We start from the raw sequence: 55,981 nt of genomic DNA, 5'->3' as shown, positions 1-55,981 counted from the left end.
CGTACGACGTCACGGCCACGGTGCGGGTCCGCTCCGCGCCCGCGGGGGTGGACCTGCGGGGCACCGTCCGCGCCACGCTCACCCTGACCGCGCCGAAGCGGGCGGCCACGCACCGCGTGGAGGTCGACCGGCGCACGCTGCGGCGCGGCGCGACGACCACGCTCACCTACCGGGTCTTCCGCGACAGCGAAGCGGGCGACGGCAGCGCGCGGTTCGGGCTCATCGGCGAGGAGGAGTCGGGCGTCCGGATCGGCACGGCCGACGCCCGGTGCGTGAACCCGCTGGTGGGCCGGCATCCCTCGAAGGCCCGGCTCACGTACGCCGTGGACTGCGCGCTCACCGACCTCCAACCGGGCCGCCCGGCCACCGTGAAGGTACGGGTCACGCTCGGGTCGGCCTGTTCCACGGTGGTGTCGAAGCTGGGCTACTGGATGCCGCGCGGGCAGGCCCTCTACACCGGCGGGATGGTGCAGGGGCCCACGGTCGGCTGCCGTTAGCGCCGTCGGCCGGGGTGGCGGGCGCGGCCGTGCTCGTCCTGGTCGTGCCGACGAGCCGGGGCGCCCGGTCCGGGAAGCTGCGCAAGACCCCGCTGATGCGCGTCGAGCACGCGGGGCGGTACGCCGTGGTCGCCTCCCTCGGCGGATCGCCGAAGCACCCCGTCCGGTACGACAACCTCAGGGCCGGCCCGCGGGTGGAGCTCCAGGACGGGCCGGTGAAGCGCGACATGACCGCGCGTGAGATCTCCGGCGCGGACAAGGCCGAGTGGTGGCAGCGCGCCGTCGCGGCGTTCCCGCCGTACGCCGGACACCGCGAGAAGACGGACCGCGAGATTCCGCTGTTCGTCCCCGATCCCGTGGACGGGGACCGACCCCGGAAAAAATGTCCCGCCGGGCAGGCATGAACCACTGACGACCGGGGCACCCGTGCGTCAGGCCCCGCCGCGTTCCCCCGTCGCGGCGGGGCTTTCGTGTGCCTCGCGGGCGTACCGGTCGGTCACGTCGAGGAACACCTGGTCGGCCTCCGGGACGGTGCTGCAGATGGACCGCTTGATGCGGACGGCGACCTCCTCGACGCGTTCGCTGTCCAGGCCGGGCATCAGGTCCACGCGGGCCGCCACCAGGGCCGAGTCCAGGCCCGTCTTCATGGTGAGCAGCGCCTCCACGCTGTCGATCTCGGGCTGCGCCTCCAGCAGCGCGCGGATGCGTCCGCTCGCCCGCGGGTCGGCGGCCTCCCCGATGAGCTGGTCGCGGGCGTCCCGGCCGAGCCGGTAGGCGACGTAGACGAGCAGCGCGCCGATCGCGAGGGACGCCGACGCCTCCCACACGGCCTGCCCGGTGACCATGTGCAGGGCCATTCCGGTGATCGCGAGGGTGACGCCGAGCACCGCCGTGCCGTCCTCGGCGACGACCGTGCGCAGCGCCGGGTCGCGCATCCCGTCCGCGCCGCCGCCCTGCCGGCGCACCTGGTAGAGGGCGCGCAGCAGGGAGGCGCCCTCGGCGAGGAGGGCGACGACCAGCACGACCAGGCCGGCGACGTATCCGGTGAACTCCTCCTCGCCGCCGCCGGTCAGGGCCTGGAAGCCCTGGAAGAAGGAGAAGCAGCCGCCCATCACGAAGATCCCGACGGCGGCCAGCAGCGACCAGAAGTACCGCTCCTTGCCGTAGCCGAACGGGTGACGCCGGTCGGCGGGGCGGCGGCTGCGCCGCAGCGCGGCCAGCAGGAAGACCTCGTTCAGGCTGTCCGCCACGGAGTGCGCGGCCTCCGACAGCAGCGCGGGCGAGCCCGCGACGAGCCCGCCGACGGCCTTCGCCACCGCGATCACCAGATTGGCCGCGAGCGCCACCAGGACGGTGACGCGGGTCCTTCGTTCCGTTCTGCTTTCCGGGGGTGTCGCGCTCACATGTGCTCCGTCGCTGTCAGGTCCACGTTCGCCGATTGCCCCGGTCGGCCCTGCTCACACCGTGCCGTCGGCCGATTTCGGGGAACGCGTTCCCGTGGACATACGCGATACGGCAGTGAGGAGAGCGGCCATGAGCGGCGTCCGTGGAGCCGGCGAGGACGGCTCGGACGGCAACACCGAGTACGGCAGGAAGGCGTTCAAGAGGTCGAAGGCGCACTTCGCGGACCGGATCACGGCGGACGGCCGGGACGGCTGGCCCGTCGAGCCGGGCCGTTACCGCCTGGTGGTCAGCCGTGCCTGTCCCTGGGCGAGCCGCGCGCTGGTCTCCCGGCGGCTGCTCGGCCTGGAGGACGCGGTCTCCCTGGCCGTCGCCGATCCGGTCCAGGACGACCGCAGTTGGCGTTTCACCCTCGATCCGGACGGCCGTGACCCGGTCCTCGGCATCCGCTTCCTCAGCGAGGCGTACGACCGTCGGGAGAGCGGTTGTCCGGGCGGGGTGAGTGTGCCGGCGGTCGTGGACGTGCCCAGCGGGAAGCTGGTCACCAACGACTACCAGCGGATCACCCTGGACTTCGCCACCGAGTGGACGGCCCTGCACCGCGACGGCGCGCCCGACCTGTATCCCGAGGCGCTGCGCGACGAGATCGACGAGGTGATGGCGGGCGTCTACGAGGACGTCAACAACGGCGTGTACCGGGCGGGCTTCGCCACCGGGCAGGAGGAGTACGAGGCCGCGTGCGCGGGCGTCTTCCGCCGGCTGGAGGCGCTGGCAAAGCGGTTGGAGCGGCAGCGCTACCTCGTCGGTGACACGATCACCGAGGCGGACATCCGGCTGTTCACGACGCTGGTCCGGTTCGACGCGGTTTACCACGGCCACTTCAAGTGCAACCGGTGGAAGCTGGCGGAGCACCCGGTGCTGTGGGCGTACGTCCGCGACCTGTACCAGACGCCCGGGTTCGGCGACACGGTCGACTTCGACCACATCAAGCGCCACTACTACCGGGTGCACACCGGCATCAACCCGACCGGCATCGTGCCGATCGGCCCGGACCTGTCCGGCTGGCTCACCCCGCACCACCGTGCGGAGCTGGGCGGGCGGCCGTTCGGGGACGGGACACCGCCCGGGCCGGTGCCCGCGGGTGAGGAGGTGCCGACGGCAGGACGGCCCTGACACGACCCGCCGCACAGCACCCCGGAACGAATCCGGGGACCATCGGAAGAACGAAGAACTGGGAGAACCACGTGGCCAAGAGCAGCAAGACGAAGAGGACGCTTCCCGCCGCCTACAAGCCGGTCGGCTTCGCGCTGGGCTGGACCAGCGGCACGCTCGCGGGGCTCGTCTTCCGCAAAATCTGGAAGACCATCCGCGACGAGGACGACGCCCCGGACGCGCTCGACCCGGACCGCGGCTGGGGCGAGATCCTGCTGGCCTCCGCGATCCAGGGCGCCATCTTCGCCAGTGTCCGCAGCGTGGTGGACCGCGCCGGCGCGAAGGCCATCGAGCGCCGTACGGGCGTCTGGCCGGCCGCCGACAAGCACGGCCGGGCCTGACGGGCCGTCAGCCCCGTTTGGGTGCCAGGGGCGCGACGCGGCGCAGGGTGAAGGAGTGGCCCGCCGGATCGGCGAAGCCGCGCTCCTCGTACGGGCCGGGCGCGTCCTTGGCCTCCAGGGGACGTCCGCCGAGCTCCACCACCCTGCGCTCGGCGGCGTCCAGGTCCTCCACCATGAACTCCAGGTGGGCCTGGAGGGCGTTCTCCGGGCGCGGCCAGCTCGGCGGGGTGGCGTTCGCGTCGCGCCGGAACGCCAGCCGGGTGCCGTCGGGGCTGCGGATCTCCACCCGGTTGGCGGCCACGTCCGTGTCCTCGGCGTCCAGGAACTGCCGGTAGAACAGGGCGAGTTTCTCGGGCTCGGAGCAGTCGAGCACCACGACGCCCGCGTTGACCAGTGCCATGTTTCCTCCGCTGATTCGGGGCGCGGTGCCGCACCGCGCCCGGTCCTTTGCGGATATCCCGGCCCGGCGGATTCAGTCGGCCGCCGCCTCGAAGTGCGCCCGGCGGGCGGGCACTTGGGCGCGCGGGGTCAGCGTGCGGCCGTCTGGAAGGTGCGCCGGTAGGTCTGCGGCGACACCCCGATCGCCGCGTGCAGGTGCTGGCGGAGCGAGGTGCCGGTGGCGAAGCCGACCCGGCCGGCGATCTGGTCCACGGACAGGTCGCTGGACTCCAGCAGGTGCCGGGCCCGGGCGACGCGCTGCAGGGTGAGCCAGCGGCCGGGGCTGAGGCCGACCTCCTCGTTGAACCGGCGGACGAAGGTGCGCAGGCTCATCCGGGCGTGCGCGGCGAGGTCGGCCAGGGCCAGGGGTTCGTCGAGGTGTTCCAGGGCCCAGGCGCGGGTGGCGGCGGTGCTCGCGGCGCCCTGTTCGGGGACCGGCTGCTCGATGTACTGGGCCTGGCCGCCGTCGCGGAACGGCGGGACCACGCAGCGCCGGGCGACGGTGTTCGCGAGTTCGCTGCCGTGGTCCTCGCGGACGAGGTGGAGGCAGACGTCGACGCCGGAGGCGGCGCCCGCGGAGGTGAGGATCCGGCCGTCGTGGACGAAGAGCATGTCCGGGTCGAGGTCGACGTGCGGGAACAGCCGCCGGAAGTGGTCGGCGAGCCGCCAGTGCGTGGTGGCCCGGCGGCCGTCGAGGAGTCCGGCGGCGGCGAGCACGAAGGCTCCGGTGCAGATGGAGACGATCCGCGCGTCGGGCCGGATCAGCGCGAGGGCGGCTGCCACGTCGTCGGGGAGCTCGGGGGCGAGCAGGGACGGCGAGACGGCCGCGATGACCACCGTGCCGGCGGTGGCCAGCACCTCGGGGCCGTGCTCGACGGTGATGCCGAAGTCGGCGTCGGTGCGCACCGGCCGGCCGTCGACGGTGCAGGTCAGCACCTCGTACCGGCCGTCGGCCGCGCCGAGGATCCGGCTGGGCATGCCCAGTTCGAAGGGGTAGACGCCGTCCAGGGCGAGGACGACGACGCGTTCCGGGCGATTCGTGTGCCGCATGGCAACGACCCTACCGCGAGGTTGGCACGATCGTATCGAATGTTGGCCATCATGCCATTTCCCGGCCGGGCGGCGACCGGCAGGCTGGTTCACCATGAGCACTGTGAAGACGATGAGAGTCATCAGCCAGGACGTCCTCGGCGGGCCCGAGGTCCTCAGGACGGTGGAAGTGGAACGGCCGGCCCCGCGGCCGAACGAGGTACTCGTCCGGGTCAGGGCGGCAGGCGTCAACCCGACCGACTGGAAGCACCGGCAGCACGGCGGCTTCCTCGGCGAACCGCCCTTCACGCTGGGCTGGGACGTGTCCGGCGTGGTGGAGGCCGTGGGGATCGGCGTCGCGCGGTTCCGGCCGGGCGACGAGGTGTTCGGGATGCTGCCCTACCCGTTCGGGCACGGCTCGCACGCCGAGTACGTGACCGGACCGGCGCGTGCCTTCGCGCACAAGCCGGCCTCGATCGACCACACGCAGGCCGGCGCGCTCCCGCTGGTGTCCCTGACCGCCTGGCAGGCGCTGGTCGAGACGGCGGACCTACGGGAAGGGCAGCGGGTGCTGATCCACGCGGCGGCCGGCGGCGTGGGCCACGTGGCCGTGCAGATCGCCAAGGCGCGCGGCGCGCATGTGATCGGCACCGCGAGCGCGGGCAAGCACGACTTCCTGCGGAGCATCGGCGTGGATGAGCCGGTCGACTACCGGGAGACGGACTTCGCCGACGTCGTGAAGGACGCCGACGTGGTCCTGGACACCCTCGGCGAGGACACCTCGGTCCGTTCGCTGCGGGTGCTGCGCCCCGGCGGGATCGTGGTGTCGATCCTGCCGGTGGGCTCCGACGAGTTCCCGCGTGAGGCCGAGCGGCTCGGGGTGCGTGCGGTCCGGATGCTCGTCGACGCGTCCCACAGCGGGATGCGGGCCGTCGCGGAACTGGTCGAGGCGGGCAAGCTGCGTCCGACGATCGAGCGGACGTTCCCGCTGGCCGAGGCCGCCCGGGCGCACGCGCTGGGCGACACCGGCCGCACCACCGGGAAGCTGGTCCTGCTGGCCGACTGACCCTCCGACAGGCCCCGGCGACCCGCTCCCCACCCTCGAATGTGCCGCTGCACGTGCGCCGGAACGTGCAGCAAAAGAACTCGGCCGCAATTCGAAGACATATGTCAATCGAACATGCTCAAATTCAATCGATCGGGGGTAACTTGCAGGCAGGGAGGCGGTGTTGGCCGCTTCCCTGCCGGTGCGTGAAGAGTTGGAGGCGGTGTCGTCGTGCAGCAGGAGCCTGCGCCGTTCACCCGGCATCTGCGCGTCCATCAGGACCGGGGCCACACGGTGCTGGAGTTCCGCGGTGAGATCGACATCGCCGCGGCGGCGGAGATCGCGCCGCACCTGGACCAGGTGACGGACCGCGCCACGCCCCGCGTCGTGATCGACCTCAGCCGGGTGGAGTTCTTCGACTGCTCCGGGCTGCGGCTGCTGTACCGGGCCCGGCGGCGGGTCCTGGACCGGCACGGACACCTGCTGCTCGTCTGCGCCCACCCGCTGACCCTGCGCGTCCTGCGGATCACCGGTCTGTCCCGTCTGCTCCCCCCACAGCCCACGCTGGAGGCGGCCCTGACCCGTCCGGAGGCCACGTCCGGCACCGTGTGACGGCCCCCTCTCCGTTCCCGTGCGCGAGCCGCCCTCCCCGCTACGCGCCCCCGGTGCTCCCGGTGCTCCCGTCCGGTCGCGTTCCCGCCAACTTGCCGGTCTGGCAAGGAAAGTCAGGGGCACCCGAAGAGGAGGAGGGAGGGCCGCTTGCCATGACGACACTGATCGGACGCGTGCCCGGCTGGGCGAAGGCGCTGGGCGCGGTCGTCGTCGTGCTCGCCGTACTGTTCGCCGGGTTGCGGCTGACCGTACTGCCGGGACTGAAGGACCTGTTCGGCACCGAGACCCACGACCGCTCCGGCCCCGCGCTGCTCAAGTCCATCCGGGACATGAGCCGTTACGAGGCCGCGTCCGGCAACTTCCAGGTCGTCGTGGACCTGGAGAAGGACGCCAGGTACCTGCCCGACGCGGTCCGCGGCACCCGCACCCTGTACGTCGGGGCCGGCACCGTCGGCGCCCACGTCGACCTGGGGAAGCTCGGCAAGGGGGACGTGACGGTCGACGACGACCGCACCTCGGCGACGCTCCGGCTGCCGCACGCCGCGCTCGGCACCCCGGCCCTCGACCCGGAGCGGTCCTACGCCGTCTCCAAACAGCGCGGGCTGCTCGACCGGCTCGGCGACCTGTTCTCGGACAACCCGAACGGCGAACAGGCCGTGCAGAAGCTCGCCGTACGGCACATCGGCGAGGCGGCGAAGGACAGCGGGCTGACCGCACGCGCCGAGGCCAACACCACCGCGATGCTCCAGGGGCTGCTGCGCTCCCTCGGCTTCAAGGAGGTGCGCGTGACGTACGGAGCCTGATCCGCCGCGAGGCCGACCACCTGAGTGACCGAGCGACTGGAGGACCCCATGACCCGAGCAGGCTCGCGTCCGCGTGTCCTGTCCCTGCGGGGTGGCCTGGCACGGCGCCGCCCCGCCAAGCCCGAAACCGAGCGACGCCCGCTGCCCCTGCCGCTCCGGCTCCTGGCGGTGCTGTGCGCGTTCGCGTTCATGGTGGCGTTCGCCGCCGTGCTGGCCCGGCTGACCCTCCAGCCCTCCCCCGCCTCGGAGGCGCTGACCCACAGCAACCTGCACCCGGGCCGCTCCCTGTCCGCCTATCTGAACCAGCCCGAACTGCGCGACGCCGTACGGCAGATCGGAGGGAACATCCTGCTCGGCGCGCCCTTCGGGGTGCTCGTGCCGGTCGTCGCCCCGCGCACCCGGGGCATCCTGCGGGTGCTGCTGCTGACGGCCACGGTGATGATGCTGGTCGAGCTCGCGCAGGGCGCGGTGGTGACCGGGCGCGCCTTCGACATCGACGACGTCATCCTCAACACCACGGGCGCGCTGGTGGGTTACCTGCTCGCGGGGCGCCGGCTGAGCCGGGCCGTGCACGCGCGCGAGAAGAGCGCGTGACCGGGCGGGGAGGCGGGCCGGAACCCAACGGCTGGTCCGGACCAGGGTATTGACGCCCTATTACTTCACGCCTTGAATCAAGAGGCGACACATCCACCCCCCACACCTCGCACGGCGCGCCCACCCCCACGCGGGCCGCCCCGCGGGAAGGACCGGCCGTGACCTCTCCACGCCTGCTGCGCACCAGCCTCCTCACCGCCCTGTCCGCCGCGCTGGTCGCCACCGCCGCGACCGGCCCGGCGCGGGCGGAGCCGTCCGACGCCCCGGCCCCCGCCGCGGCGGTGTTCTCCGACACCTTCGACGGACCCGCCGGTGCGGCCGTCGACCCCGGCAAGTGGCAGATCGAGACCGGCGACAACGTCAACAACCACGAGCGGCAGTACTACACGGCCGGCGCGAACAACGCGGCCCTGGACGGCCAGGGCCATCTGGTGATCACCGCGCGCCGCGAGAACCCGGGCAACTACCAGTGCTGGTACGGCCGGTGCGAGTACACCTCGGCCCGGCTCAACACCGCGGGGAGGTTCACCGCGCAGTACGGGCACGTCGAGGCGCGCATCAAGGTCCCGCGCGGGCAGGGGATGTGGCCCGCGTTCTGGATGCTCGGCAACGACCTCGGCCAGGTCGGCTGGCCCGACTCGGGCGAGATCGACGTCATGGAGAACGTCGGGTTCGAACCCTCCACGGTGCACGGCACGATCCACGGCCCCGGCTACTCCGGCTCGGGCGGCATCGGCGCGGCCTACACGCTGCCGGGCGGACGGGCCTTCGCGGACGACTTCCACACCTTCGCCGTGGACTGGGCGCCGGACTCGATCACCTGGTCCGTCGACGGCCAGGTCTACCAGCGCCGCACACCCGCCGACCTGGGCGGGCGGGCATGGGTGTTCAACAAGCCGTTCTTCCTGATCCTGAACCTCGCGGTGGGCGGCTACTGGCCGGGCGACCCGGACGGCTCCACGGTGTTCCCGCAGCAGATGGTCGTCGACCACGTGTCGGTGACGACGTCCGGCGCGGCGGCCACCCACCGGTCGGCCGCGTGATCGCCCTGCGGGTCAATACACCCGGCGTCCCCGCCGGGTCCAGGTGAACTTGTCGCCTCCCACCCAGCGGACCACGTCCGGATCGTCCAGGTCATGGACCGTGATTCCGAACGTGGCGGCGGCCCGGAGCACGTCGATGACGGCCCTCGCCTCACCGACCACCTGGCCGTCGATCTCCACGATCCGGAACGGCGGGGTGCCGGGCTGCACGCCGAGCACCATGATCCGCGGGTGGGAGATGTAAGGGCTCTCGCTTTCGGTCATGCCATAGAGCGTAAAACGCATCTCTCGTCCATGAATGCCCGAAATGACCGCGAGGCGGTCCGGCACGTCAGGGCCGGCGCCACTCGTCGCCGGTCAGGTGCGAGCCGGCCTGCGGCCCCATCCGGAGCATCCCGCCGTCCACGCTCCACGAGGCGCCGGTGACGTACGACGCCTCCGGACCGGCGAGGAAGGCGATCACGGCGGCGACCTCGCGGGCATCGCCGGGACGCCCCAGCGGCACACCGGGGCGGCGCTCGGTGTGCACGTCCGTGTCCTCCTGGCCGGTCATCGGCGTGGCGATCTCGCCGGGCGCCACCGCGTTGACGGTGATGCCGTGCTCGGCGAGCTCAAGGGCCATCACCTGGGTGAGCAGCCCGAGCCCGCCCTTGGCCGCGCAGTACGGCGCCGCACCGACCCGGGGCTGGTGCTCGTGCACGGAGGTCACGTTCACGATGCGGCCGCCGTCGCCCTGCCGGATCATGTGCCGCGCCGCCCGCTGCCCGCACAGGAAGGGCCCGACGAGATCGACGTCCAGGACCTCGCGGACGGTGGACAGCTCCAGGTCGAGGAACGGCGTCATGGTGCCCGTACCGGCGTTGTTCACCAGCACGTCCAGACGTCCGAGCCGGTCGCACAGGTCGTCGACCACGTCGGCGGCCCCGGGCAGCCGGGTGAGGTCCATGGGGGCCACGGCGGCGCGCCGCCCGTGGGCGCGGACCTCCTCGGCGGTCTCCTCGGCGCCCTCCCGGTCCTCGTGCCAGGTGATGCCGACGTCCAGGCCCGCGCGGGCCAGGCGGACGGCGGTGGCGCGGCCGATGCCGGAGTCGGCACCGGTGATCACGGCCACTCGGCCGGCGGGAACGGTCATCGTGGGTCTCCTTGTCGGCTCGACGGCGGGCGACGCGGCATCGCAGTACCCGGGCGCACCCCGGGCAAACCGGCCGTGTCCGCCGTGCGGGGCCCCCGGCGGTGGGGAACCCTGGAGCCAGGAGGTGGCCGAGTGGCGATGGACCCCGTCGAGGCGCTGGACCGGATCGCCTTCCTGCTGGAGCGGTCCCTGGCGCCGGCCTACCGCGTCCGCGCGTTCCGCACCGCGGCCCGGACGCTGGCGGCGCTGGGCGAGGAGCAGGTCCGCGAGCGGGCCGCCGCCGGGTCCCTGGAGTCGCTGAAGGGCGTCGGCCCGAAGACCGCGCAGGTCGTCCACGAGGCGCTGGCCGGTCAGGTGCCCGGCTACTTGCGGAAGCTGGAGGGCGAGGCGGCCGACCCGGGGCCCCGGGCCGGAGACGGGCTGCGCGCGCTGCTGCGCGGGGACTGCCATCTGCACTCCGACTGGTCCGACGGCGGCAGCCCGATCGAGGAGATGGGCCGGGCGGCGGCGCGGCTGGGCCACGAGTGGGCGGTGCTCACCGACCACTCCCCCAGGCTGACGGTCGCCAGAGGGCTGTCGGCCGAGCGGCTGCGGGAGCAGCTCGACGTGGTCGCGGAGCTCAACGAGACCTGGGCGCCGTTCCGGCTGCTGACCGGCATCGAGTGCGACATCCTCGACGACGGCTCCCTCGACCAGGACCCCGCCCTGCTGGACCGGCTCGACGTGGTGGTCGTGTCGGTGCACTCCAAGCTGCGCATGGACGCCCGCGCGATGACGCGCCGCATGGTGGCCGCCGTGCGCGATCCGCACTCCGACGTGCTGGGGCACTGCACCGGGCGGCTGGTGACCGGGCGGGGGCGGCCCGAGTCGCGGTTCGACGCGGACGAGGTCTTCGCGGCCTGCGCGGAGACCGGCACCGCCCTGGAGATCAACAGCAGGCCCGAGCGGCTTGACCCGCCGCGCCGCCTGCTGCGGCGGGCGGTGGACGCGGGCGTGCTGTTCTCCGTCGACACCGACGCGCACGCTCCCGGCCAGCTGGACTGGCAGATCCTTGGGTGCGCCCGGGCGGAGGAGTGCGGGGTGCCCCCGGAACGCGTCGTGACCACGTGGTCCGCGGACGAGCTGCTGGCCTGGACGCGGGAGCGGCTGCTGCCCGACGGCGTGGCCGGCCCCTGAGGTGGTACCCGGTCCGCCACGAGAGGAGAACGAACGCATGGAAGCACGCGCCGCCGTGTTCGACGTCGACGGCACCCTCGTCGACACCAACCACCTGCACGTCACGGCCTGGTGGGAGGCCTTCCGGCAGGCCGGGCACCGGGTGCCGATGCACGCGGTCCACCGCGCGGTCGGGCTGCCCTCCACCGACCTGATCGCACGGGTGCTCGGCGAGGACCGGGACGAGGACCGCGACGACGAGATCAGCGCCGCGCACAAGGCGCTCTACGGGCAGTACTTCGACCGGCTGCCCGCGCTGGACGACGCCGGGCGGCTGCTGAAGCGGCTGGCCGGCGACGGGTGGCGGGTGGTGCTCGCCACGTCGGCGAGCGGCCCGGAGCTGTCGGCGCTGCGGCGCGCCATCGACGCCGACGACGCGATCACCGCGACCGCGAGCGCGGAGGACGTGACGCGGGGCAAACCCGCCCCGGAACCCGTCGAACAGGCCCTGGAACTCGCCGGGGTGCCCGCCGAGCGCGCGGTGTTCGTCGGCGACACCGTGTGGGACATGCGGGCCGGCAGCCGGGCCGGGGTGCGCTGTGTGGCCGTGCTGTGCGGCGGCATCCCGCGCGCCGACCTGACGGAGGCCGGCGCGGACGCCGTCTACGACGACCCCGCGGATCTGCTGGGGAACCTGGCCGGCAGCCCGCTGGCGTGAGGGGACGGTGATCCGGATACCCGCCCGCGCATGACGCGAGTGACGGAAGCGGTACGCAGGGAGGTCCACGCCCTGGTCGAGGCCGGGCGGGCCGTGCGACGCGGGCCCGGCCGGGAGCGGGACCTGCTGGTGCAGTCCCTCAAGGCGGCGGGGGCGGCGCTGCTCGCCTGGGTGATCGCGGACGAGTGGCTGCGCGACCCGATGGCCCTGATGGCGCCGTGGGTGGCGCTGGTGCTCGTCCAGGCCACCGTCTACAGCTCGCTCCGGCAGGCCGGTCAGCAGTTCTCGGCGATCTGCGTCGGGGCGCTCCTCGCCTCGGGAGCGCAGCTGCTCACCGGCGACACGCTGGTCGCGCTGGCGCTGTCCGTCCCGGCGCTGATGCTGCTGGCGAACTGGCCCCGCTTCGGCGACCAGGGCGTCTACGCCGCCACCACCGCCCTGTTCACCCTCGCCTCGGGCACCGTGAGCGGCGCCGCGGTGGGCCACCGGCTGGGGCAGGCGGCCCTCGGCGCGGTGATCGGCGTGGCGGTGAACGCGCTGGTGCTGCCGCCGGTGCATCTGCGGGACGTCCGGGAGAACCTCTCGGGACTGGCCCGGCAGGCCGGGGACGTGCTGCACCGGGTGGCCGGCGATCTGCGGCGCGGCGACTGGGACGCGTCGACGGCGGCCGACTGGTCGTACGCCGCGGCCGGGCTGGAGCGCCGCCTGGAGGGGCTGCGTTCGGCGCGGGGCTGGAGCCGGGAGAGTCTGCGGCTGACGTGGCGCTGGCTGCATCTGGTGTCGCGGGCGGCGCCGACCGCGCTGCCGGACGAGGCGGAGGACGAGCGGTGGAGCCGGATCACCGGGCACGTCAGGGCGCTGGTGCGGACCCTCGCGGTGGCGGCCGACGACAACCGGACGCCCGCCCCGCCCGAGGGGGAGACGCTGCGCCTGTACGCGCGGCTGCTGGAGCTGATCGGCGACGCCTGCCGCACGGCGAGCGAGCGGCTGCCCGATTCTCGGGTCGACCCGGCGGCCGACCGGGCGGCGGTGGCGGAGATGGACGAGCTGCACGAGCGGCTGCAGCGGAGTCTGCGCCACCACGCCGGGCAGGAGGCGGCCCGCACGGCCGTCCTCGGCACGCTGCTGCTCCAGGCGGAGAACATCTGGGCGGAGACCGTGCCGGACGATCACCGGGAGCAGCTGCCCGAATGACGTGCGGGCACGCGTGACACGGATCACCGCGCCCGTCGGCAGGCCAGGGAACACCCACCGGTAATTGCCCGTTGAACGACCTGTGGGTACGGATGGGACAGTGTCCCCGGGCCTCACCCCTTGCCCACAGGGACGATCGTTCGGCTGAAGCCCTGTGGAGCCTTTCGCCGAGAGGCGACCGCCGTCCGTATCCACCTTCGGGCCGCCCCGGCCGTGATTCCCCCGTCGCGGCCGGGGCTTCCTCCTTTTCCGTCCCGCGCCGGGCCCGCCCGCGGTTGACCTCGAGAGCGCTCCAGTCCGTAGCGTTCCGGGCATGAGCGACAACGACACCGCGCAACGCCCCGTCGGCTCCGGCTTCGGCGCCGAGAGCACCGCCGACGACGTCCTCGCCGGACTCGACCTGACCGGGAAGCTGGCCCTCGTGACCGGCGGCTACTCGGGCCTCGGACTGGAGACCACCCGCGCGCTCGCCAAGGCGGGCGCCCGCGTCGTCGTGCCGGCCCGCCGCACCGCCGCCGCCCGCGAGGCGCTGGTCGGCATCGACGGCGTGGAGGTGGACGAGCTCGACCTCGGCGACCTGGACAGCGTCCGCGCCTTCGCCGACCGGTTCCTCGCCACCGGACGCGCCCTGGACGTCGTGATCAACAGCGCCGGCATCATGGCCTGCCCCGAGACCCGGGTCGGGCCGGGCTGGGAGGCGCAGTTCGCCACCAACCACCTCGGTCACTTCGCCCTGGTGGGCCGCCTGTGGCCGGCGATCGAGCGCGGCGGCGCCCGCGTCGTCTCCGTCTCCTCGCGCGGCCACCACATCTGCGGCATCCGCTGGGACGACGTCCACTGGGAGCGGGGTTACGACAAGTGGGCGGCGTACGGCCAGGCCAAGACGGCGAACGTGCTGTTCGCCGTCCGGCTCGACCGGCTCGGCCGGGACGCCGGGGTCCGGGCCTTCGCCCTGCACCCGGGCGGCATCCTCACGCCCCTCCAGCGGCACCTGCCGAAGGCGGAGATGGTGGAGCGCGGCTGGATCGACGACGACGGCAACCCGCTGAACCCGGAGGGCTTCAAGACCCCGCGGCAGGGCGCGGCCACCCAGGTGTGGGCGGCGACGTCGCCGCGGCTCGACGGTCTGGGCGGCCTCTACCTGGAGGACTGCGAGGTGGCCGGGCCCGCGACGGAGGACGGCGACCGTAGCGGGGTCAGGGCCTGGGCGACCGACCCGGAGCAGGCGGCCCGCCTGTGGGACCTGTCGGTGGAGCTGACGGGAGTGAACGCCTTCGCCGGGTGACATCCCGGCCCGCCGGGTACCCGGGCACTCCCCGCAGTCGGCGGCCGAGAGGAGCGCAAGGTGAGCAGCGCAGCGGGCAGCAGGATCGTGGTCACGGGCGCCACCGGAAACGTGGGCACCAGTGTGGTGCGGCTGCTGTCGGAGGATCCGGCGGTGGGGTCCGTGCTGGGCCTGGCCCGGCGGATCCCCGACTGGTCGCCCCCGAAGACGGAGTGGGCCGCGGTCGACCTCTCGTCCCAGCAGGCCGATCTCGTCCCGGAGTTCACGGGCGCCGACGCCGTGGTGCATCTGGCGTGGGCCTTCCAGCCGACGCACGACCCGGCGGCGACCTGGCGCACCAACGTCCTCGGCTCCATCCGGGTGTTCGAGGCGGCCGCCGAGGCGGGCGTGCCGGCGCTGGTGCACGCGTCGTCGGTGGGCGCGTACTCGCCGGGCCCCAAGGACCACGCGGTGGACGAGTCGTGGCCGACGCACGGCTGGCCGGACGCCGCGTACTGCCGGGAGAAGGCCTATCTGGAGCGGGCCCTGGACGCGTTCGAACGGGAGCACCCCGCGACCCGGGTGGTGCGGATGCGGCCGGCGTTCCTTTTCAAGCGGGAGTCGGCGAGCGAGCAGCGCAGGATCTTCGGCGGCAGGTTCCTGCCGGGCCCGCTGGCCCGTCCCGACCTGCTGCCGTTCCTGCCGGACGTGCCGGGGCTGCGGGTGCAGGCGCTGCACACCGACGACGCCGCGAACGCGTACCGGCTGGCGGTCCACTCCGACGTGCGGGGCGCGTTCAATCTCGCGGCCGAGCCGCCGGTGGACGCGCAGCTGCTGGGCGAGATGCTGGGCACGCGCCGGGTGCGGCTGCCGCGTACGGCGGCCCGGTCGGCGATCGCCGCCGCGTGGGGGCTGCATCTGCTGCCGGCCTCCCCGCACCTGTTCGACGCGGTGCTGCGGCTGCCGCTGATGGACTGCACGCGTGCGCGTGCCGAGCTCGGCTGGCGCCCGGTGCGCGGCTCCACCGAGGTGCTGGAGGAGTTCCTGCGGGGCCTGCAGCAGGGCGCGGGCGCGCGGACGGAACCGTTGCGGGGCCGCAAGGTCGGCTGAAGGGCCTGAGCGACAGGAGTCCGCCGCACCGGGAATCCGGTGCGGCGGACGGGTGGTCGTGTCGGAGTCGGTCGGTTCCGGTCAGGCGGAGGACTCGTCCGGAACGGGCTGTTCCGGGTCGGTTCCCGACTGGTGCGGGGCGCCCTCGCGGCCCGTGCCCGCTTCATCGGTGTCGGGGACGTCCCCGGAGGACGTCTCCTGCTCGTCGGCAGCGGTGTCGTCGGGGCGCTCGTCAGGCACGTCCCAGGGGTCCTCGCCCGTGCCGGCCTGCTGGTCCGGCATGTCCCGCGGAACGGGTTCACCGGCCGGGGCCGGGTCGCGGCGGTCGGCCACAGCGTGCTCCCTTCCGTCGTGCGATCACCCGCGGGTACCTCCGTGGCCGGCCGCGAAACCTCAGTGCGGCGCCCGCTCCGCCAGCGCGGCGCGCCACGCGGGCAGCGGACTCTCGGGCTCCGGCTCGGCCCGGCGCCCGCCCCGGGCGAAGAAGTCGGCGAGCGGCAGGACGGCGGCGCCGACGGTGACCGCGTCGGGGCCCAGCCGCCCGAGGTCGATGGTGACCTTTCCGGCCGGGTGCCGCAGCGCGTACGACACGGCGTGGCGGCGCACGGCGGGCAGGAAGCGGGTGCCGAGCTGGAGTCCGGCCCAGCCGCCGATGAGGATGCGCTCGGGCTGGAAGAGGTTGATGAGGTCGGACAGTCCGGCACCGAGGTACTCGGCGGTCTCCTCCAGGACGGCCAGCGCGACGGGGTCGGCGCTCTCGCCCCCGGCCGGGTAGGCGGCGGCGAGCATGGCGGTGAGCGCGGTCTCCTCGTCGGTGTCCGCGGGCGGGCGTCCGCCCTCCTCGCGCCAGCGGGCGAGCAGCGACTCGGCGCCCGCGTAGGCCTCCAGGCAGCCGAGCGCGCCGCACCGGCAGCGGCGGCCCCTGACCCGCACCGTCAGGTGGCCCCATTCGACGGCCCGGCCGTGCTCCACCTCGGGGGTGACGAGGCAGGCGCCGACGCCGGAGCCGAAGAGGACCACGAGCGCGTTGCGGGCGCCGCGTCCGGCGCCGAACCACATCTCGGCCTGGCCGAGGGTCTTGGCGCCGTTGTCGATGAAGTAAGGGATGCTGCCGGGCAGGTGGGAGCCGGTGCGCAGCAGCGCCTCCAGCGGCACGGCGTCCCAGCCGATGGTCTGGCCGTGCACGACGGCGCCCCGCTCGGCGGTGCGCTCGACTATGCCGGGCACGCCGATGCCGACGCCGAGGAGCCGGTCGGGGGCGATGTCCGCCGCGGTGAGGACCTCGGCGATGCCGGCGCGGACGTGGTCGACGATGACCTCGACGTCGTAGCGCTGCGGGGTCAGGGGGCGTTCGGCGCGGGCGAGTTCGGTGAGGGCCAGGTCGAACAGTTCGATGCGGACCCGGGTCTCGCCGACGTCGACGCCGATCATGTGGCCGCTGCCGGGGGCCACGCGCAGCAGGGTGCGGGGCCGGCCGCCGTCCGAGTCGACGCTGCCGGCCTCCTCGACCAGACCGTCGGCGACCAGGTCGGCGACGACGTTGCTGACGGAGCCGGAGCTCAGTCCGGTGACCGGGCCCAGTTCGAAGCGGCTGAGAGGGCCGTCGAAGTAGAGCCGTTGCAGCACCGCCGTGCGGTTGGCCCGCCTGAGGTCGCGTACCGTGCGTCCGTTCCGCCCCGCCATGTGGCTCCTTCCAACCCCTGCCCGACCTGCAACATACCCTTGGGGGGCGCCTTGGCGCGACTTTCCTCAACCCCTTAATTCATGATGTGAACTTAGCGTCGCGACCCGAGTGCCCTCCGGGATGCCGAGGCGGGCGAGCAGGTGCCGCTTCGCGCCGGGCCGCCGCGGTCCGCGGGGCGCGGCGGTTCCGCCCGGCCCGCGCCGCCCCGGTGTCCGCGAAATCCATTGGCCTCCCCCTGTCCGGGCTCTTTACCCTTGACGAAACCTAGGACCCCTAGGTTCATGTGTCGCACGACCGGGAGCACCCCCATGAGACCACTCACCGAGCAGGACGTCCGCACCTCCTTCATCAACTGCTCGAAGGGAGAGGCCAAGCGGCTCGCCGTGCCGCGCGACCTCGGTGAGCGCCCCTGGGACGATCTCGACTTCCTCGGCTGGCGGGATCCCGGGGCACCCGACCGGAGCTATCTGGTCGTCGAACGCGAGGAACGGCTCGTGGGCGTCGCGATGCGGTTCCAGCCGGCGCAGCGCGGCTTCCTGCACCGCAGCATGTGCTCGTTGTGCCTGACCACCCATCCGCGCGGCGGCGTCTCCCTGATGACCGCGCGGAAGGCGGGCCCGGCGGGCCGCGAGGGCAACTCGGTCGGCGCGTACATGTGCACGGACCTGGCCTGTTCGCTATACCTGCGCGGCCGGAAGGTGCCGGAGACCGGCGCCCGCTTCGAGGAGAACCTCACCCTGGACGAGCAGATCGCCCGCACGACCGGCAACCTGTTCGCGTTCCTCGACAAGCTGGCCGCCTGACCGCGTCAGCGCGTCGGCCAGCAGGTTCGCGCCGGCGCGGACGGCTGCCGTCCTGGCCGGATACGTTCGATACGCCTGTTGACGGGGAACAGCCCACAGGATGCGAGAGGTACGTGAGTTGACGGCGCCCGTCGTGGGGTTCTTCAAGCGACGCCACGATCCGGTGCTGGAGCAGACCCTGCGTTCGGCGTTCGCGGCGACGGTGTCCTACGTCATCGCGCTGCGGCTGAGTCCCGAGGCCGCGCCCCTGACGGCGCCGCTGACCGCGCTGCTGGTCGTCCAGGTCACCCTGTACGCCACGCTCACCACCGGGTTCCGCCGCGTCAACTCGGTGGTGACCGGCGTCCTGGTGGCCATCGCCTTCAGTCTGCTGGTGGGTCTGACCTGGTGGAGTCTCGGGCTGCTGATCGTCGCCTCGCTGGTCGTCGGGCGGTTCGTCCGGGCCGAGGAGTTCGTGCCCGAGGTGGCGATCAGCGCGATGCTGGTCCTCGGCGTCACCACCCACGGCGACACGGCGTGGGCCCGGGTGGTGGAGACGCTGATCGGCGCGGTCGTCGGGCTGGCCTGCAATCTGCTGCTGGCGCCGCCCGTGTGGGTCGAGGAGGCCGGACAGTCCATCGAAGGGCTGGCCCGCCGGGTGCGGCAGTTGATGCTGCGCATGGGCGAGGAGGCGGCCGGCAGCACCCCGGTGCACCGGGCGGCGGAACGGCTGCACGAGGCACGCCGGCTGGACCACGACATCGTGGAGGTGGACGCGGCCCTCAGGCAGGCCGAGGACAGCCTGCGCCTCAACCCGCGCGTCCGTGAGGGCCTGCTGCACCGGGTGGTGCTGCGCACCGGCCTGGACACGCTGGAGATCTGCACGGTCGTCCTGAGGGTGCTGGCCCGCACCCTCACCGACCTCGCGAAGGAACGCGAACCGGACCCGCTGTTCCCGCCGGAGACGGGCGCGACGGTGGAGCAGCTGCTGTCGGAGGTCGCCGACGCGGTGGTGAGCTTCGCGGTGCTGGTCACCACCAGCGTCAGTTCGAACGCGGAGTCCGCCGAGGAACGCCTCGCCACCGAACTGCGGCAGGCCTCGGCGACCCGCGACAAGCTCGCCCAGCTGCTGCTGGAGGAGGTGCAGCGCGACACCCGGCACTGGCAGCTGCACGGCGCGGTGCTGACCGAGGTGAACCGCATCCTCGACGAGATGGACACCGAGCACCGGTCGCAGCGGCTGTTCGAGGAGCTGGACCGCAACGCGCGCGAGCAGTGCGAGAAACTGCCGCGGATCACCGCAATGCGCGAGCGGCTGGGGCGGAACCAGACGGGTGCCGCCGGTCGTCCCAGGTGACGAACTCGGCCGACCAGGACCGGAGGGCGGCACCCGCGCTCTCCGGCACAGCATTGAGGGGGCGTTCGGATGACCGACGGCACGGTGCGGATCGACGGCAGCACACTGCGGCTGCCGGGAGGTGTGGCGGTGCGGTTCATCCGCACGCTGCGCCTGCCGGAGACCGGTACGCACCCGCTGCCGCCGGGGCTGGGCGAGTTCCCGGTCCGCCGCGTCGCGGACCACCCCGGCACGGTGCCCCCGCAGTGGCTGGCGCGTGGCGGGGTGATGCTGCCGGTGTACCTGCGCGAGGCGATGTGGCTGAGCTTCGCCGGCACCACCGAGCCGGCCGCGCTCCAGGTCGGCGTCGGCAAGGTGTGCGCGATCTCGGGCCGGCCGTGGAGCGACCGGCTGTCCGCACGGGCGCAGAACTACGTCGTGCTGCCCCGCCAGCCCTGGCTGGACGGCATCAAGTCCGGGAAGGGCACGGTCCGCCAGTTCGTCGCGGTGCCGCTGGGCCTCGGGGCGACGGTCGAGGGTCAGGTCACCGGCGAGGAGACGTGGGGCGGCGTGCAGCTCCAGACGTTCCCGCTGAACGACCGGGAGCTCGCCAAGTGGCGCGAGGCGCGCGCGGAGGAGGAGCGGCGCCGGGCCGAGCGGGCGCGGTCGATGCCGCCGCCGCCCGTCGCCTTCGGCGGCGCGATGCCGGCCGCGCCGGGCGCGGCGGCCCCGGCGTACGCGGCGGCTCCGGCGGCCGCTCCGCGCCGTGCCGCGGCCATGGGACTCGGGGTCGGCGGTTCGATGCGGCAGGAGGTCTACCAGGACGACCGCCCGCTGAGCGACTGGGCCGAGCAGCCCGCCGGCCGGGTCTTCGTGCACCTCGTGACGCCGCCCGAGTGGCGCCGCATCACGGGCGAGGCGCCGCCGCCGTCGCCGGTGGACCGCGCCGCGTACACGCGCGCGGGGCTGCCCTGGTTCGACTACTACGACGAGGACGCGCAGGACCTCGACCCGACGGGCACCCTGAAGGGCGTGAAGCCGGTCGGGGACTGGCTCGGGGACGATCACGAGCCGTGGGAGCCGCCGGTGCCGCAGCAGGTGCAGCACCTCAAGGACGCACCGGGCGCCCCGGTCGAGGACGGGAACTGGTAGACGGGGGCAGGGATTCCGTACAGACGTTTGCACCCGGTGGGCGATCCGCGACAAGGTGGCTGTCACGGCCGGGACGGATGACGACCAGAGGTGCGGACATGGGCAGTGAGGGCTGGAGCAGGCGCCGGTTCGTCGGCGCGGTCACGGGATCGGCCGCCGCGGCGGTGGCGGGCTGCTCCGACACCTCACCGCCGGCCGGCTCACCACCCCCCGGGACGAGCACGGGCGCCCAGGCCAAGGCGCGGGTGCCCTCCGGGCCCCGCCCGCTCTGGATCGGCACGTACACGTCGGCCGAGGGCGGCGGCAAGGGCGTCGGGCTCGCCACGTACGACACCGCGTCGGGCCGGATCACCGGCACCGGGACGCTGTCCGGGATCGGTGACCCGTCCTACCTCGCGGCGCATCCCGACGGCCGGACGCTGTACACGGTGAACGAGCGCGAGGACGGTGCGGTGACCGCCGTGCGGATGTCCGACCGCGAGGTCCTGGGCAGCCGCGGCACCGGCGGGTCGGCCCCGTGCCATCTGTCGGTGCATCCGAGCGGCCGCTGGCTGTTCAGCGCCAACTACGGCTCCGGCAGCGTCGCCGTGCACCCGGTCGACGCGTCGGGGGCGCTCGGGGAGCGCAGCGATCTGGTGACGCACTCCAGTCCGGCGCCGGGCCCGGGACAACAGGGCCCGCACGCCCACCAGATCGTGACCAGCCCTGACGGCGGCCACGTCCTCGCCGTCGACCTGGGCACGGACACCGTGTACACCTACCGGCTCGACGCGCGGAACGGCACGCTCACGGAGGTCTCACGGGCGGGGACCCGGCCCGGCGCGGGGCCGCGTCATCTCACCTTCCATCCGGGCGGGCGGCACGCCTATCTGGCCAACGAACTCGACAACACGGTCGCGGTGTGCGGGTACGACGCGGACACCGGCCGGCTGACGGTCGGCGACGCGCAGCCGACGGGCACCGGGCCGGGCACCAGCTACCCGGCGCAGGTGGTCGTCACCGCCGACGGGGCGTACGCGTATCTCGCCAACCGCGGGCACAACAGCCTCACGCGCTACGCCGTCGAGCGCGGCGGCGCCCGGCTGCGGCTGCTGGACACGGTGCCCGTCGCCGGTGACTTCCCCCGGCAGATCGCCCTCTCCCCCGACGGCGCCCTGCTGTTCGCGGCGAACCAGAGGTCCGGCACGGTCAGCGTGTTCCGCGTGGACTCCGGCAGCGGCCGGCTGCGGCTCGCGGGCCGGCCGTTCGCGTCACCCGTCGCCGTCTGCGCGCTGCCGCTGTAGGGCGCGCGGGCAGGAGGTGACGCTCGCCTGGGAGAGCAGCACGTGCACGCGCTCCGTGAGCTGCGCGACGTCGTCGGCAGGCCGGTGGAACGGCAGTCGTACGTCGCCGTGGGCGCGGACCCGTTCGATGCGCAGCGTCAGCCCGTGCCGGTCCACGGCGAGGGGCCGTACGCGCACCGCACCGTGCAGGCTGTCGCGGTCGACCAGCCGGGTCAGCCGTTCCACGGCGTCGGCGTGGCAGTCGGCGAGGTGGGTGAGCAGCCGGGCCTCGGCCTCGGCCAGCGGATCGGGCGCGGCGGCGGCGAAGTCGTCCCGGTCGACCACCACGGCGCCGGACGGCTGGCGCAGCACCACGCGCGTGGGCCGGAAGGCGAGGTGGTCCTCCTCAAGGGTGCACCAGCCCGCGAGCCACACCCGGGCGCGGATCCGGTGGCGCACCGGGACGGGCGCGACGTCGGCGAACTCCAGCACGGCGGACGGCTCGCCGCGCGGCGCGCAGATCGCGGCCGCGAGCAGGGCGCTGTCGTCGGGCACGCGCAGCAGCACCCGGCCGTCGCCGGCGACGGTGTGCGCGCCGACGAGTTCCTCCCGGCCGCCCTCCGCCGTCACCGCGCAGGACCAGGCGGTGGCGAGCACCGAGCGGGCCCGTTCCGCGGCGGCAGGCGCGGCCGTCCAGGCGTGGCTGTCACCCATCCCAAACCTCCTTAGGTAAGCCTTGCCTAACCTATCGGAGATCCGAGCGCAGGCCAACCGGGCAGGGTGATCCGGTGCGACACGTCAGACGGAGACGACTCCCAGCAGGGCGCGGGCGCACAGATCCCGCACCTGACGCCGGGTCAGCTCGGAGCCGCGCAGCCACTCCAGGCAGACCGCCGTGGTGAACGCCAGCCAGCCGCGCACCGCGAGCCGCACCTCGGGCCGCTCCCCGTACACCGGGCCGAACTCCGGGTCGGCGGCCAGCGCGGCGAGGATCTGCCGTTCCTGGGCGGCCAGTGCCCGCCGGTAGACCCGGCGCACCGCCCGGTCGCCCGCCGCGTCGGCACGGTGGAAGGCGCGGTAGCCGTGCGCATGGGCCTCGACGTACTCCAGATACGTGTCGAGTCCGGCGGTGAGCTGTTCGCGCACGGGGACACCCGGCACGGCGGCGGTCAGCCGCAGCATGCGCTCGCTCTCCCGCTCCACGACCGCGGCGAAGAAGTCCCGCTTCGTCGGGAAGTAGTGGTACAGCAGCCCTCGCGAGACGCCGGCGATCTCGGCGACCTGCTCGATCCAGACCTCGTCGTAGGGGTTGTCCGAGAACAGCCGCGCCCCGACCGACAGCAGTTGCTCCCTGCGCTCCCCGGTGCTCAGCCGGCGGCGCGTGCGCTCCCCCTGGTTCGCGGCCATGCCCGCACTTTACTTGACGCCGGTTCAGCAGCAGGACGAGACTGAAACGCGTTATTGAACCCACGTACAACACATCTCAACGTGTCGCAGGATCAAGGGAGATCGCGTCATGGCGCAGACGACCGGGGCCGGACTGCCGAAGGGGTTCCGGGACGCCGCACAGGGCTGGCCCGAACTGCACCGCATACCGCACCCGCCGCGCCGGCTCCCGCTGCTCGGCGACGTGCTGGGCGCGAGCCGGCGCACTCCCCTGCAGGACTCCCTGCGGTTCGCGCGGCAGCTCGGGCCGATCTTCCGGCGCAGCGCCTTCGGCAAGGAGTTCGTGTTCGTGTGGGGCGCCGGGCTCGTCGCGGACCTCGCGGACGAGACCCGGTTCGCCAAGCACGTCGGGCTCGGCATCGCCAACCTGCGGCCGGTCGCCGGGGACGGCCTGTTCACGGCGTACAACCACGAGCCCAACTGGCAGCTCGCGCACGACATCCTGGCACCGGGGTTCAGCCGGGAGGCCATGGCCGGATACCACCCGATGATGCTGTCCGTCGCCGGACGGCTCATGGACCACTGGGACCGGGCAGCGGCGGCCGGCGGCTCCGTGGACGTGCCCGGCGACATGACGAAGCTGACCCTGGAGACCATCGCCCGCACCGGCTTCGGGCACGACTTCGGCTCCTTCGAGCGGGCCCGGCCGCACCCCTTCGTCACCGCCATGGTGGGCACCCTCGGCTACGCGCAGCGCCTCAACAGCGTGCCGTCGCCGCTGGCCCCGCTGCTGCTGCGCCGCGCGAGCCGCCGCAACGCGGCCGACATCGCCCACCTCAACAGCACCGTCGACGACCTGGTCCGCGAGCGCCGCGCCCGGGGCGGCGGGGAGGGCGACCTGCTCGACCGGATGCTGGCCACCGCCCACCCCGAAACCGGCGAGCGGCTCTCGGCGCGGAACGTGCGCCGGCAGGTCATCACCTTCCTCGTGGCGGGCCACGAGACCACCTCCGGCGCGCTCTCCTTCGCGCTGCACCACCTCTCCCGGCACCCCGAGGCCGCCGCCCGCGCCCGCGCCGAGGTGGACCGCGTCTGGGGCGACACCCCGGCACCGGGCTACGAGCAGGTCGCGAAACTGCGGTACGTGCGCCGGGTGCTGGACGAGTCGCTGCGGCTGTGGCCGACCGCGCCGGCCTTCGCCCGGGAGGCGCGCGAGGACACGGTGCTGGCGGGCGAGCACCCGATGCGGCGCGGCGCGTGGACACTGGTGCTGACGCCGATGCTGCACCGGGACCCCGAGGTGTGGGGCGCGGACGCCGAGGCGTTCGACCCGGACCGCTTCGACGCCAAGGCCGTGCGCGCCCGGCCGCCGCACGCCTTCAAGCCGTTCGGGACGGGCGCCCGGGCCTGCATCGGACGGCAGTTCGCACTGCACGAGGCCACCCTGGTGCTCGGCCTGCTGCTGCGCCGCTACGAGCTGCGGGCCGACCCGGACTACCGGCTGCGGGTCACCGAACGCCTGACGCTGATGCCCGAGGGACTGCGGCTGCACCCCGAACGGCGTTCCCCGGCACGGGCGTCGGACGAGGCCCAGGGCGCCGGTACGCACCGGTGAACGCCCGTGCTCAGCAGGACGGCGCGGGCCACGGCGCGCAGTTGGCCGCGGTGCACCTCGAACCGCCGCGCGGGCGGCGTGCTGTCGGTCACTGGCTCCTCGCCTCTTCCCCCTCCCCGCCGCCCCGCCGCCCCGCCGTCACTGCCGTGGGAACAGCTCGAAGGACACGGCGGGCCTGCCGCCGAACCGTTCCCCGGTCTGCTCCGCGAACGACGTCAAAAAACCCCTGACGTACGTCTCGGGGTCCTCGTCGGTCAACGCCTCGATGTACGTGCGGTGTTCGAGCAGTGAGCGCACCGCCCGCTCCATGCCGGGCGTGGCGTCCACCGCGTGGGTCGGCGAGGGGGAACCGGCGACGGCGACCCAGCGGACGCCGTCCCAGGGTTCGAGGCCCTGCTCGGTCAGCTCGGGGAAGATCCACCGGTTCCCGGCGTCCGCGGCGGCGTCCAGCGTGGCGCGGCCGACGGCCACGTGGTCCGGGGTGTTCCAGGCGACGCCGCCCCAGGTGTCCCGGTGGTTGAGGGTGATCACCAGCTCGGGCCGGTGCCTGCGGATCGCGGCGGCGATGTCGCGGCGCAGCCCGGTGCCGTACTCGACGACGCCGTCCCGGTGGTCCAGGAACTCCACCCGCGACACGCCCACGACGGCCGCGCTCGCCCGCTGCTCCCGCTCCCGCAGCGGGCCGCACCGCGCCGGCTCCAGGGTGTCGATGCCCGCCTCGCCGCGGGTCGCGAGCACGTAGGCGACCTCCCGGCCGCCGTCCGTCCAGGCGGCGACGGCCGCGGCGCAGCCGTACTCGAGGTCGTCCGGATGCGCCACGACGGCGAGGGCCCGCCGCCAGTCGTCGGGCATGGGCTGGAGCTGAGTGGTGATCGGCTCGGTCATGCCCGAAGACTATGGCGGGACGGGCCCGGTCACACCTCGTTTCGGGCCAGGGCGAGGAGCCGGCCCAGCACGCGCGGTCCCGCGGCGCGCACCCCGTCGTGCTCGAACTCGTCCGTGACCCAGGTGCGCAGTCCGCGGATCGCCCGGGCCGTGGCGAGGGAGTGGGCGGTGTCGACGTACATGTCGTCGTGGTAGACGGCCGCCGCGACCGGCACCTCGTTGGCGGCGAGGCGCGCGGGGTCGTACAGGGGCCGCCAGTCGGTGCGGGCGGCGAGGGCGTCGGCGGTCTCGCGCAGCGGGCGCAGCGCCGGGTCGCAGTCGAACATCCAGGGGTGCACGCTCTCGCCGGTGAACGGCAGCGGCTCGTCGCCCGCGAGCGCCTTGGCGGCGTCGAACCGCGGGAACTCGGCGCGGACCCGCTCGGCCGCCCAGGCGGTGGGCCGCGCGTCCTGGGCGTAGATCGCCTCGTGGACGAGCGCGTACAGGGGGTGGCTCGCGTACGACAGCTGGGCCCGGACCTGTTCGAGGAAGGCGTCGGAGAGGGCCGGGCCGGCCGGGGTGCGGACGAAGGCGTCCTCCAGGAGGTGGTGCAGGCGGTGCGTGCCGTCGCCGGTGCCGAGGAGGATGCCGAGGGACTGGAAGCCCTCGGCGGTGAGCCGGTGGCCGCCGGGCAGGACCACGTCGTGGGTGAGGAGGTGGTCGGCGATGCGCCGGGCCCGTTCGACGTCCTGCGGGTAGCGGGCGTAGTGCGCGGCGACCTTGCGCTCGACGCGCGGGTACGCCGCCCGGTAGACGTCGTCGGCGTGGGCGTCGAGGGAGGGCAGGCCGCCGGTGATCAGCACGGTGCTCAGGCCCTCGGGGGCGAGCGACAGGTAGGTCACGGCGCAGAAGCCGCCGAAGCTCTGGCCGAGGACGGTCCAGGGGGCGCCGCCGGTGACCTCGCGGCGGATCAGCTCGCAGTCCCGGACGATGGAGTCGGCGCGGAAGTGCGTGAGGTGGTCGGCCTGTTCGGCGGGGCCGCCGCGCAGCGGGAGCGTCTGGCGGTTGGCGGGCGTGGAGTGGCCGGTGCCGCGCTGGTCGAGGAGGAGGACGCGGTACTCGTCGAGGGCGCGGCCGAGCCAGGCCTGCTTGCCGATGAACCGGTTCGCCCCGAAGCCCGGGCCGCCCTGGAGGTACAGCAGCCACGGCAGGTCCCGGTCCGCCTTGTCGCTCGCGACGACCTCGCGGGCGTACAGCTCGATCGTCTCCCCGGCCGGGTCGTCGTGGTCGAGGGGCACGGTGAACCGGCGGTCGGTCAGGACGACTCCGGGCTGGCGGTAGCTGACGGTCAACGGGGCTCCCGGGACGGACGGTTTTCACGGACCGTGTCCCAGTTCAGCACACAGCCTCGCGGTCCTCGCCCCCAGGGATCGTGAAGTCCTGAAGTCCTGTGGAACGCGTCAGCGGGCGGACAGGCTGGAGCGGCGGACCACCAGCTCCGGCCGGAGCACCACCCGGCGGTGCTCGTGAGGGGTGGCCGCGCCCTCCGACTCGGTCTCCTCCAGCAGCAGCTCGGCGGCCATGGCGCCCATGGTGACGGCGGGCTGGCGGACGGAGGTGAGCGGGACGGCCGCGGCGGCGGCGAACTCGATGTCGTCGTAGCCGACGATGGCGAGGTCGTCGGGGACACCGACGCCGGCCGCGTACATGGCCTGCAGCACGCCGAGGGCGAGCAGGTCGTTGGCGCAGAACACGGCCGTCGGCCGGTCCGCGAGGCCCAGCAGGCGGGCGCCGGCGTCGCGGCCCGCGGCGACGTCGAGGCGCTCGGTGGGCAGCTCGCGCAGCGCGTCGGGCCCGAGACCGGCCTCGGCGAGCGCGTTCAGGGCGCCGATGCGGCGGTCGCGCACCTGGTTCAGTCCGGGCGGGCCGCTGACGTAGGCGATGGAGCGGTGTCCGGCGTCCACCAGGTGGCGGACGGCGAGCGCGCCGCCCGCCACGTCGTCGACGGAGACGGAGCACTCGGTGGCGCCCTCGGCGACCCGGTCCACGAGGACGAACGGGATGCCGTGCCGGCGGAACGCGGCGATGTTCCGGCCGGTGGCCTCGGCCGGGGTGAGCAGCACGCCCCGCACCCGCTGCTCCGCGAACAGCGACAGGTACTCGGCCTCCTCCCCGGCGTTCTGGGCGCTGTTGCAGACCATCACGCCGAGCCCGGCCTCCCGGGCGGCCCGTTCGGCGCCGCGGGCCACGTCCACGAAGAACGGGTTGCCCATGTCGAGGACGAGCAGGCCCATGATCCGGCTGCGGCCCGCGCGGAGCTGCCGCGCGGACTCGCTGCGGACGTAGCCCAGCCGGTCGATCGCGGACAGCACGCGCGCCCGGGTCTCGGTGGCGACGGTGTCCGGGCGGTTGATCACGTTGGAGACCGTGCCCACGGAGACTCCGGCGGCGCGGGCGACGTCCTTGATACCCACCGACTGGGCCATCGGGCAGGGACCTCCAGGTCGAGCTGGGAAGCGAGGGGCGGCCGGAAGGCCTTCACATTACCGTCATGCCGCCCGGGAAAGGCACGGTCAGGCGGGCAGCCGGAAGTCCACGACGTGCAGCGGCGAAGGGGTGGTGCCGCTGGACCGCTCCTGGTACATCACCGACAGCACGCCGTCCTGGGCGACGCGGGTCTCGTCGACCACGACCTCCCCGAAGGCGTTCAGACCGGCGCCGTCGTACAGCAGCCGCCAGTCGGTGTGCCCGGAGGCCGCGGACGCGCCGGCGATGCGGCCGTACGGGAAGACCGCGTAGGCGTTGTCGTGGCGGTCCAGGATCAGTTTGGTGCGCTGGCTGGAGTTGAGCGGGACCGGGATCTCCGTCTTCTGCCAGCCGCCGGAGGCGTTGCGGCGGAGGTGGAAGGCGCGGCCGTTCGCGGTGCGGTCGGCGACGTAGTTCGTCGTGCACTGCCCGAAGCGGCCCGGGACGTAGCTGATGATCGCGTGGGGCCGGCCCGCCGAGTCGGTGAACTGGCTCTCCTGGTTCATCAGGGAGTGGTCCGGGTTCAGCGGGTCGACGACGAGCCCGGCGTCGTCGACGGACACCTTGTCGGCGCCGCCCGTGACCGCGACGACGGTTCCGGCGGCGTTGCGCCAGGTGCGGCCCCGGTCGTCGGAGTACACGTAGCCGGTGTCGTGGTTGGTGATGCCGCCGCTGTGGCACATGACCGCGCTGTTCTGCTCGCGCCAGGTGAAGAAGGCGTGCAGCCGGCCGGCGCGGTCGTAGTCGATGCCGTGCAGGTACATGTTGCGGGCGGTCGAGGAGCCGTGCTCGCTCGTGTACGTGCCGGTGGAGCCGGTCCACTCCCCCAGCGCGGTCCAGCGGGTGCCGTCGTACTCGGCCAGCGCGTTGCGGCCGTTGCCGGACACGCCGGCGCGGTAGCTGAGCTGGAGCCTGCCCTCGGGGGTGGCGACGAACTGCGGGTAGGTGAACTGCGTGGTGAGCGCGAGACCGTCCAGGGTGGACTGCGGGGCGCCGAAGCGGCTCGCGGTCCAGCTCAGGCCCGTGGGGTTGTCCAGGAGCCCGGCGGCGGACTTGACGTAGGTGAAGCCGTCGCTGTGCGAGTCCATGCTGAGGTGCAGGCGGCCGTCGGTACGGGACACGCCCATGGAGATGACGTTGTGCGAGTCGTCGTAGCGCAGGGTGTGCCCGACCCTGACGGTCTGCCAGGTGCTCGCGCCCAGCGCGCGGCGGGCGACGACGGCGTTGCGGTCGGCGGTGTACCAGGCCGCGTACTGGTGGCCCTTGTGGGTCAGCAGGCCGTTCTTCTGGAAGGAGTTGTTGTTGACCAGTCCGTCGTAGGACACGAAGTAGATCGCCCGGCTGTCGAGCGTGGTGCGCGCGATGCGGGTGACCGAGGGGCCGGGTCCCGCGGCCCGGGCGGTGCCGGCGCCGGCGACGGTGGCGAGGGCCGTGCCGGCCAGCAGTGTGCGTCGTCTCATCGGAGCCCCTTGTCAGGCGAGGTGGAACACTTCGGTGAGCGGTTTCATGGCCTCGTCCGGGCGGGTGCCGTCGAGGGCCTCGAAGAACGGCGCCATCTCGGCCTGCCAGCGGGCGTTGACCTCGGTGGCCTCCATGCCGGCCTTCGCGGCCTCGAAGTCCTCGGTCTCCAGGTAGCCGACGAGGAGGCCGTCGTCGCGCAGGAAGAGCGAGTAGTTGTGCCAGCCGGTGGCGGAGAGCGCCGCGCGCATCTCCGGCCACACGGCGGCGTGCCGTGCGCGGTACTCGGCGATCCGGTCCTCGCGGACCTTGAGCAGGAAACAGACGCGCTGCATGAAGTACCGCTCCTTGGCGGGAAGTCGGGACGGGTCGACGGGGCCACGGGGCCCGGGGCGTGGGTCAGAAGTCGAAGCGGTCGATGTTCTTCGCGTCGAACACGGTCGGCTTGCCGAGGCTGATCACCCCGTCCTTGCCGATGGTGTACTCGCCCATGCCGCCGGCCGTGAAGGTCTCGCCCTCCTTGCCGGTGATCTGCCCGGAGACCAGGGCGACGGCGGTGCGCGCGGCGAGTTCGCCGAGCCTGGCCGGGTCCCACAGCTCGAACGCCTCGACCGTGCCGTTCTTCACGTACTTGCGCATGTCGTTGGGGGTGCCGAGGCCGGTCAGCTTGACCTTGCCCTTGTACTTGGAGCCCGACAGGTACTGGGCGGCGGCCTTGATGCCGACCGTGGTCGGGGAGACGATCCCCTTCAGTTGCGGGTGTTCCTGGAGCAGGCCCTGGGTCTGCTGGAAGGACTTCTGGGCGTCGTCGTCGCCGTAGGCGACCTTGACGAGCTTCATGTCCTTGTACTTGGGGTCCTTGAGCTCGTCCTTCATGAACTCGATCCAGGCGTTCTGGTTCGTCGCGGTCTGCGCGGCGGACAGGATCGCGATCTCGCCCCGGTAGCCGATCTGTTCGGCGAGCAGCTGGATCTGGGTGCGCCCCAGGTCCTCCGAAGAGGCCTGCGACACGAAGGCGTTGCGGCACTCCGGCTTGGTGTCGGAGTCGTAGGTGACGACCTTGATGTCGTTGCTCATCGCCTGCTTGAGCGCGGTGCACAGGGCGCCGGGGTCCTGCGCGGAGACGGCCATCGCGTCGACCTGCTGCTGCGTGAGCGTGTTGACGTAGGACACCTGGCCCGAGGTGTCGGTGCCGCTGGAGGGGCCGACCTCCTTGAACGTGGACCCGAGTTCCTTCAGGGCCTTCTCGCCGCCCTTGTCGGCGGTGGTGAAGTACGGGTTGTTGACCTGCTTGGGCAGGAAGCCGACGGTCAGGCCCTTCTTCAGTGCCGCGTTCGGGTCGGCCTTGCCGCCCGAGGCGTTCGCGGCGCTCTCCTTGCCGACGTCCTCCTTGGTGGTGCCGCCGCAGGCGGTCGCGGCGAGGGCGAGGGAGGTGACGGCGGCGAGGGCCGCACAAGTGCGGCGGAGGGACGACTTGCGCATGACGGGGGTTCCTTGTCGACGAGGCGGGTGGAAGCGCCCGTGAGGGCGCGGGGCTGGTGCGGTGTGCTGCCGTGCGGACGGGCTCAGCCGGGGGCCTGGGCTCTGCGGCCGGCCCGCGCCACGGCGATCTGGCGGGCCACCCGCGGACCGAGCACGGAGAGCACGAGCAGCACCCCCGTGACGACGATCTGCGACTGCGCGGAGACGTCCCGCAGGCTCATCACGTTCTGCAGGGCGCCCAGCAGGAACACCCCGGCGATCGCGCCGCCGAGCGTGCCCTTGCCCCCGTCGAAGTCGATGCCGCCCAGCAGCACCGCGGCGACGACGGACAGTTCGAGGCCGGTGGCGTTGTCGTAGCGGGCGCTGGCGTAGTGCAGGGCCCAGAAGACGCCGGTGAGGGAGGCCATCAGGCCGGTCAGTGTGAACAGGATCAGCTTCTGCCGCCTGACGCGGATGCCGGCGAACCGCGCCGCCTCCTCGCTGGCGCCGATCGCGAACAGCGACCGCCCGAACGGGGTGGCGTGCAGGGCGACGACGGCGACGGCGAGCAGCGCCAGGAAGGGCAGCAGCGCGTACGGGACGAAGGTGTCGCCGACGCGTCCGGACGCGAAGTCCAGGTAGGCGGCGGGGAAGTCGGTGACCGCGTCGGAGCCGAGCACGATCTGCGCGATGCCCCGGTAGGCGGCGAGGGTGCCGATGGTGACCGCGAGGGACGGCAGTCCGAGCCGGGTCACCAGCAGCCCGTTGACCAGACCGCAGACCACTCCGAGCAGCAGGCAGACCGGGATGATCGTCTCGATGGCCATGCCCTGGTTCCACAGGGCGCCCATGACGGCGCCCGACAGACCGGCCGTGGACGCCACCGACAGGTCGATCTCCCCGGACACCACGAGCATCGTCATGGGCAGGGCGACGAGCGCGATCGGCAGGGTGTTGCCGATCAGGAACGACAGGTTGAGCGCGTTGCCGAAGCCGTCGACGAAGCCGAAGGAGAACAGCAGGACCACGACGAGGAGGGCGCCGACGGCACCGTCCCACCTCGGCGAGGCGGACCGGCGGACGGCGCGCGCGAATGCGGAGTCAGCCATGGCGGGCGTTCCTCTTCTTCAGGGCGGCGGCCACGCGCACCGCGACGATCCGGTCGACCGCGATGGCGAGGATGAGCAGGATGCCGTTGATGGCGAGCACCCACACGGAGCTGACGCCGAGTGCGGGCAGCACGCTGTTGACGGACGTGAGCAGCAGCGCGCCGAGCGCGGCGCCGTAGACGCTGCCGGAGCCGCCGGTGAAGACGACGCCGCCGACCACGACCGCGCTGACGACCGTGAGTTCGTAGCCGGTGCCGGTGCCGGAGTCGACGTTGCCGAACCGGGCCAGGTACATCGCGCCGGCGAGGCCCGCGAGCGCGCCGCAGAAGGTGTACGCGGCGAGGATCCGCCTGCGGACCGGGATGCCCGCGAGCCGGGCGGCCTCGGGGTTGGAGCCCAGCGCGTACAGCTCGCGTCCGCTGCCGTAGTGCTTGAGGTAGTACGCGGTCGCCACCAGCACGGCGAGGGCGATCAGCGCCAGGTACGGCACCGCCGAGACGCCGCCGGAGCCGAAGTCCACGAATCCGCCGGGCAGGTCGGCCGCGGTGATCTGGCGGGAGCCGACCCAGATGGAGTCGATGCCGCGGATGATGTAGAGCGTGCCGAGGGTGACGACGAGCGCGGGTACCTGGCCGAGGCTGACCAGCAGGCCGTTGAGGAGGCCGAAGCCGACACCCGTCAGCACGGCGAGCAGGATGGCCGCGACGGAGTTGCCGCCGCCCTGGAGGTAGGTGCCGGCGGCGAAGGCGCTGATGCCGAGCGTGGAGCCGACCGACAGGTCGACGTTGCGGGTGATGACGACCAGGGACTGGCCGGTGGCGACCAGGACAAGGATGGTCGCGTTCAGCAGCAGGTCCTTGATGCCCTGCTCGGACAGGAACTCGCTGTTGCCGGCCTGGGTGACGGCGATCATCACCAGGAACACGACGCCGATGGCGAGTTCGCGCATTTTGAAGACGCGGTCGACGAGCCGGGTGCCGCCGGACTTGGGCACCTCGGCGACGGGGGCTTGGTCGGGAGCGGTCACCGTCATGCGGCGGCCCTCCCCGTGGCTGCGGCCATCACCGTTTCCTCGGTGGCTTCGGAGCGCGGGATCTCGGCGGCCAGCCGGCCCTCGTGCATCACCAGCACGCGGTCGGCCATGCCGAGGATCTCGGGCAGGTCGGAGGAGATCATCAGGACGGCCACGCCGTCGGCGGCGAGCTCGCTCAGCAGCCGGTGCACCTCGGCCTTGGTGCCGACGTCGATGCCGCGGGTCGGCTCGTCCACGATCAGCACCTCGGGGCGGGTCGCGAGCCACTTGGCGAGGACGACCTTCTGCTGGTTGCCGCCGGACAGCGTGGAGACTGCGTCGGCGATCCTGGCGTACTTGACGTGCAGCTTCACGGCCCAGTCGAGGGAGCGGCTGCGCTCGGCGGCGCGGTCCATCAGCCCGGCCCGCACGGTCGAGCGCAGTCCGGTGAGGCCGATGTTCCGCTCGATGGACATGTCCATCACGAGGCCCTGGGCGCGCCGGTCCTCGGGGACCAGGGCGAGTCCGGCGGCCATCGCGGTGGACGGGGCGCCGTTGACGAGGGCCTTGCCGTTCACCAGGACCTCGCCGGCGTCGTGGCGGTCGATGCCGAACACGGCACGGGCGACCTCGGTGCGGCCGGCGCCGACGAGTCCGGCGAGGCCGACGATCTCGCCGCGCCGCACGTCGAAGGAGACGTCGGTGAACACGCCCTCCCGTGTGAGCCGGCGCACGCTCAGGGCGACCTCGCCGGGGCTGACGTGCTGCTTGGGATACAGCTCGGCGAGGTCACGGCCGACCATGCGGCGCACGAGGTCGTCCTCGGTCATGCCGTCTAGGGGCTCGCTCGCGATCCGGGCGCCGTCGCGCAGGGTCGTGACCCGTGCGCACAGGGCGAAGATCTCCTCCAGGCGGTGGGAGATGAACAGCACCGCGGCGCCCTGCTCCCGCAGCGTGCGGACGACGCCGAAGAGGCGGGCCACCTCGCTGCCGGTGAGGGCGGCGGTCGGCTCGTCCATGATCAGGACGCGGGCGTCGAAGGACAGCGCCTTGGCGATCTCCACGATCTGCTGGTCGGCGATGGACAGGCCGCGCGCGGGCCGGTCGGGGTCGAGTTCGACACCGAGCCGCCGCATCAGGGCGAGGGTGGCCCCGTGGGTGGCCCGGTGGTCGATGCGGCCGAGGGCGCGCCGGGGCCGGCGGCCCATGAAGATGTTCTCGGCGATCGACAGGTCGGGGAAGAGCGTCGGCTCCTGGTAGATGACGGCGATGCCGGCGTCGCGCGCGTCGCCGGGGCCGTGGAAGACGACCGGCTCGCCGTCGAGCAGCACCTGGCCGGCGTCCGGCCTGTGCACCCCGGCGAGGGTCTTGATCAGGGTCGACTTTCCGGCGCCGTTCTCGCCTGCCAGGGCGTGCACCTCCCCGGGGAACAGCTCCAGGGAGACGTCCCGCAGGGCGCGGACCGCGCCGAAGGACTTGGAGACGTCCCTGAGCGCGAGAACCGGGGCCGGACCCGTGTCGGACGGGTGGGTCATGGGGGCTCCTCGACAACGCCGTCCGGGACGGCCGTCACGGCGTCGTGAAAGGTTTCAACTCGGTTGCCGGGACGTTAGGCAGCAGGGCCGCGTCACGTCAATGGGTCCGGGTCGAAAAAGTTTCGATAGGCCCACGTCTCATCCCCGTGACGACGACCGGTCTTGACCACAAGGCTTGACACCCCTTGGGCGGCCTCATAGTTTCCCATTCTGAATCGTTTCACCCATGGTCGTTACGACCCGACGTCACAGGAGCCCCGCAGTGACCGAGCTCAGCGCGGTGAAGGCCGCCCTCAAGACCCAGGCAGTAGAGACGCCGTCGTGGGCGTACGGGAACTCGGGGACCCGCTTCAAGGTGTTCGCGCAGCAGGGCGTGCCCCGCGACCCGTTCGAAAAACTGGCGGACGCCGCGAAGGTCCACGAGTTCACGGGCGTCGCCCCGACGGTCGCCCTGCACATCCCGTGGGACAGGGTCGAGGACTACGCGGCGCTCGCCGAGTACGCCAAGAAGCGCGGCGTGAAGCTGGGCGCGATCAACTCCAACACCTTCCAGGACGACGACTACAGGCTGGGCAGCATCTGCCACCCGGACGCGGCGGTGCGCCGCAAGGCCGTCGACCATCTGCTGGAGTGCGTCGACATCATGGACGCGACCGGTTCGACGGACCTGAAGCTGTGGTTCGCGGACGGCACGAACTATCCCGGCCAGGACGACATCCGCTCCCGGCAGGACCGGCTGGCCGAAGGCCTGGCCGAGGTCTACGAGCGGCTCGGCGACGGCCAGCGGATGCTGCTGGAGTACAAGTTCTTCGAGCCGGCGTTCTACTCGACCGACGTGCCCGACTGGGGCACGGCCTACGCGCACTGCCTGAAGCTGGGCCCGAAGGCGCAGGTCGTCGTGGACACGGGGCACCACGCGCCCGGCACGAACATCGAGTTCATCGTGGCCACGCTGCTGCGGGAGGGCAAGCTCGGCGGGTTCGACTTCAACTCGCGCTTCTACGCCGACGACGACCTGATGGTCGGTGCCGCCGACCCGTTCCAGCTGTTCCGGATCATGTACGAGGTGGTGCGCGGCGGCGGGTTCTCGCCTCAGGTCGCGTTCATGCTCGACCAGTGCCACAACATCGAGGCGAAGATCCCGGCGATCATCCGGTCGGTGATGAACGTGCAGGAGGCCACGGCGAAGGCGCTGCTCGTCGACCGGGACGCGCTGTCCGCCGCGCAGGCCTCCGGGGACGTGCTGGAGGCCAACGCCGTGCTGATGGACGCGTACAACACGGATGTGCGGCCGCTGCTCGCCGAGGTGCGCGAGGAGATGGGTCTCGACCCCGATCCCATGGGGGCGTACCGGCGGTGCGGGTGGGCCGAGAAGATCGTGGCCGAGCGGGTCGGCGGACAGCAGGCCGGATGGGGGGCGTAGGCGTCCCCGTGACCGGTGCGTGCCCGGCCGCGGGTCGCTCGTGGCTCGTCGCGCGGTTTTCCGCGCCCCTTCCGGGGCGCTGCCCAGTACGTCTCTCTCCCAAGGACTGAAGTCATGACCACCCATCCCGAAGCCGCCGCCCTCCTCGCCCGTTCGCACCGGCTCGGTGCCGACCCGCGGAACACCAACTACGCCGGCGGCAACGCGTCCGCGAAGGGCACCGACACCGACCCCGTGACGGGAGGTGACGTGGAACTGATGTGGGTCAAGGGGTCCGGGGGCGACCTCGGGACGCTCACCGAGGCGGGCCTGGCCGTGCTGCGGCTCGACCGGCTGCGGGCGCTGAAGGACGTCTACCCCGGCGTGGAGCACGAGGACGAGATGGTCGCCGCGTTCGACTACTGCCTGCACGGCAAGGGCGGCGCGGCCCCGTCCATCGACACCGCGATGCACGGTCTCGTCGAGGCCGCGCACGTCGACCACCTGCACCCGGACTCCGGGATCGCCCTGGCCTGCGCGGCGGACGGCGAGAAGCTGACCGCCGAGTGCTTCGGGGACTCGGTGGTGTGGGTGCCGTGGCGGCGGCCCGGTTTCCAGCTGGGGCTGGACATCGCCGCGGTGAAGGAGGCCAACCCGCGGGCCGTCGGCTGCGTCCTGGGCGGGCACGGCATCACCGCCTGGGGCGACACCTCCGAGGAGTGCGAGCGCAACTCGCTGCACATCATCCGTACCGCCGAGCGGTTCCTCGCCGAGCGGGGCAGGCCGGAGCCGTTCGGGCCGGTCATCGAGGGCTACGAGCCGCTGCCCGAGACCGAGCGCCGGGAGCGGGCCGCGGCGCTGGCGCCGTACGTCCGGGCCGTCGCCTCGCAGGACCGGCCGCAGGTCGGGCACTTCACCGACTCCGAGCCGGTCCTCGACTTCGTGGCGCGCGCCGAGCACCCGCGGCTGGCCGCGCTCGGCACGTCCTGCCCGGACCACTTCCTGCGGACCAAGGTCCGCCCGCTGGTGCTGGACCTGCCGCCGACGGCGCCGCTGGACGAGGCCGTCGCCCGCCTGAAGGAACTGCACGCCGCGTACCGCGAGGAGTACGCCGCCTACTACGAGCGGCACGCCGAGCCCGACTCCCCCGCGATGCGCGGCGCCGACCCGGCGATCGTGCTGATCCCGGGCGTCGGCATGTTCAGCTTCGGCAAGGACAAGCAGACCGCGCGGGTGGCCGGCGAGTTCTACGTCAACGCGATCAACGTGATGCGGGGCGCCGAGGCGGTCTCCACGTACGCGCCGATCGAGGAGTCGGAGAAGTTCCGCATCGAGTACTGGGCGCTGGAGGAGGCCAAGCTCCGGCGCATGCCCAAGCCGAAGCCGCTGGCGACGCGCGTCGCGCTGGTGACCGGCGCGGGCAGCGGGATCGGCCGGGCCATCGCGCAGCGACTCGTCGCGGAGGGCGCCTGCGTCGTCGTCGCGGACCTGAACGGCGAGAACGCCGCTGCCGTGGCCGAGGAGCTGGGCGGCCCGGACAAGGCCGTCGCCGTGACCGTGGACGTCACCTCCGAGGAGCAGATCCGCGCGGCGTTCCGGGCGGGCGTGCTGGCGTTCGGCGGTGTCGACCTCGTCGTGAACAACGCCGGGATCTCCATCTCCAAGCCGCTGCTGGAGACCTCAGCGAAGGACTGGGACCTCCAGCACGACATCATGGCGCGCGGTTCCTTCCTCGTCTCGCGCGAGGCGGCCCGCGTGATGACCGCGCAGGGCCTGGGCGGCGACATCGTCTACATCGCCTCCAAGAACGCGGTCTTCGCCGGCCCGAACAACATCGCCTACTCGGCCACCAAGGCCGACCAGGCCCACCAGGTGCGGCTGCTGGCCGCCGAGCTGGGCGAGCACGGCATCCGCGTCAACGGCGTCAACCCGGACGGCGTCGTGCGCGGCTCCGGGATCTTCGCGGGCGGCTGGGGCGCGCAGCGCGCCGCCGTGTACGGGGTGCCGGAGGAGAAGCTGGGCGAGTTCTACGCACAGCGCACCCTGCTCAAGCGCGAGGTGCTGCCGGAGCACGTGGCGAACGCCGTGTTCGCGCTGACCGGCGGCGAGTTGACGCACACCACCGGCCTGCACGTCCCGGTCGACGCCGGCGTCGCCGCCGCGTTCCTGCGGTGACGGGCGTGAAGTCGTACGCCGCGGTCGACCTCGGCGCGTCCAGCGGGCGTGTCATGGTCGGCCGCGCCGGCCCCGACACGCTGGAGCTGTCGGAGGCCCACCGCTTCCCGAACCGGCCCGTCCGGCTGCCCGAGGGGCTGCGCTGGGACGTCCTCGGGCTGTACGCGGGTGTCCTCGACGGGCTGCGGAGGGCCGGTGCCCTGGGCGGCGGGCGGCTCGACTCGGTCGGCATCGACAGCTGGGCGGTGGACTACGGGCTGCTGGACGCGGACGGGGCGCTGCTCGGCAACCCCGTGCACTACCGCGACGACCGCACCGAGGGCGTCGCTGAGAAGGTGTGGGCGACCGTGCCCGCTGCGGAGCTGTACGCGGCGACCGGTCTGCAGTACGCGCCGTTCAACACCCTGTACCAGCTGACGGCCGCCCGCGCCACGGCCCGGCTCGCGCAGGCCCGGCGGCTGTTGCTGGTGCCCGACCTGCTGACGTACTGGCTGACGGGCGAGCAGGGCACGGAGCTCACCAACGCCTCGACGACCCAGCTGATCGACCCGCGCACCCGTGACTGGGCGCACGGCGTCGCCGACCGGCTCGGGATCGACCTCGGCCTGTTCGCACCGCTCAGACAGCCCGGCGACGCGGCGGGTGAGCTGCGGCCGGAGGTGCTGGAGGAGACGGGGCTGACCGGCCCCGTGCCGGTGACGGCGGTCGGCTCGCACGACACGGCGTCCGCGGTGGCCGCCGTCCCCGCCGTGCGGGAGCGGTTCGCGTACATCTGCACCGGCACCTGGTCGCTGGTCGGCCTGGAGCTGGACGCGCCGGTGCTCACGGAGGAGAGCCGGGCCGCCAACTTCACCAACGAGCTGGGGCTGGACGGCACGGTCCGCTATCTGCGGAACATCATGGGCCTGTGGCTGCTCCAGGAGTGCGTACGGGCCTGGGGCGAGCCGGATCTCGGCGGGCTGCTGCTGGACGCGGCCAAGGTGCCGGCGCTGCGGTCCGTGGTGGACGCGGGCGACGCGGCGTTCCTCGCGCCCGGCCGGATGCCGGAGCGGATCGCCGGGGCCTGCCGGGCCTCCGGGCAGCCGGTGCCGCACTCCCCCGCCGAGGTCACCCGGTGCATCCTCGACTCCCTCGCCCTCGCGCACCGCAGGGCGGTCCAGGACGCGCAGCGGCTCGCCGGGCGGGAGGTCGACGTCGTGCACGTGGTGGGGGGCGGCACGCGCAACGCGCTGCTGTGCCAGCTCACCGCCGACGCCTGCGGGCTGCCGGTGGTGGCGGGTCCGACGGAGGCCGCCGCGCTGGGCAACGTGCTCGTTCAGGCCCGCGCCGACGGACTGGTCGGCGACCTCGGCGGGATGCGGGACCTGCTCACCCGGACCCAGCCGCTCACCCGGTACGAGCCGCGCGGCGGCACCGCGCGGTGGCGGGCCGCGCAGGCCCGGCTCGCCGGGTCGTGACGGGCCCTGCCCGGCCCCCGGGCCGGGACTAATCTGCACCCATCCGATGATCAACGACCAAGGAGCCGCGATGCGTGTCGCCCTGTTCCTGACCTGCGTCAACGACACGCTCTATCCGGACACCGGGCGCGCCGTGGTGAAACTGCTGACCAGACTGGGCGTCGAGGTCGACTTCCCGATGGCGCAGACCTGCTGCGGTCAGGCGCACTACAACACCGGGTACCGGCACGAGACCGAGCCGATGGCCCGGCACTTCGCCGAGGTGTTCGGCGGCTACGAGGCGATCGTGACGCCGTCCGGCTCCTGCGGGGCGATGGTGCGGGAGCTGTATCCGCGGATGGGCGAGCGGGCGCGGGCCGAGGGCCGGGGCGACTCGCTGGCCAGGACGCTGGCGCCCGTGGTCCCGAAGACGTACGAGCTGACGGAGTTCCTGGTGGACGTGCTGGGGGTGACCGACGTCGGCGCGTACTACCCGCACCGGGTGACCTACCACCCGACCTGTCACGGGCTGCGCGGTCTCGGACTGGGCGAGCGTCCGCGGCGGCTGCTGGAGGCCGTGGAGGGGCTGGAGCTGGTGGAGTTGCCGGGCGCCGAGGAGTGCTGCGGGTTCGGCGGCACCTTCGCCCTGAAGAACGCGGACGTCTCGGCGGCGATGGGCACCGACAAGGTGCGCAACGCCGAGTCGACCGGCGCCGACGTGCTGTGCGCCGCCGACAACTCGTGCCTCATGCACATCGGCGGGACGATGACCCGCCTCGGGACCGGCATGCGGCCGGTGCACCTGGCGGAGATCCTGGCGAGCACCAAGGAGGAACCGGCCCCATGAGTGGAACGTTCGTCGGCATGCCGGCCTTCCCGAAGGCCGCGCACGAGGCCGTCCACGACGCGACGCTGCGCGGCAACCTGCGGCACGCGACGCACACCATCCGCGCCAAGCGGGCGAACGCGGTCGCGGAGCTGTCCGACTGGGCGGCGCTGCGCGAGGCGGGCAAGCGGATCAAGGACCACACGCTCCGCCATCTCGACCAGTACCTCGTGCGGCTGGAGGAGACGGTGACGGCGGCCGGCGGCATCGTGCACTGGGCCGCCGACGCCGAGGAGGCCAACCGGATCGTCGCCGGCCTCGTCAAGGAGACCGGCGAGTCGGAGGTCGTCAAGGTCAAGTCGATGGCCACGCAGGAGATCGGCCTGAACGAGGCGCTGGAGGCCGAGGGCATCCGCGCCTACGAGACCGATCTCGCCGAGCTCATCGTGCAGTTGGGCAAGGACCGGCCCTCGCACATCCTGGTCCCGGCGATCCACCGCAACCGCGGTGAGATCCGCGACATCTTCCGCACCGAGATGGGTGAGTGGGGCCGGCCCGCCCCGGACGGCCTGACCGACACGCCCGCCGAACTCGCCGAGGCGGCCCGCCTGCACCTGCGGGAGAAGTTCCTGCGCGCCAAGGTCGGCGTCTCCGGCGCCAACTTCATGGTCGCCGAGACCGGCACGCTCGTCGTCGTGGAGTCCGAGGGCAACGGCCGGATGTGCCTGACGCTGCCCGAGACGCTGATCTCCGTGGTCGGCATCGAGAAGATCGTGCCGACCTGGCGGGACCTGGAGGTGTTCCTGCAGACCCTGCCCCGCTCCTCGACGGCCGAGCGCATGAACCCGTACACCTCGACGTGGACCGGCACCACCGACAGCGACGGCCCGCGCACCTTCCATCTGGTGCTGCTGGACAACGGCCGCACCGACACCCTCGCCGACGAGGTCGGCCGCCAGGCCCTGCGCTGCATCCGCTGCTCGGCCTGCCTCAACGTCTGCCCGGTGTACGAGCGGGCGGGCGGCCACGCCTACGGCTCGGTCTACCCGGGCCCCATCGGCGCGATCCTCAGCCCGCAACTGCGGGGCACGCAGAGCGAGATCGACGCCTCGCTGCCGTACGCCTCGTCCCTGTGCGGCGCCTGCTACGAGGTGTGCCCGGTCGCCATCGACATCCCCGAGGTGCTGGTGCACCTGCGGGAACGGGTCGTGCAGGGCGGGCAGGTCACGCGCGACGGGAACAAGGTCGTCCTGAAGCCCGCCAAGGGGCACGCGGCGGAGCGGGCCGCGATCAGGGCGGCCCGCTGGACACTCACCCGGCCGGGCGCGCTGCGCGCCGGTCAGCGCCTCGCCTCCCGGGGCCGCCGCCTCGTGCCGCGCACGCTGCCGGGCCCCGGCCGGGCGTGGACGGACTCCCGGGACGTTCCGGCGGTGCCCGCGGAGCCGTTCCGGGACTGGTGGCAGCGTACGGACGGTGGAAAGAAGGACGTGAAGTGAGCAGCAGGGAACGCATCCTGGGCCGGGTGCGGCGCGCGCTCGCGGACGTGCCGCGCGACGAGCCCTCGTACGAGCGGGCCGTGGACCGCGACTACCTGCGGGAGCACGGCGAGCGCACCGTGGCGGAGACGGCCGGTCTGCTCGCCGGGAACCTGGCGGACTACCGGGCGGTCGTGCACCGCTGCACGGCGGACGACCTGCCCGCGACGATCGCGGGGCTGCTGGCCGCGCGGGGCGCGCGGACGGTGCTCGTCCCGCCGGGCCTCGATCCCGCCTGGACGGCGGCGGCGGACGCCGAGCGGGTCCCGGACCGGGCGGAGAGCACGGCGGACGAACTCGACCGGGTGGACAGCGTGGTCACCGGGTGCGCGGTGGCGATCGCCGAGACCGGCACCATCGTGCTGGACGGCGGCCCGGACCAGGGCCGCCGCCGCATCAGTCTCGTCCCCGACCACCACATCTGCGTCGTACGGGTGCCGGACCAGGTGGTCTCCTCCGTCCCCCGGGCCCTCGAACGCCTCGACCCGGCCCGCCCGTTGACCTGGATCTCGGGGCCGTCGGCCACCAGCGACATCGAACTGGACCGGGTCGAGGGGGTGCACGGTCCGCGCACCCTGGAGGTGGTGCTGGTGAGCGGTCAGCCGAGCACGGACGTCACCTCGTAACGCCCGGACGGCAGACGGTACGTGGCCGTGCCGTCCGAAAATCCCGCCTGTCGGCGCAGCAGGGGCGCTCCGGCGCTGTTGGCCTTCTTGCCGGCCATGGTGATCCAGCGGGCGCCGTCCCAGCCGGAGACGCCGTCGGTGCTCATCAGGCCCGTCTCGAACAGGGCGGTCGGGGCGCCGGGGACCTCGTCGCCGTGCTCGTCCCACACCCTGACGGTCCAGTAGGAGCGGGTGGAGGCGCACAGGGCGCCGCCCGCGTAGCGGACCGCGACCGAGTCGGGGCGAGTCGACGCGTCCGCTGTCCCACACGTCGGCGCGGCGACCACGCAGCCGGTCGGGCGAGGAGGCCACCAGGATGCGGTATGCGGTCTGCCGTCGACCGCGTACCGGCGACTCCTGCGCCAGCCGAATCTCGGCCATGCGGCGTCCACGCCGAGCGGGTCGGTGCGGTGTTCCACGGTGAGGCCGGTCACCGCGGTGCGGTCCGAGGCCGGCGCCGCCGCTGCCGGGCCGCCCGAGGCGACACCGCCCGCGAGGGCGACCGGTACGACGCCGACGGCGGTGGTGAGCACCGCCCTGCGCCGTACGCCCCTGTTCCCCGTGCTGTCGACTCCGTCATTCATGCCGTGTCCCTTCGGCCGCTCGGGAGTTGTATCGATTCAGCTCGATCGCCGCCCGAAGCTCGTCGCAGACATGGCACCTGTCCATGGGTTGGGCAGTCCAATTGCCTTTCAGGTACCCACACTTCCGCCCAGTGAGCATGCGGCATTGAAACCGTTCAAAAACGGAATGGCCTCTTCTTCCCAGTGTTGGGCGGGGCCGTTCGCGGTCGCCGCAGCCGTGACGCTCCGAGGGGCGGGACCGCGACGCCCACGGCCGGGACCGCCGGGACCGCCGGCCCGGGGCGCGGCGGCGGGAGACGTCCGCGCCGCGTTCGTCCGGCGCGACCGTGGCGGATTCCTCGTGACAGCGGGGTGAACAAGCGCTTGGATAGCCCTCTGGGTATCGCGCCGACCTGGAGGCCCTGTTGCTGTTCACTTCCGTCGACGACGTCTCCGCGCGCCTGGCGGAGACCGGCTACCTCGCGTCGCCCGCCGTCGCCACCACCGTCTTCCTGGCCGACCGCCTCGGTAAGCCCTTGCTGGTGGAGGGACCCGCCGGCGTCGGCAAGACGGAACTCGCGAAGGCCGTCGCGCGGGTGGCCGACGCCCGCCTCGTCCGGCTCCAGTGCTACGAGGGCGTCGACGAGTCCCGCGCGCTCTACGAGTGGAACCACGCCAAGCAGTTGCTGCGCATCAGCGCGGGCCGCGACGAGACGTGGGACGAGGCCCGGACGGACATCTTCAGCGAGGAGTTCCTGCTCGCGCGCCCCCTGCTGACCGCGATTCGCGGCGACGACCCGAAGGTCCTCCTCATCGACGAGACCGACAAGGCGGACGTCGAGATCGAGGGCCTGCTGCTGGAGGTGCTCAGCGACTTCCAGGTCACCGTCCCGGAGCTCGGCACGATCACCGCCGCGCGCCGCCCGTTCGTCGTGCTGACCTCCAACGCGAGCCGTGAACTGTCGGAGGCGCTGCGCCGCCGCTGCCTGTTCCTCCACATCGGTTTCCCGGACGAGGAACTGGAGCGGCGGATCGTCCGGCTGAAGGTGCCGGGCCTGGACGAGGCGCTGGCCGCGTCGGTGGTCCGGGTGGTCGGCGCGCTGCGGGCCATGGACCTGCGGAAAGCGCCGTCGGTCGCCGAGACCGTCGACTGGGCGCGCACCCTGCTCGCGCTCGGCGCCGACCGGCTGGACGAGTCCGTGGTGCGCGACAGCCTCGGCGTGGTCCTCAAGCACCAGGACGACGTCCTCAAGGCCGCCGCCAAGCTCGACCTGGACGCCGTGTGACCGGGCCCGTGCCGGGTGATGTCGCCGAGCGGCTGACGTCGCTCGTCGGGGCGCTGCGCGCGCACGGCGTCCGCGTCGGCACGGGCGAGACGGTGGACGCGGCGCGCGCGGTGACGGCGCTGGGTCTGGCGGACCGCGAGCTGCTGCGGGAGGGGCTGGCCGCGACGCTGCTGCACACGCCGGACCAGCGGCGGGTGTTCGACCCGGTCTTCGACCTGTACTTCCCGCGGGGTGTCGGCGGCCCGGACGGCGAGCCGGCGGGCCGCGAGGAACTGCGGGACCGGCTCGCGGCGGCGCTCGCCGACGACGACCGGGCGCTGCTGGAGCGACTGGCCGCCGAGGCGGTCGACGGCTTCGGCGGCTACGGCTCCTCGCCGGGATCGGACGGCTGGTCGTCGTACCAGACCCTGGACCGGCTCCGGCCGCAGACGCTGCTGGCCCGCGTCCGCGACACGGTCCGGGCGGGGAACGCGAGCCCCGGGTTCACCGACCGGCTGCTGGAGGACGAGATCCGGCGGCGCATCGAGGCCTTCCGGCGGATGGTGGGCGCGGAGGCCCGCAGGCGGGTCGCCGAGCGGCGCGGCCGGGACGAGATCGCCCGGCGTGCGGTGGCACCGACTCCGGACCGGGTGGACTTCCTGCTCGCCGGAAAGGCCCATTTGGCGGAACTGCGCAGAACGGTCCAGCCGCTGGCCCGCAAGCTCGCGACCCGGCTCGCGGCACGCCGGCGGCGGGCGTCGCGCGGCTCCATCGACCTGCGGCGCACCCTGCGGGGGTCGCTGTCGACGGGCGGGGTGCCGATGCGTCCCGTGCTGCGCCGGCGTCGTCCGGCCCGGCCCGAACTGGTGCTGCTGTGTGACGTGTCCGGCTCGGTGTCCGGCTTCTCGGACTTCACGATGCTGCTGGTGCAGGCGCTGCACGACCAGTTCAGCAAGGTGCGGGTGTTCGCCTTCGTCAACCGGATCGACGAGGTGACCGGTCTCCTCGTGCACGGCACGGCCGACCCGGAAGGGCTCGGCGCCCGCATCCGGGCTGAGGCGACGCTGACGGGCCGGCACGGCAGCAGCGACTACGGCACGGCACTGGGCGAGTTCGCCGAGCGGTACGGCGCCGCCGTCGGCCCGCGCACCACGGTGTTCGTGCTGGGCGACGCCCGCACCAACCACAGCGACCCGAACCTGCCGGCCCTCCGGCAGATCGCCGAACGGGCCCGTCGCGTTTACTGGTTGAACCCGGAGCCGGGCTCCCTGTGGGGCACGGGAGACTCCGCCGCGCCCGACTACGCCGAACTGGTCGAGATGCACGAGTGCCGCAACGCGCGCCGGCTCGGCGCCCTGGTCTCCCGGCTGCTCCCGGTGTGAGCCGGCTGCCCCCCGGTGTGAGCCGGCTGCCCCCGGTGTCAGGGCTGTCGCGCCGTGATGGCCGGTGGGGGCCGCCCGGCCACGGCCGGGTGGCCCGGTCGCGCCCGGGCCGTGGTCGGCCCGGGCGCTGTTCGCTCACCTGCCGTCCCGGGGCATCACGCCTTCGCGTATTCCTGTGCCATGCCGCCCGCGAAGTCGTACACGATCACCTGTTCGTCGCTGACGACCCAGGCGTCGTGACCGGGCGCGCACACGAACACGTCACCGGGGCCGACCTCGCCCTCGGCGCCGTCGTCCATGCGGATGTGCAGGCGGCCCTGGACGACGTAGCCGTTGTGATGGACCTGGCAGCTCTCGGTGCCCGCGATCGGTGCCACGGACTCCGACCAGCGCCAGCCCGGCTCGAACGTGGCGACGGCGAAGTCCAGGCCCGACATGTGGACGGCCTCCAGGTGGCCGCTGGGGAAGTCCCGCCGCTCGTCGGGCTTGTCGAGCGTCTTCACCTCGAACATGACGCTCCTCCTTTCCGGCCGTGTTGGGTACGGCCGGGGGCCGGTCTCCGTCTGCCTGAGGTGGCCCGGCGGTAACCCTGCCCCACCACTTCATCCTCCGCCCGTCAACCCGGGACCGCCATACGGGGGACGGCGGCGGGGCCTGCGGGGCCGGGGGCGCCGGTCGCGGTCACGCGTCGGGGGCGCACAGCCGGGCGAAGCGTTCCGTGTCGATGTTGCCGCCGGACAGGATCACGCCGATTCGGCGCGGCGGCGGGCCCGCGCGACCGCTGAGCAGCGCGGCCAGCGGGGTGGCGCCGCTCGGCTCCAGGACGATCTTCAGGCGTTCGAAGGCGAAGCGCATGGCGGCGCGGATCTCGTCGTCCGACACGAGGGCGACGGCGTCGACGAGCCGCCGGTTGACGGAGAACGTCAGCTCGCCGGGGATGTGCAGGGCCTGGCCGTCGGCGATGGTGCGCGGGACGGGGATGCTGACGCGGTGGCCCGCCTCCAGCGAACGCTTGGTGTCGTCCCCGGCCTCGGGCTCGACGCCGATCACCCGGATGCCGGGGTGCAGTGCCTTGGCCGCCGTGGCGCTTCCGGCGATCAGCCCGCCGCCGCCGACCGGTGCGACGAGGGCGTCCAACTCGCCTGTTTCTTCGAGGAGTTCGAGGGCGGCGGTGCCCTGTCCGGCGATGACGTGCGGGTGTTCGTAGGGCGGGATGAGGGTGAGGCCGCGTTCGGCGGCGAGGGCCTCGGCGATGGCGACGCGGTCCCCGCTGTAGCGGTCGTAGGTGACGATCTCGGCGCCGTAGCCGGCGGTGGCGTCCCGCTTGGACGGCGGGGCGTCCTCGGGCATGACGATGACGGCGGCGCTGCCGAGTTCGCGGGCGGCCAGGGCGACGGCCTGGGCGTGGTTGCCGGACGAGTAGGCGGCGATGCCTCTGGTCAGTTGCTCCGGGGTCAGCCGGGAGGCCGCGTGGTAGGCGCCGCGGAACTTGAACGCGCCGACGCGCTGGAAGTTCTCGCACTTGAGGTGGACTTCGGCGCCGACGAGCGCGTCCAGGGTGCGGGAGCGCAGGACGGGGGTGCGGTGGGCGACGCCCTTGAGCCGGGCGGCCGCGGCACGGACGTCGTCGAGGGTGACGGGCGGGGTCGTGGTCGTCACGCGTGTCCTCCGGCAGTGGTGGTGTCGCTCGCCTTGGGGGTTCCCCGGACTGTTTTCCGGTCTGCTGTCCCGGTCGTTCTCCGGTCGGTTTCCTCGTCCTGCCCGGCGGTCCGCGCCCGGGCCAGGTAGCTGTAGGCGGAGGCGCGGGAGATGCCGAGCCGGGTCGCGACGTGCTCGACGGCGCGGCGTACGGCGAAGACACCGCGCGCGTCCAGGGCGCGGAACAGCTCCAGGCGCCGGTCGCGGTCGAGTTCCGCCCAGCTCCCGTCCTGGCGCGACCGGTGGGTGTCCACGATGGCGTCGACCACGGCGTCGATGTCGTCGCCGAAGGTGGTGACCGGCAGTTCGGCGGGGGCGGCGGCGACACCCGCGAGCGCGCCGAGCAGGTCGTGGGCGCGGGTGACGGCACCGACGTCGAGATTGACGCAGAGGGCGCCGAAGACGGTGCCCGTCGAGTCCCGCAGGACCATCGTGGACGACTTCACCGGGGTGCCGTCCTGCGTCCGCGTCAGGTAGTTGAGGTCGTCGCCCGCGTCGTCGCCGTGGGCCAGCACGCGCATGCCGATCTCGCTCATCGCGCCGCCCACGGCCCGCCCGGTGACCGAGCCGGCGACGGCGACCACGGACTGCTCGGGCCGGCGGTAGTCGTGCAGGACGACTTCGCAGACGGGGCCGAAGGTCGCCGCCAGCCCGTCGACGACGGGACGCAGGGCGGCGAGGATCGCGTCCCGCTCGCCGTCCACAGCACGTTCCACGTTCATCCCGTCCCCTGCCGCCCGCCCGACTGATCCTTAGACTACACGTCCAACGGCTGGACGAACAGTCCAATCGATCGAATCGGCCGACGGGGACCGCTCGGGTCACACGCTGGTGAGCAGCTGCGGCGACAGTTCCTTGATCATGGTGTTGGTCCAGCGCATCTGCCGGAGCGTCCGCGGGTGGCAGGAGCCGGCCAGGCCGAGGAGGCGGTCGTCCCGGGTGGCCCGCGCGGCCTGGGCGAGCATCTCCCAGTGCAGGGAGTTGCGCGCGGCGGCCAGGTGCAGGTCCGTCAGGTCCCGCAGGAGCAGCAGGCCCGCCTCCGGGCGCCGGCCGAACGCCTCGGCCGCCTTCTCGCGCAGCACGCCGAGGACACCGGGCGACGCGTCGTCCCGCGCGCCGGCGAGGTCGAGGCCGTGGGCCCGGCCCGTCTCGGCCAGCGCGGTGCTGTGCTCGCCTGACCAGCGGGCGAGATCGGTCAGGACGTGGTGGATCTCGTGGTCGGCGCGGTGCCGCTCGGCGGCGGCCAACAGGTCGCGCTCCAGGCCGCGTTCGCCGTCGTGCAGGGCGCGCAGGGTGAGGGCGATGCCGGTCATGCCGTGCCTCCCTCGCGCGTGCCGCGGGCGTCCTCGCCGGGGTCGGCGCGGCGGGCGAGGAGGGTGACGCGGGCCGCGCACGTCTTGAACAGGGGCTGCTTGGACACCGGGTCCCAGTCGGTGACGGTGCCCTCGTTGGCCGCCCGGCCGCCGCCGTGTTCGGGCGGGCCGTGGCCCTCGGGGGTGTCCCAGTAGCCGTAGTGGAACGGCAGGAAGACCATGCCGTCGCGGATGGCGGTGAGCCTCAGCCTGGCCCGCACCGAACCGCGCGGGGTGCCGATCCGGACCAGGTCCCCGTCGGCGAGCCCCTGCCGGGCGGCCTCCGCGGGGGACATCTCGGCCCACACGTCGGGGGCGGCGGCGTTCAGTTCGGGGGCGCGGCCGGTCTTGGTGCGGGTGTGGAAGTGGTACACGGTACGGCCGGTGATCATCTGGAGGGGGTGGTCCGGGGTGGTGTCCTCGTGGAGCGGGACGTACTCGGCGGCCTTGAGGACCGCCTTCCCACCGGCGTTCAGGGAGCGGTACTCGACCACCTCCACGGACGCCCCGGTGACCAGGTCCTTGCCGTAGCTCTCGCAGACGTCGGGGTGGGCGTGGTCGATGCCGTCCGTGTAGAGGCGCGCGGTGCCGCCGGGGGCGTCCTCGGTGCACGGCCACTGGATGCCGCCGGCGTCGCGCAGCCGGTCGTAGCTCAGCCCCGTGTAGTCGCAGGGGCGCCCGGCGCTGCACCGCTGCCATGCCCGGAACGCCGACTCGGGGTCGTGCCAGCCGATCAGCGGGCCGCCGTCCTTGTCGCGGAAGTCCATGCGGGCCGCGTAGTCCAGGAAGATGTCGAGGTCCGGGCGGGCCTCGCCCGGCGGTTCGACGGCCTTCTCCGACAGGTGCACGGTGCGGTCCGTGTTGGTGAGGGTGCCGGTCTTCTCGCCCCAGGTCGCCGCCGGCAGCACCACGTCGGCGAGCTGGGCGGTCTCCGTGCGGAACAGGTCCTGCACGACCACGAACAGCCGCTCCTGCGTGAGGATCGAGCGGATGCGGTGCAGTTCCGGCAGGGACACGGCCGGGTTGGTGCCGGAGATCCACAGCATGCCGAGGGAGCCCTGCTCGGCGTAGCGGAACATCTGCATCGCGTGGGTGGGCGGCCCGTAGTGCGGGATGGTCTCCGGCTCGACGTTCCACACCTCGGCCAGCTCGGCGACGTGCGCGTCGTTCTGCCAGTTCCGGAAGCCGGGCAGGTCGCCGTTGGCGCCGCATTCGCGGGTGTTCTGCGCGCTGGGCTGGCCGTTCATCTGGAGCAGGCCGCAGCCGGGGCGGCCCAGCATGCCGCGGATCAGGTGCAGGTTGTTGACCTGGACGGCGGCGGCGGTGGCCTGGTGCGACTGGTAGACGCCCTGCAGGACGGTCGACAGCAGCCGCCGCGCGCCGCCGAGCAGGTCCGCCGCCCGCTCGATCTCGGCGGCCGGCACGTCGCAGATGCCCGCGGCCCAGCGCGGCGTGCACGGTTCGACGGCCGCGGCGAGTTCGTCGAAGCCCACCGTGTGCGCGTCGACGTAGTCCCGGTCGGTCCGGCCGGTGCGGATGATCTCGTGCAGCAGCGCGTTGAGCAGGGCGACGTTCGTGCCCGCGCGCGGGGCGAGATGGACGTCGGCACGCTGGGCCACGCGCGTGTGCCTCGGGTCCACGCAGAGCAGCGCGGGCGGGTCGTCGCCGGCGAGGCGGTCCAGGACCCGCGCCCACAGCACGGTCTGCGTCTCGGCCATGTTGTGTCCGAACAGGGCGATCGTGTCGGCGTGGTCGACGTCCTCGTAGGAGCCGGGCTGTCCGTCGCAGCCGAAGGTCTCCTTCAGGGCCTCGGACGCGGTGGCCGTGCACAGCCGGGTGTTGCCGTCCAGGTGGTTGGTGCCGATGCCGGCGCGGGCCAGGACGGCGAGGGTGTAGTACTCCTCGAGGAACAGCTGGCCGGTGGTGTAGAAGCCGATCGAGCCGGGGCCCCGCTCGTCCAGCAGTTCCCGGGAGCGGTTCACGATCCGGTTCATGGCCGTGTCCCAGTCGCACTCCACCAGGCGCCCGCCGTCGCGCACGAGCGGCCTGGTCAGCCGGTCCGGGGAGTGGTTCGCCTGCCAGCCGTAGAGGTCCTTCGGGCCGAGCCGTCCCCGGTTCACGCGGTCCGCGGCCCGGCCCCGGACGCCGACGATGCGGCCCTGCCGTACGGCGATGTCCATGGCGTCGCCGTTGGAGTGCAGCACCGAGGCCGACGGCACCCAGCGCTCCACGTCGGCCTCGGTGAGCCCGGCCGCGAGGTGCGTGTCGGTGCGGGCCGGCCAGACCGTGCCGGGGCCGTACGGCGTGCGCTCGCCCCAGGGGTTGTCGATACGTGCTTCGGCCACGGGGCACCACTCCTCCGCCGGACGGGTCGGACGCCCGGGTACCCCACCGCTTTGCCGGCGCACCCGGGCGCACCCTGCGGCCTCGCGCGGCGGGCCGTTGTCGGTGCCCCGCGTTACGGTGCTCGAAAACGGCTTCCCGCCCGATTTTCAGGAGGTTCCCATGGCCTCGCGCCTCAATCCCTACCTCAGCTTCGACGGTGACGCCCGCCGGGCGATGGAGTTCTACCAGGACGTCTTCGGCGGCACCCTGGCCCTCAACAGCTACGGCGACTTCGGCCAGGCTGACGCGCCGAACGCCGACAAGGTCATGCACGCCATGCTGGAGACCCCCGCCGGTTTCACCCTGATGGGCGCCGACGTCCCACCGGGGATGGACCACAGCCCGGGCAACAATTTCTCCGTCAGTCTCAGCGGTGAGGACGACGCCGAGCTGCGCGGCTACTGGGAGAAGCTGTCCGAGGGCGGCTCGGTGTCCGTGCCGCTGGAGAAGCAGATGTGGGGCGACGTGTTCGGCATGTGCACCGACCGGTTCGGCATCCCCTGGATGGTCAACATCTCGCAGCCGCAGGGCTGACGCGCGCCGTCCCCGGGACGACGAGGGGAGCGCCGCGCGTGGCGGCGCGGCGCGGCGCTCCCGGGCGTGCCGTACGGGCTACGGCGTCACGGCTACGGCGTCACACAGCCGATGGTGCCGGCGGGCAGGTTGTTGCCCGTCGACGTGGCGGTGAAGCCGAAGGTTGTCGTGCCGTCGGCACTGACGGTCCGGTTGTGGTCGGCGTTTCTGACGGTGACCGTGCCGTCCGAGGCCGTGGACAGCGAACCGTTCCAGACGCTGGTGATCTTCGTACCGGCGCCGGTCTTCCACTGCACGGCCCAGCCGTTCAGCGGCTGCGTGCCGTGGTTCATGACCTCGACGGAGCCCTGGAAGCCTCCGCTCCAGGAGTTCACGATCTTGTAGACGGCCATGCAGGACCCGGTGTGCGTCGGGTCGGGGGTGGGCGTCGTCGGGCTCGGGCTCGGCGTGCTGCCGCCGCCCCGGATGCCGGTGACCTCACCGTTTCCGCCGTCGAAGACGACGTCGGAGCAGGAGAAGAAGTTCTCCTGGCTGTCCGAGCGCACCCACTGGATGAAGATCACCGCGTTCCCGGAGCGGCCCGAGGGCAGCTTCAGGTCCCAGTGGTAGTGGCCGCCGTTGGTGCCGGGCGAGCCGGACTGGGGCGGGTTGGTAACGGTCTGGATGAGCTCCAGGTCGTCCCAGCCGAGCTCGGTGCTCGGCGAGTAGCCCGGCTTGGAGACGTAGACCCGGAAGTCGCCCGGGTGCGCGGCCCAGTTGCTGTACTGGACCTTCATGGTCGCGCCGGACGTCAGATGGGTGCGCGGCCAGTCGCTGCGGGCCATGTTGTAGGCGCGGAAGTCGTACGGCGACCGGTCACCGGCGCTGCACAGCTTCCCGTCCGGCACGTAACCGGGGCCGCGCCCGCCCGCGTTGGAGTCGAGGACGGCGAACCAGTTGTAGAGCGCCGTGGCGCCGCTCTGGTTGATGGCGTCCCGGCAGGCCGGGTTGGTCGGGTCCAGGGCACCGGTGCCGGTGATGGCGTCCAACTGGCACAGGTAGGTGCGCGAGCCGGGCATCATCGCCACCCCGTGCGCCTCGGCCTTGCCCTGACCGAGCAGGGTCAGGCCGAGCGCGCCGAGCAGTGTGGCCAGCACTGCCGCCAGGGAGATGAGTCTCGTGCGTAATGACATGGGCTCTCCTGTCCCGAAAGGATCAGTTCTGCGGTTCTGTGGATCTGCCGTTCTGGTGGATCTGCCGTTCTGTGGTGCGGGTGCCCTCCGTCCCCGGCCGGTGGCCGCGGGACGGAGGCGTTGGAGCCCCCGCCCGTCCGGGGCGGCTCCCACCGGACGGGCGAGGGTGTTCGGGGGCGGGCTGACCAGGGACCGGCGGTTCGCTCAGGTGCCGGCGCAGCCCGGGGCGGGTGTGCCCGCGGTGCCGTTCGCGGTGAAGCCGAACGACGCGGTTGCGCCCGGCGCGAGCGTGCCGTTGAAGGAGCTGTTGCGGACGGTGGCGCGGCCCTGGGCCACGGTCAGGGAGCCGTTCCAGAGATTGGTGATCGTGGAGCCGCCCAGGTCCCAGCCGACGGACCAGCCGGTGAGCGGGCCGGTGCCGGTGTTCTTGACGGTGACCTCGGCCTGGTATCCGCCGGACCAGGACGAACCGGCCTTGAACTGGGCGGTGCAGGCCTTGTCGCCCGGCTCCGGCGTGGGATCCGGGTCCGGGGCGGGCCGCTCCTCGTAGGTCAGACCGTGGCCGTACGGGAACAGCGGGGTCTTGCCGTCCCCGTCGTTGACGGGCTGCTGGGAGGCGCTGCGCATCCACGTCACCGGCAGCCTGCCGGTCGGGGCGTGGTCGCCGAACAGCACGTCGGACACGCCGTTGCCCTCGGTGCCCGGCAGCCACGCCGCCAGCAGCGCCTTCCAGTCGGGCAGTTGGGCGGCGATGTCGAGCGGGCGGCCGGACACCAGGACCACGACGACGGGCACGCCGCTCGCCTTCAGCCTGGCCAGCGTCCCCAGGTCCTCCTGGTCGAGACCCATGGCGCCGGGGCGGTCGCCGCGCATCTCGGCGTACGGTGTCTCGCCGACGACGGCCACGGCGGCGGCGTAACTGCCGTCGACGCCGTTGCCGTAACGGTCGTAGGTGACGCGGGAGGGGTCGGTGGCGGCGGCGCGGATGCCCTGGAGGACGGTGGTGCCCTCGGTGACGGGACCGCTGCGGCCCTGCCAGCCGAGGGTCCAGCCGCCGCTCTGGTTGCCGATGTCGTCGGCCGACTTGCCGGCGACGAACAGCTTCGCGTTCTTCGCCAGCGGCAGGACGCCGCCCTCGTTCTTCAGCAGCACCTGCGAGGCGCGCACGGCCTGCCGGGCGAGCGCCCGGTGCTCGGCGGAGCCGACGGTCGAGGTGTACGAGCGGTCCGTCAACGGACGTTCGAACAGGCCGAGTTCGAACTTCTTGGTGAGAATGCGCCGGTTGGCGTCGTCGATGCGCGCGGCGCTGATCCGGCCGGCGTCGACCTCGCCGCGCAGCAGGGTGAGGAACTTCCTGTAGTCGTGCGGGACCATCACCATGTCGACGCCCGCGTTGACGGCGGTCGCGATCTCGGCGCCGGTGAAGCCGGTCTGCCCGTCGAGCTGGTCGACGGCCGCCCAGTCGGACACCACGAACCCGGAGAAGCCCAGCTCCCGCTTGAGCACGTCGGTGACCAGGTACTTGTGGGCGTGCGACCGTACACCGTTCCAGCTGCTGTAGGACAGCATCACCGAGCCGACGCCCCGCTTCACGGCCTCCTGGAAGGGCGGCAGGTGGATCGACCTCAGCTCGGCCTCGGACAGTTCCGTGTTGCCCTGGTCCACTCCCCCGGTGGTACCGCCGTCGCCGAGGTAGTGCTTGGCGGTGGCGAGCACCGAGGCGGGGTCGGCGCCCAGCGTGGCGCCCTGCATGCCGGTGACGAACGTGGCCATCGCCGTGGGCAGTTCGGGCTTCTCGCCGAACGACTCGTAGGTGCGGCCCCAGCGGTCGTTGCGCGCCACGCAGAGGCAGGGCGCGAAGTCCCAGTCGATGCCGGTGCCGGCCATCTCCTCGGCGACGGCGCGCCCGATGCGCTGGACGAGTGCCGGGTCGCGGGTGGCGCCGAGGCCGATGTTGTGCGGGAAGATCGTGGCGCCGCGCACCGCGTTGTGGCCGTGCACGGCGTCGATGCCGTAGATCATGGGGATGCCCAGCGGGGTGCCGAGCGCGGTCCGCTGGAGCGAGTCGTAGGTGTCGGCCCAGGTCTGGGCGTTGTTGGGGCTGACGGTGGAGTCTCCGCCGGAGAGCACCGACCCGATGCGGTACGCGGCGAGGTCGGACTGCGCGGCCAGCGCGTCCTTCTCGATCTGCGTCATCTGGCCCAGCTTGTCGGCCTGCGTCATCCGGGCCAGCAGGTCGTCGACGCGGTCCGCCACCGGCAGGGACGGGTCCTGGTAGGGGTGGGCGGCGACGCGTTCGGGGGACGGGGCGGCGGCGGTCAGCCCGGTCAGGGCGAGGGCCACGGCGCACAGCGCGGCCACGACGGCCGGGCGGCGGACGGACGGCGTGAGGCTCATGGGGAACGGCCTTTCCGAGGCGGTCCACGTCGGTGGTGCTCCGGGACCCGCCCTGTCGGCGCAGGGGAAGCGGGCGGGTCCCGGAACGGTGGGGAAGCGGCGGCGGTGGGGACGGTCCCGCCGCCGGGGGTCACACGCTGGTGCAGGCGGTGCCGTTGAGACTGAAGCCGCTCGGCTTCGCGAAGGTGCCGCTGTACGTGCCCTGGAAGCCGAACGTCTGGCTGCCGTCGGCGGCGATCCGCGCGTTGTGGGCGAGCGGGCTCGCCGTGACGGCGCCCGAGGACGGGCTCACCGTGGCGTTCCAGGCGTTGGTCACGCGCTGTCCGGAGGGCAGCGTGAAGGCGAGCTTCCAGCCGTCGACCGGCGCGGAACCGTTGTTCCTGACGGTGACGTCGGCCGTGTAGCCGCCCGACCAGACGGTCGT

At 73.1% G+C, this 55,981-nt stretch carries 53 protein-coding genes and 2 pseudogenes (2 of these 55 only partly in view); 28 read left to right on the top strand and 27 right to left on the bottom strand.

From position 1 onward, the window contains the following. Nucleotides 1–497, top strand: the 3' portion of a protein-coding gene (locus QC282_RS12035; protein ID WP_279549273.1) for a hypothetical protein. Its footprint begins 334 nt before the window's first position; 497 of the gene's 831 nt are visible here — the last part of the coding sequence; its start codon lies beyond the left edge, outside the window; it ends in the stop codon at nucleotides 495–497. Nucleotides 498–526: 29 nt separating this feature from the next. Further along, nucleotides 527–901: a nitroreductase family deazaflavin-dependent oxidoreductase gene (locus QC282_RS12030; RefSeq protein ID WP_279549272.1), complete on the top strand. Its 375-nt coding sequence runs from the start codon at nucleotides 527–529 to the stop codon at nucleotides 899–901. Between the two features lie 27 nt (nucleotides 902–928). Here the strand turns inward: QC282_RS12030 and QC282_RS12025 are convergent. Beyond that, a pseudogene (locus QC282_RS12025) lies at nucleotides 929–1,926 on the bottom strand (cation diffusion facilitator family transporter). A 104-nt stretch (nucleotides 1,927–2,030) separates the two neighbouring features. Between QC282_RS12025 and QC282_RS12020 the strand changes: the two are divergent. Both QC282_RS12020 and QC282_RS12015 read left to right on the top strand, forming a co-directional pair. Next, nucleotides 2,031–3,071, top strand: a complete 1,041-nt coding sequence (locus QC282_RS12020; RefSeq protein ID WP_279549271.1) for a glutathione S-transferase family protein — start codon at nucleotides 2,031–2,033, stop codon at nucleotides 3,069–3,071. 71 nt (nucleotides 3,072–3,142) lie between these two features. Beyond that, nucleotides 3,143–3,451: a DUF4235 domain-containing protein gene (locus tag QC282_RS12015; RefSeq protein WP_279549270.1), complete on the top strand. Its 309-nt coding sequence runs from the start codon at nucleotides 3,143–3,145 to the stop codon at nucleotides 3,449–3,451. Between the two features lie 7 nt (nucleotides 3,452–3,458). Here QC282_RS12015 and QC282_RS12010 read toward each other — a convergent pair whose 3' ends face one another. Continuing rightward, a complete protein-coding gene (locus QC282_RS12010; RefSeq protein ID WP_279549269.1) occupies nucleotides 3,459–3,851 on the bottom strand; it encodes a VOC family protein in 393 nt (130 codons plus the stop codon). 128 nt (nucleotides 3,852–3,979) lie between these two features. Then, nucleotides 3,980–4,939, bottom strand: a complete 960-nt coding sequence (locus QC282_RS12005; protein WP_279549268.1) for a GlxA family transcriptional regulator — start codon at nucleotides 4,937–4,939, stop codon at nucleotides 3,980–3,982. Nucleotides 4,940–5,033: 94 nt separating this feature from the next. On the opposite strand from QC282_RS12005, the gene QC282_RS12000 reads away from it, so the two are divergent. The 5 genes from QC282_RS12000 (at nucleotide 5,034) to QC282_RS11980 (ending at nucleotide 9,015) form a co-directional block, all read left to right on the top strand. Next, on the top strand, nucleotides 5,034–5,984 hold the full coding sequence (locus QC282_RS12000) for an NADP-dependent oxidoreductase (protein ID WP_279549267.1): 951 nt from the start codon (nucleotides 5,034–5,036) through the stop codon (nucleotides 5,982–5,984). Between the two features lie 210 nt (nucleotides 5,985–6,194). Further along, nucleotides 6,195–6,575: an anti-sigma factor antagonist gene (locus QC282_RS11995; protein ID WP_279549266.1), complete on the top strand. Its 381-nt coding sequence runs from the start codon at nucleotides 6,195–6,197 to the stop codon at nucleotides 6,573–6,575. Between the two features lie 152 nt (nucleotides 6,576–6,727). Next, entirely contained in the window at nucleotides 6,728–7,378 is a 651-nt protein-coding gene (locus QC282_RS11990; protein ID WP_279549265.1) for a DUF4230 domain-containing protein, read from the top strand. A gap of 48 nt (nucleotides 7,379–7,426) precedes the next feature. Beyond that, the gene (locus QC282_RS11985) at nucleotides 7,427–7,972 is read left to right on the top strand and encodes a VanZ family protein (RefSeq protein ID WP_279549264.1); all 546 of its coding nucleotides are present in this window, start codon (nucleotides 7,427–7,429) and stop codon (nucleotides 7,970–7,972) included. Between the two features lie 158 nt (nucleotides 7,973–8,130). Beyond that, nucleotides 8,131–9,015, top strand: coding sequence for a glycoside hydrolase family 16 protein (locus QC282_RS11980; protein ID WP_279549263.1), 885 nt, complete (start codon nucleotides 8,131–8,133; stop codon nucleotides 9,013–9,015). 12 nt (nucleotides 9,016–9,027) lie between these two features. Here QC282_RS11980 and QC282_RS11975 read toward each other — a convergent pair whose 3' ends face one another. Then, a complete protein-coding gene (locus tag QC282_RS11975; RefSeq protein ID WP_279549262.1) occupies nucleotides 9,028–9,279 on the bottom strand; it encodes a hypothetical protein in 252 nt (83 codons plus the stop codon). 67 nt (nucleotides 9,280–9,346) lie between these two features. Then, the gene (locus tag QC282_RS11970) at nucleotides 9,347–10,147 is read right to left on the bottom strand and encodes an SDR family oxidoreductase (protein ID WP_279549261.1); all 801 of its coding nucleotides are present in this window, start codon (nucleotides 10,145–10,147) and stop codon (nucleotides 9,347–9,349) included. Nucleotides 10,148–10,285: 138 nt separating this feature from the next. Here QC282_RS11970 and QC282_RS11965 point away from each other — a divergent pair, with 138 nt between their 5' ends. The 5 genes from QC282_RS11965 to QC282_RS11945 all read left to right on the top strand — a co-directional run bounded on the left by QC282_RS11965 (nucleotide 10,286) and on the right by QC282_RS11945 (nucleotide 15,588). Beyond that, nucleotides 10,286–11,323 (top strand): PHP domain-containing protein, encoded by a 1,038-nt coding sequence (locus QC282_RS11965; protein ID WP_279549285.1) that lies wholly within the window; start codon nucleotides 10,286–10,288, stop codon nucleotides 11,321–11,323. Nucleotides 11,324–11,360: 37 nt separating this feature from the next. Beyond that, entirely contained in the window at nucleotides 11,361–12,020 is a 660-nt protein-coding gene (locus QC282_RS11960) for an HAD family hydrolase (protein WP_279549260.1), read from the top strand. 30 nt (nucleotides 12,021–12,050) lie between these two features. Further along, complete coding sequence (locus tag QC282_RS11955; RefSeq protein ID WP_279549259.1) at nucleotides 12,051–13,214, top strand: aromatic acid exporter family protein; 1,164 nt, start codon at nucleotides 12,051–12,053, stop codon at nucleotides 13,212–13,214. A 313-nt stretch (nucleotides 13,215–13,527) separates the two neighbouring features. Then, on the top strand, nucleotides 13,528–14,499 hold the full coding sequence (locus QC282_RS11950) for an SDR family NAD(P)-dependent oxidoreductase (RefSeq protein WP_279549258.1): 972 nt from the start codon (nucleotides 13,528–13,530) through the stop codon (nucleotides 14,497–14,499). Between the two features lie 60 nt (nucleotides 14,500–14,559). Further along, a complete protein-coding gene (locus tag QC282_RS11945; protein WP_279549257.1) occupies nucleotides 14,560–15,588 on the top strand; it encodes an SDR family oxidoreductase in 1,029 nt (342 codons plus the stop codon). Between the two features lie 81 nt (nucleotides 15,589–15,669). On the opposite strand, the gene QC282_RS11940 is transcribed toward QC282_RS11945, so the two are convergent. Further along, entirely contained in the window at nucleotides 15,670–15,870 is a 201-nt protein-coding gene (locus QC282_RS11940) for a hypothetical protein (protein WP_279549284.1), read from the bottom strand. Between the two features lie 111 nt (nucleotides 15,871–15,981). Further along, on the bottom strand, nucleotides 15,982–17,271 hold the full coding sequence (locus tag QC282_RS11935; RefSeq protein WP_279549256.1) for an ROK family protein: 1,290 nt from the start codon (nucleotides 17,269–17,271) through the stop codon (nucleotides 15,982–15,984). 309 nt (nucleotides 17,272–17,580) lie between these two features. Here QC282_RS11935 and QC282_RS11930 point away from each other — a divergent pair, with 309 nt between their 5' ends. From QC282_RS11930 to QC282_RS11915, 4 genes are all read left to right on the top strand, one after another. Continuing rightward, the gene (locus tag QC282_RS11930) at nucleotides 17,581–18,075 is read left to right on the top strand and encodes an FBP domain-containing protein (RefSeq protein WP_279549255.1); all 495 of its coding nucleotides are present in this window, start codon (nucleotides 17,581–17,583) and stop codon (nucleotides 18,073–18,075) included. 100 nt (nucleotides 18,076–18,175) lie between these two features. After that, nucleotides 18,176–19,411 carry an aromatic acid exporter family protein gene (locus QC282_RS11925; protein WP_279549254.1) on the top strand — a complete coding sequence of 412 codons (1,236 nt, stop codon included), beginning with the start codon at nucleotides 18,176–18,178 and terminating at the stop codon, nucleotides 19,409–19,411. A gap of 69 nt (nucleotides 19,412–19,480) precedes the next feature. Beyond that, nucleotides 19,481–20,542, top strand: coding sequence for a hypothetical protein (locus tag QC282_RS11920; RefSeq protein WP_279549253.1), 1,062 nt, complete (start codon nucleotides 19,481–19,483; stop codon nucleotides 20,540–20,542). A 98-nt stretch (nucleotides 20,543–20,640) separates the two neighbouring features. Further along, nucleotides 20,641–21,825: a lactonase family protein gene (locus QC282_RS11915; RefSeq protein WP_279549252.1), complete on the top strand. Its 1,185-nt coding sequence runs from the start codon at nucleotides 20,641–20,643 to the stop codon at nucleotides 21,823–21,825. Here QC282_RS11915 and QC282_RS11910 read toward each other — a convergent pair. Both QC282_RS11910 and QC282_RS11905 read right to left on the bottom strand, forming a co-directional pair. After that, nucleotides 21,793–22,518 (bottom strand): DUF2470 domain-containing protein, encoded by a 726-nt coding sequence (locus QC282_RS11910; protein WP_279549251.1) that lies wholly within the window; start codon nucleotides 22,516–22,518, stop codon nucleotides 21,793–21,795. The genes QC282_RS11915 and QC282_RS11910 overlap by 33 nt on opposite strands. Before the next feature lie 84 nt (nucleotides 22,519–22,602). Then, entirely contained in the window at nucleotides 22,603–23,211 is a 609-nt protein-coding gene (locus QC282_RS11905; RefSeq protein ID WP_279549250.1) for a TetR/AcrR family transcriptional regulator, read from the bottom strand. 109 nt (nucleotides 23,212–23,320) lie between these two features. On the opposite strand from QC282_RS11905, the gene QC282_RS11900 reads away from it, so the two are divergent. Next, nucleotides 23,321–24,805: a cytochrome P450 gene (locus tag QC282_RS11900; protein WP_279549249.1), complete on the top strand. Its 1,485-nt coding sequence runs from the start codon at nucleotides 23,321–23,323 to the stop codon at nucleotides 24,803–24,805. A 138-nt stretch (nucleotides 24,806–24,943) separates the two neighbouring features. Here QC282_RS11900 and QC282_RS11895 read toward each other — a convergent pair whose 3' ends face one another. The 9 genes from QC282_RS11895 to QC282_RS11855 form a co-directional block, all read right to left on the bottom strand. After that, on the bottom strand, nucleotides 24,944–25,690 hold the full coding sequence (locus QC282_RS11895) for a PIG-L family deacetylase (RefSeq protein ID WP_279549248.1): 747 nt from the start codon (nucleotides 25,688–25,690) through the stop codon (nucleotides 24,944–24,946). A 29-nt stretch (nucleotides 25,691–25,719) separates the two neighbouring features. After that, on the bottom strand, nucleotides 25,720–27,021 hold the full coding sequence (locus QC282_RS11890; protein ID WP_279549247.1) for an alpha/beta fold hydrolase: 1,302 nt from the start codon (nucleotides 27,019–27,021) through the stop codon (nucleotides 25,720–25,722). 108 nt (nucleotides 27,022–27,129) lie between these two features. Next, complete coding sequence (locus QC282_RS11885) at nucleotides 27,130–28,155, bottom strand: LacI family DNA-binding transcriptional regulator (RefSeq protein ID WP_279549246.1); 1,026 nt, start codon at nucleotides 28,153–28,155, stop codon at nucleotides 27,130–27,132. A gap of 87 nt (nucleotides 28,156–28,242) precedes the next feature. Further along, on the bottom strand, nucleotides 28,243–29,655 hold the full coding sequence (locus QC282_RS11880; protein ID WP_279549245.1) for a BNR repeat-containing protein: 1,413 nt from the start codon (nucleotides 29,653–29,655) through the stop codon (nucleotides 28,243–28,245). A gap of 12 nt (nucleotides 29,656–29,667) precedes the next feature. Next, entirely contained in the window at nucleotides 29,668–29,988 is a 321-nt protein-coding gene (locus QC282_RS11875) for an L-rhamnose mutarotase (RefSeq protein ID WP_279549244.1), read from the bottom strand. Between the two features lie 64 nt (nucleotides 29,989–30,052). Then, on the bottom strand, nucleotides 30,053–31,135 hold the full coding sequence (gene rhaS / locus QC282_RS11870) for a rhamnose ABC transporter substrate-binding protein (RefSeq protein WP_279549243.1): 1,083 nt from the start codon (nucleotides 31,133–31,135) through the stop codon (nucleotides 30,053–30,055). Nucleotides 31,136–31,218: 83 nt separating this feature from the next. Next, nucleotides 31,219–32,223, bottom strand: coding sequence for an ABC transporter permease (locus QC282_RS11865; protein ID WP_279549242.1), 1,005 nt, complete (start codon nucleotides 32,221–32,223; stop codon nucleotides 31,219–31,221). Continuing rightward, complete coding sequence (locus tag QC282_RS11860; protein ID WP_279549241.1) at nucleotides 32,216–33,256, bottom strand: ABC transporter permease; 1,041 nt, start codon at nucleotides 33,254–33,256, stop codon at nucleotides 32,216–32,218. The genes QC282_RS11865 and QC282_RS11860 overlap by 8 nt, the downstream gene beginning before the upstream one ends. Next, a complete protein-coding gene (locus tag QC282_RS11855; RefSeq protein WP_279549240.1) occupies nucleotides 33,253–34,770 on the bottom strand; it encodes a sugar ABC transporter ATP-binding protein in 1,518 nt (505 codons plus the stop codon). The genes QC282_RS11860 and QC282_RS11855 overlap by 4 nt, the downstream gene beginning before the upstream one ends. A gap of 262 nt (nucleotides 34,771–35,032) precedes the next feature. On the opposite strand from QC282_RS11855, the gene rhaI reads away from it, so the two are divergent. From rhaI to QC282_RS11825, 6 genes are all read left to right on the top strand, one after another. Continuing rightward, a complete protein-coding gene (gene rhaI, locus QC282_RS11850; protein ID WP_279549239.1) occupies nucleotides 35,033–36,193 on the top strand; it encodes an L-rhamnose isomerase in 1,161 nt (386 codons plus the stop codon). 114 nt (nucleotides 36,194–36,307) lie between these two features. Continuing rightward, nucleotides 36,308–38,347 carry a bifunctional aldolase/short-chain dehydrogenase gene (locus QC282_RS11845; protein WP_279549238.1) on the top strand — a complete coding sequence of 680 codons (2,040 nt, stop codon included), beginning with the start codon at nucleotides 36,308–36,310 and terminating at the stop codon, nucleotides 38,345–38,347. 5 nt (nucleotides 38,348–38,352) lie between these two features. Further along, complete coding sequence (locus QC282_RS11840) at nucleotides 38,353–39,804, top strand: rhamnulokinase (RefSeq protein ID WP_279549237.1); 1,452 nt, start codon at nucleotides 38,353–38,355, stop codon at nucleotides 39,802–39,804. 70 nt (nucleotides 39,805–39,874) lie between these two features. Further along, nucleotides 39,875–40,630, top strand: coding sequence for a (Fe-S)-binding protein (locus tag QC282_RS11835; RefSeq protein ID WP_279549236.1), 756 nt, complete (start codon nucleotides 39,875–39,877; stop codon nucleotides 40,628–40,630). Next, nucleotides 40,627–42,105 carry a LutB/LldF family L-lactate oxidation iron-sulfur protein gene (locus QC282_RS11830; protein WP_279549235.1) on the top strand — a complete coding sequence of 493 codons (1,479 nt, stop codon included), beginning with the start codon at nucleotides 40,627–40,629 and terminating at the stop codon, nucleotides 42,103–42,105. Before QC282_RS11835 ends, QC282_RS11830 begins: the two co-directional genes overlap by 4 nt. Beyond that, nucleotides 42,102–42,770: a lactate utilization protein C gene (locus QC282_RS11825; RefSeq protein WP_279549234.1), complete on the top strand. Its 669-nt coding sequence runs from the start codon at nucleotides 42,102–42,104 to the stop codon at nucleotides 42,768–42,770. Before QC282_RS11830 ends, QC282_RS11825 begins: the two co-directional genes overlap by 4 nt. Before the next feature lie 47 nt (nucleotides 42,771–42,817). Here QC282_RS11825 and QC282_RS11820 read toward each other — a convergent pair. After that, a pseudogene (locus QC282_RS11820) lies at nucleotides 42,818–43,393 on the bottom strand (alpha-L-rhamnosidase); the annotation flags it as partial. Between the two features lie 404 nt (nucleotides 43,394–43,797). Here QC282_RS11820 and QC282_RS11815 point away from each other — a divergent pair. Together QC282_RS11815 and QC282_RS11810 are read left to right on the top strand one after the other, a co-directional pair. Continuing rightward, a complete protein-coding gene (locus QC282_RS11815; RefSeq protein ID WP_279549233.1) occupies nucleotides 43,798–44,658 on the top strand; it encodes a MoxR family ATPase in 861 nt (286 codons plus the stop codon). Continuing rightward, nucleotides 44,655–46,019: a VWA domain-containing protein gene (locus tag QC282_RS11810; RefSeq protein WP_279549232.1), complete on the top strand. Its 1,365-nt coding sequence runs from the start codon at nucleotides 44,655–44,657 to the stop codon at nucleotides 46,017–46,019. Before QC282_RS11815 ends, QC282_RS11810 begins: the two co-directional genes overlap by 4 nt. A 155-nt stretch (nucleotides 46,020–46,174) precedes the next feature. On the opposite strand, the gene QC282_RS11805 is transcribed toward QC282_RS11810, so the two are convergent. The 5 genes from QC282_RS11805 to QC282_RS11785 form a co-directional block, all read right to left on the bottom strand. After that, a complete protein-coding gene (locus QC282_RS11805; protein ID WP_279549231.1) occupies nucleotides 46,175–46,531 on the bottom strand; it encodes a cupin domain-containing protein in 357 nt (118 codons plus the stop codon). 169 nt (nucleotides 46,532–46,700) lie between these two features. Continuing rightward, a complete protein-coding gene (locus tag QC282_RS11800; RefSeq protein WP_279549230.1) occupies nucleotides 46,701–47,678 on the bottom strand; it encodes a pyridoxal-phosphate dependent enzyme in 978 nt (325 codons plus the stop codon). Then, on the bottom strand, nucleotides 47,675–48,439 hold the full coding sequence (locus QC282_RS11795; RefSeq protein ID WP_279549229.1) for a transcriptional regulator: 765 nt from the start codon (nucleotides 48,437–48,439) through the stop codon (nucleotides 47,675–47,677). Before QC282_RS11795 ends, QC282_RS11800 begins: the two co-directional genes overlap by 4 nt. Nucleotides 48,440–48,538: 99 nt before the next feature. Further along, nucleotides 48,539–49,030, bottom strand: coding sequence for a hypothetical protein (locus QC282_RS11790; protein WP_279549228.1), 492 nt, complete (start codon nucleotides 49,028–49,030; stop codon nucleotides 48,539–48,541). Continuing rightward, a complete protein-coding gene (locus QC282_RS11785) occupies nucleotides 49,027–51,414 on the bottom strand; it encodes a nitrate reductase (RefSeq protein WP_279549227.1) in 2,388 nt (795 codons plus the stop codon). The genes QC282_RS11790 and QC282_RS11785 overlap by 4 nt, the downstream gene beginning before the upstream one ends. Nucleotides 51,415–51,574: 160 nt before the next feature. Between QC282_RS11785 and QC282_RS11780 the strand changes: the two genes are divergently transcribed. Continuing rightward, complete coding sequence (locus QC282_RS11780) at nucleotides 51,575–51,988, top strand: VOC family protein (protein WP_279549226.1); 414 nt, start codon at nucleotides 51,575–51,577, stop codon at nucleotides 51,986–51,988. Nucleotides 51,989–52,080: 92 nt separating this feature from the next. Here QC282_RS11780 and QC282_RS11775 read toward each other — a convergent pair whose 3' ends face one another. From QC282_RS11775 to QC282_RS11765, 3 genes are all read right to left on the bottom strand, one after another. After that, nucleotides 52,081–53,160: a lytic polysaccharide monooxygenase gene (locus QC282_RS11775; protein WP_279549225.1), complete on the bottom strand. Its 1,080-nt coding sequence runs from the start codon at nucleotides 53,158–53,160 to the stop codon at nucleotides 52,081–52,083. A gap of 204 nt (nucleotides 53,161–53,364) precedes the next feature. Further along, complete coding sequence (locus QC282_RS11770; RefSeq protein ID WP_279549224.1) at nucleotides 53,365–55,557, bottom strand: glycoside hydrolase family 3 N-terminal domain-containing protein; 2,193 nt, start codon at nucleotides 55,555–55,557, stop codon at nucleotides 53,365–53,367. Nucleotides 55,558–55,687: 130 nt separating this feature from the next. After that, nucleotides 55,688–55,981 carry the 3' end of a cellulose binding domain-containing protein gene (locus QC282_RS11765; RefSeq protein ID WP_279549223.1) on the bottom strand. 837 nt of this gene lie beyond the right edge of the window, so only the last 294 of its 1,131 coding nucleotides appear in the window; the start codon falls outside the window, past its right edge; the stop codon is at nucleotides 55,688–55,690.

The sequence above is a fragment of the Streptomyces sp. DH24 genome (assembly GCF_029813775.1).
GTDB lineage: Bacteria > Actinomycetota > Actinomycetes > Streptomycetales > Streptomycetaceae > Streptomyces.
The sequence above is the reverse complement of the archived record's forward strand: the minus strand, read 5'-3'. Positions and strand labels throughout refer to the sequence as shown.

Bases quoted from the DNA above. Each gene is read 5' to 3' on its own strand.
- QC282_RS11940 (WP_279549284.1), bottom strand. From the start codon at position 15,870: ATGCCGGACCAGCAGGCCGGCACGGGCGAGGACCCCTGGGACGTGCCT.
- QC282_RS11920 (WP_279549253.1), top strand. From the start codon at position 19,481: ATGACCGACGGCACGGTGCGGATCGACGGCAGCACACTGCGGCTGCCG.
- QC282_RS11875 (WP_279549244.1), bottom strand. From the start codon at position 29,988: ATGCAGCGCGTCTGTTTCCTGCTCAAGGTCCGCGAGGACCGGATCGCC.
- QC282_RS11965 (WP_279549285.1), top strand. From the start codon at position 10,286: ATGGACCCCGTCGAGGCGCTGGACCGGATCGCCTTCCTGCTGGAGCGG.
- QC282_RS11900 (WP_279549249.1), top strand. From the start codon at position 23,321: ATGGCGCAGACGACCGGGGCCGGACTGCCGAAGGGGTTCCGGGACGCC.
- QC282_RS12000 (WP_279549267.1), top strand. From the start codon at position 5,034: ATGAGCACTGTGAAGACGATGAGAGTCATCAGCCAGGACGTCCTCGGC.
- QC282_RS12005 (WP_279549268.1), bottom strand. From the start codon at position 4,939: ATGCGGCACACGAATCGCCCGGAACGCGTCGTCGTCCTCGCCCTGGAC.
- QC282_RS11985 (WP_279549264.1), top strand. From the start codon at position 7,427: ATGACCCGAGCAGGCTCGCGTCCGCGTGTCCTGTCCCTGCGGGGTGGC.
- QC282_RS11975 (WP_279549262.1), bottom strand. From the start codon at position 9,279: ATGACCGAAAGCGAGAGCCCTTACATCTCCCACCCGCGGATCATGGTG.
- QC282_RS11955 (WP_279549259.1), top strand. From the start codon at position 12,051: ATGACGCGAGTGACGGAAGCGGTACGCAGGGAGGTCCACGCCCTGGTC.
- QC282_RS11780 (WP_279549226.1), top strand. From the start codon at position 51,575: ATGGCCTCGCGCCTCAATCCCTACCTCAGCTTCGACGGTGACGCCCGC.
- QC282_RS11970 (WP_279549261.1), bottom strand. From the start codon at position 10,147: ATGACCGTTCCCGCCGGCCGAGTGGCCGTGATCACCGGTGCCGACTCC.
- QC282_RS11860 (WP_279549241.1), bottom strand. From the start codon at position 33,256: ATGACGGTGACCGCTCCCGACCAAGCCCCCGTCGCCGAGGTGCCCAAG.
- QC282_RS12020 (WP_279549271.1), top strand. From the start codon at position 2,031: ATGAGCGGCGTCCGTGGAGCCGGCGAGGACGGCTCGGACGGCAACACC.
- QC282_RS11855 (WP_279549240.1), bottom strand. From the start codon at position 34,770: ATGACCCACCCGTCCGACACGGGTCCGGCCCCGGTTCTCGCGCTCAGG.
- QC282_RS11795 (WP_279549229.1), bottom strand. From the start codon at position 48,439: ATGAACGTGGAACGTGCTGTGGACGGCGAGCGGGACGCGATCCTCGCC.
- QC282_RS11830 (WP_279549235.1), top strand. From the start codon at position 40,627: ATGAGTGGAACGTTCGTCGGCATGCCGGCCTTCCCGAAGGCCGCGCAC.
- QC282_RS11910 (WP_279549251.1), bottom strand. From the start codon at position 22,518: ATGGGTGACAGCCACGCCTGGACGGCCGCGCCTGCCGCCGCGGAACGG.
- QC282_RS11925 (WP_279549254.1), top strand. From the start codon at position 18,176: ATGCGAGAGGTACGTGAGTTGACGGCGCCCGTCGTGGGGTTCTTCAAG.
- QC282_RS11960 (WP_279549260.1), top strand. From the start codon at position 11,361: ATGGAAGCACGCGCCGCCGTGTTCGACGTCGACGGCACCCTCGTCGAC.
- QC282_RS11895 (WP_279549248.1), bottom strand. From the start codon at position 25,690: ATGACCGAGCCGATCACCACTCAGCTCCAGCCCATGCCCGACGACTGG.
- QC282_RS11770 (WP_279549224.1), bottom strand. From the start codon at position 55,557: ATGAGCCTCACGCCGTCCGTCCGCCGCCCGGCCGTCGTGGCCGCGCTG.
- QC282_RS11880 (WP_279549245.1), bottom strand. From the start codon at position 29,655: ATGAGACGACGCACACTGCTGGCCGGCACGGCCCTCGCCACCGTCGCC.
- QC282_RS11935 (WP_279549256.1), bottom strand. From the start codon at position 17,271: ATGGCGGGGCGGAACGGACGCACGGTACGCGACCTCAGGCGGGCCAAC.
- QC282_RS12010 (WP_279549269.1), bottom strand. From the start codon at position 3,851: ATGGCACTGGTCAACGCGGGCGTCGTGGTGCTCGACTGCTCCGAGCCC.
- QC282_RS11905 (WP_279549250.1), bottom strand. From the start codon at position 23,211: ATGGCCGCGAACCAGGGGGAGCGCACGCGCCGCCGGCTGAGCACCGGG.
- QC282_RS11885 (WP_279549246.1), bottom strand. From the start codon at position 28,155: ATGGCCCAGTCGGTGGGTATCAAGGACGTCGCCCGCGCCGCCGGAGTC.
- QC282_RS11835 (WP_279549236.1), top strand. From the start codon at position 39,875: ATGCGTGTCGCCCTGTTCCTGACCTGCGTCAACGACACGCTCTATCCG.
- QC282_RS11915 (WP_279549252.1), top strand. From the start codon at position 20,641: ATGGGCAGTGAGGGCTGGAGCAGGCGCCGGTTCGTCGGCGCGGTCACG.
- QC282_RS11775 (WP_279549225.1), bottom strand. From the start codon at position 53,160: ATGTCATTACGCACGAGACTCATCTCCCTGGCGGCAGTGCTGGCCACA.
- QC282_RS11805 (WP_279549231.1), bottom strand. From the start codon at position 46,531: ATGTTCGAGGTGAAGACGCTCGACAAGCCCGACGAGCGGCGGGACTTC.
- QC282_RS11790 (WP_279549228.1), bottom strand. From the start codon at position 49,030: ATGACCGGCATCGCCCTCACCCTGCGCGCCCTGCACGACGGCGAACGC.
- QC282_RS11950 (WP_279549258.1), top strand. From the start codon at position 13,528: ATGAGCGACAACGACACCGCGCAACGCCCCGTCGGCTCCGGCTTCGGC.
- QC282_RS11930 (WP_279549255.1), top strand. From the start codon at position 17,581: ATGAGACCACTCACCGAGCAGGACGTCCGCACCTCCTTCATCAACTGC.
- QC282_RS11865 (WP_279549242.1), bottom strand. From the start codon at position 32,223: ATGGCTGACTCCGCATTCGCGCGCGCCGTCCGCCGGTCCGCCTCGCCG.
- rhaS (WP_279549243.1), bottom strand. From the start codon at position 31,135: ATGCGCAAGTCGTCCCTCCGCCGCACTTGTGCGGCCCTCGCCGCCGTC.
- QC282_RS11990 (WP_279549265.1), top strand. From the start codon at position 6,728: ATGACGACACTGATCGGACGCGTGCCCGGCTGGGCGAAGGCGCTGGGC.
- QC282_RS11845 (WP_279549238.1), top strand. From the start codon at position 36,308: ATGACCACCCATCCCGAAGCCGCCGCCCTCCTCGCCCGTTCGCACCGG.